Annotated in this window: 42 protein-coding genes (2 of these 42 running past the window's edge); 39 read left to right on the plus strand and 3 right to left on the minus strand. The window is 46.7% G+C overall.

Going from position 1 to position 57,671, the window contains the following annotated elements; genetic code table 11:
- Positions 1-322, plus strand: the 3' end of a protein-coding gene (locus ACUN27_RS10810) for a response regulator transcription factor (protein ID WP_315955426.1). It extends 332 nt beyond the left edge of the window; 322 of the gene's 654 nt are visible here — the last part of the coding sequence; its start codon lies off the left edge, out of view; its stop codon occupies positions 320-322.
- Between the two features lie 7 nt (positions 323-329).
- A complete protein-coding gene (locus ACUN27_RS10815; protein WP_315955502.1) occupies positions 330-1,361 on the plus strand; it encodes a PAS domain-containing sensor histidine kinase in 1,032 nt (343 codons plus the stop codon).
- Positions 1,362-1,566: 205 nt separating this feature from the next.
- On the opposite strand, the gene ACUN27_RS10820 is transcribed toward ACUN27_RS10815, so the two are convergent.
- Both ACUN27_RS10820 and ACUN27_RS10825 read right to left on the minus strand, forming a co-directional pair.
- Positions 1,567-1,863 (minus strand): hypothetical protein, encoded by a 297-nt coding sequence (locus ACUN27_RS10820; RefSeq protein ID WP_445558869.1) that lies wholly within the window; start codon positions 1,861-1,863, stop codon positions 1,567-1,569.
- On the minus strand, positions 1,844-2,155 hold the full coding sequence (locus ACUN27_RS10825; protein ID WP_445558870.1) for a hypothetical protein: 312 nt from the start codon (positions 2,153-2,155) through the stop codon (positions 1,844-1,846). The genes ACUN27_RS10820 and ACUN27_RS10825 overlap by 20 nt, the downstream gene beginning before the upstream one ends.
- Before the next feature lie 576 nt (positions 2,156-2,731).
- On the opposite strand from ACUN27_RS10825, the gene ACUN27_RS10830 reads away from it, so the two are divergent.
- From ACUN27_RS10830 to ACUN27_RS10915, 18 genes are all read left to right on the plus strand, one after another.
- A complete protein-coding gene (locus tag ACUN27_RS10830; protein ID WP_445558871.1) occupies positions 2,732-5,206 on the plus strand; it encodes a hypothetical protein in 2,475 nt (824 codons plus the stop codon).
- Between the two features lie 23 nt (positions 5,207-5,229).
- On the plus strand, positions 5,230-10,002 hold the full coding sequence (locus ACUN27_RS10835) for a pectinesterase family protein (protein ID WP_445558872.1): 4,773 nt from the start codon (positions 5,230-5,232) through the stop codon (positions 10,000-10,002).
- 90 nt (positions 10,003-10,092) lie between these two features.
- Entirely contained in the window at positions 10,093-11,730 is a 1,638-nt protein-coding gene (locus ACUN27_RS10840; RefSeq protein WP_445558873.1) for an S-layer homology domain-containing protein, read from the plus strand.
- A gap of 410 nt (positions 11,731-12,140) precedes the next feature.
- Positions 12,141-14,450, plus strand: a complete 2,310-nt coding sequence (locus ACUN27_RS10845; protein ID WP_445558874.1) for a glycoside hydrolase family 95 protein — start codon at positions 12,141-12,143, stop codon at positions 14,448-14,450.
- Positions 14,451-14,570: 120 nt separating this feature from the next.
- Complete coding sequence (locus tag ACUN27_RS10850) at positions 14,571-16,133, plus strand: extracellular solute-binding protein (protein ID WP_315955419.1); 1,563 nt, start codon at positions 14,571-14,573, stop codon at positions 16,131-16,133.
- Between the two features lie 113 nt (positions 16,134-16,246).
- The gene (locus tag ACUN27_RS10855) at positions 16,247-17,263 is read left to right on the plus strand and encodes a response regulator (protein ID WP_315955418.1); all 1,017 of its coding nucleotides are present in this window, start codon (positions 16,247-16,249) and stop codon (positions 17,261-17,263) included.
- Positions 17,260-19,077, plus strand: a complete 1,818-nt coding sequence (locus ACUN27_RS10860) for a cache domain-containing sensor histidine kinase (protein ID WP_445558875.1) — start codon at positions 17,260-17,262, stop codon at positions 19,075-19,077. The genes ACUN27_RS10855 and ACUN27_RS10860 overlap by 4 nt, the downstream gene beginning before the upstream one ends.
- A gap of 179 nt (positions 19,078-19,256) precedes the next feature.
- Entirely contained in the window at positions 19,257-20,213 is a 957-nt protein-coding gene (locus ACUN27_RS10865; protein WP_445558876.1) for an ABC transporter permease, read from the plus strand.
- A gap of 74 nt (positions 20,214-20,287) precedes the next feature.
- Positions 20,288-21,115, plus strand: a complete 828-nt coding sequence (locus ACUN27_RS10870) for a carbohydrate ABC transporter permease (RefSeq protein WP_315955501.1) — start codon at positions 20,288-20,290, stop codon at positions 21,113-21,115.
- A 509-nt stretch (positions 21,116-21,624) separates the two neighbouring features.
- Positions 21,625-22,911 carry a kynureninase gene (gene kynU, locus ACUN27_RS10875; RefSeq protein WP_445558877.1) on the plus strand — a complete coding sequence of 429 codons (1,287 nt, stop codon included), beginning with the start codon at positions 21,625-21,627 and terminating at the stop codon, positions 22,909-22,911.
- 6 nt (positions 22,912-22,917) lie between these two features.
- Positions 22,918-23,544 (plus strand): arylformamidase, encoded by a 627-nt coding sequence (gene kynB / locus ACUN27_RS10880; protein WP_315955414.1) that lies wholly within the window; start codon positions 22,918-22,920, stop codon positions 23,542-23,544.
- Between the two features lie 27 nt (positions 23,545-23,571).
- Positions 23,572-24,429 carry a tryptophan 2,3-dioxygenase gene (gene kynA, locus ACUN27_RS10885; protein ID WP_315955413.1) on the plus strand — a complete coding sequence of 286 codons (858 nt, stop codon included), beginning with the start codon at positions 23,572-23,574 and terminating at the stop codon, positions 24,427-24,429.
- Positions 24,430-24,559: 130 nt separating this feature from the next.
- Positions 24,560-25,048 carry a hypothetical protein gene (locus tag ACUN27_RS10890; protein ID WP_445558878.1) on the plus strand — a complete coding sequence of 163 codons (489 nt, stop codon included), beginning with the start codon at positions 24,560-24,562 and terminating at the stop codon, positions 25,046-25,048.
- Between the two features lie 324 nt (positions 25,049-25,372).
- Positions 25,373-27,757, plus strand: coding sequence for a helix-turn-helix domain-containing protein (locus tag ACUN27_RS10895; RefSeq protein ID WP_445558879.1), 2,385 nt, complete (start codon positions 25,373-25,375; stop codon positions 27,755-27,757).
- A 228-nt stretch (positions 27,758-27,985) separates the two neighbouring features.
- Positions 27,986-29,626, plus strand: coding sequence for an ABC transporter substrate-binding protein (locus ACUN27_RS10900; RefSeq protein WP_315955410.1), 1,641 nt, complete (start codon positions 27,986-27,988; stop codon positions 29,624-29,626).
- Positions 29,627-29,757: 131 nt separating this feature from the next.
- A complete protein-coding gene (locus ACUN27_RS10905; protein ID WP_445560616.1) occupies positions 29,758-30,687 on the plus strand; it encodes an ABC transporter permease in 930 nt (309 codons plus the stop codon).
- A gap of 12 nt (positions 30,688-30,699) precedes the next feature.
- The gene (locus tag ACUN27_RS10910) at positions 30,700-31,572 is read left to right on the plus strand and encodes a carbohydrate ABC transporter permease (protein WP_315955408.1); all 873 of its coding nucleotides are present in this window, start codon (positions 30,700-30,702) and stop codon (positions 31,570-31,572) included.
- Positions 31,573-31,618: 46 nt separating this feature from the next.
- Positions 31,619-34,738 carry a glycosyl hydrolase family 95 catalytic domain-containing protein gene (locus tag ACUN27_RS10915; protein WP_445558880.1) on the plus strand — a complete coding sequence of 1,040 codons (3,120 nt, stop codon included), beginning with the start codon at positions 31,619-31,621 and terminating at the stop codon, positions 34,736-34,738.
- Between the two features lie 297 nt (positions 34,739-35,035).
- On the opposite strand, the gene ACUN27_RS10920 is transcribed toward ACUN27_RS10915, so the two are convergent.
- Positions 35,036-35,755, minus strand: coding sequence for a 3-ketoacyl-ACP reductase (locus ACUN27_RS10920; protein ID WP_445558881.1), 720 nt, complete (start codon positions 35,753-35,755; stop codon positions 35,036-35,038).
- A gap of 271 nt (positions 35,756-36,026) precedes the next feature.
- Between ACUN27_RS10920 and ACUN27_RS10925 the strand changes: the two genes are divergently transcribed.
- The 19 genes from ACUN27_RS10925 to ACUN27_RS11015 all read left to right on the plus strand — a co-directional run.
- Complete coding sequence (locus ACUN27_RS10925) at positions 36,027-37,358, plus strand: extracellular solute-binding protein (protein WP_315955405.1); 1,332 nt, start codon at positions 36,027-36,029, stop codon at positions 37,356-37,358.
- A 56-nt stretch (positions 37,359-37,414) separates the two neighbouring features.
- Positions 37,415-38,212: a sugar phosphate isomerase/epimerase family protein gene (locus tag ACUN27_RS10930; RefSeq protein ID WP_315955500.1), complete on the plus strand. Its 798-nt coding sequence runs from the start codon at positions 37,415-37,417 to the stop codon at positions 38,210-38,212.
- 20 nt (positions 38,213-38,232) lie between these two features.
- Positions 38,233-39,366: a Gfo/Idh/MocA family protein gene (locus ACUN27_RS10935; protein ID WP_315955404.1), complete on the plus strand. Its 1,134-nt coding sequence runs from the start codon at positions 38,233-38,235 to the stop codon at positions 39,364-39,366.
- Positions 39,367-39,471: 105 nt separating this feature from the next.
- Positions 39,472-40,344, plus strand: a complete 873-nt coding sequence (locus ACUN27_RS10940; RefSeq protein WP_315955403.1) for a carbohydrate ABC transporter permease — start codon at positions 39,472-39,474, stop codon at positions 40,342-40,344.
- A gap of 28 nt (positions 40,345-40,372) precedes the next feature.
- Entirely contained in the window at positions 40,373-41,200 is an 828-nt protein-coding gene (locus ACUN27_RS10945; protein WP_315955402.1) for a carbohydrate ABC transporter permease, read from the plus strand.
- Between the two features lie 125 nt (positions 41,201-41,325).
- Positions 41,326-43,119 carry a sensor histidine kinase gene (locus ACUN27_RS10950; RefSeq protein ID WP_445558882.1) on the plus strand — a complete coding sequence of 598 codons (1,794 nt, stop codon included), beginning with the start codon at positions 41,326-41,328 and terminating at the stop codon, positions 43,117-43,119.
- Positions 43,116-44,690, plus strand: a complete 1,575-nt coding sequence (locus tag ACUN27_RS10955) for a response regulator transcription factor (protein ID WP_445558883.1) — start codon at positions 43,116-43,118, stop codon at positions 44,688-44,690. The genes ACUN27_RS10950 and ACUN27_RS10955 overlap by 4 nt, the downstream gene beginning before the upstream one ends.
- A 27-nt stretch (positions 44,691-44,717) precedes the next feature.
- On the plus strand, positions 44,718-45,956 hold the full coding sequence (locus ACUN27_RS10960; RefSeq protein WP_445558884.1) for an MFS transporter: 1,239 nt from the start codon (positions 44,718-44,720) through the stop codon (positions 45,954-45,956).
- 51 nt (positions 45,957-46,007) lie between these two features.
- Positions 46,008-47,165 (plus strand): serine hydrolase domain-containing protein, encoded by a 1,158-nt coding sequence (locus ACUN27_RS10965; protein ID WP_445558885.1) that lies wholly within the window; start codon positions 46,008-46,010, stop codon positions 47,163-47,165.
- 163 nt (positions 47,166-47,328) lie between these two features.
- Complete coding sequence (locus tag ACUN27_RS10970; RefSeq protein ID WP_315955397.1) at positions 47,329-47,685, plus strand: DUF3870 domain-containing protein; 357 nt, start codon at positions 47,329-47,331, stop codon at positions 47,683-47,685.
- Positions 47,686-47,809: 124 nt separating this feature from the next.
- On the plus strand, positions 47,810-48,634 hold the full coding sequence (locus ACUN27_RS10975) for a M55 family metallopeptidase (protein WP_445558886.1): 825 nt from the start codon (positions 47,810-47,812) through the stop codon (positions 48,632-48,634).
- A gap of 21 nt (positions 48,635-48,655) precedes the next feature.
- A complete protein-coding gene (locus ACUN27_RS10980; protein ID WP_315955395.1) occupies positions 48,656-49,588 on the plus strand; it encodes an ABC transporter permease in 933 nt (310 codons plus the stop codon).
- Between the two features lie 3 nt (positions 49,589-49,591).
- Positions 49,592-50,509 carry an ABC transporter permease gene (locus ACUN27_RS10985; protein ID WP_315955394.1) on the plus strand — a complete coding sequence of 306 codons (918 nt, stop codon included), beginning with the start codon at positions 49,592-49,594 and terminating at the stop codon, positions 50,507-50,509.
- Positions 50,510-50,514: 5 nt separating this feature from the next.
- Positions 50,515-51,561 (plus strand): ABC transporter ATP-binding protein, encoded by a 1,047-nt coding sequence (locus ACUN27_RS10990; protein ID WP_326062187.1) that lies wholly within the window; start codon positions 50,515-50,517, stop codon positions 51,559-51,561.
- 30 nt (positions 51,562-51,591) lie between these two features.
- The gene (locus tag ACUN27_RS10995; protein ID WP_315955392.1) at positions 51,592-53,235 is read left to right on the plus strand and encodes a peptide ABC transporter substrate-binding protein; all 1,644 of its coding nucleotides are present in this window, start codon (positions 51,592-51,594) and stop codon (positions 53,233-53,235) included.
- Positions 53,236-53,254: 19 nt separating this feature from the next.
- Positions 53,255-54,187, plus strand: coding sequence for a S66 peptidase family protein (locus ACUN27_RS11000; RefSeq protein WP_445558887.1), 933 nt, complete (start codon positions 53,255-53,257; stop codon positions 54,185-54,187).
- A gap of 12 nt (positions 54,188-54,199) precedes the next feature.
- Positions 54,200-55,303 (plus strand): dipeptide epimerase, encoded by a 1,104-nt coding sequence (locus ACUN27_RS11005; RefSeq protein ID WP_315955390.1) that lies wholly within the window; start codon positions 54,200-54,202, stop codon positions 55,301-55,303.
- A 2-nt stretch (positions 55,304-55,305) separates the two neighbouring features.
- Positions 55,306-56,229: a C40 family peptidase gene (locus tag ACUN27_RS11010; RefSeq protein WP_445558888.1), complete on the plus strand. Its 924-nt coding sequence runs from the start codon at positions 55,306-55,308 to the stop codon at positions 56,227-56,229.
- Positions 56,230-56,950: 721 nt separating this feature from the next.
- Positions 56,951-57,671: the 5' portion of a branched-chain amino acid ABC transporter substrate-binding protein gene (locus tag ACUN27_RS11015; protein ID WP_315955388.1), read on the plus strand. It continues 494 nt past the right edge of the window; 721 of the gene's 1,215 nt are visible here — the first part of the coding sequence; the start codon lies at positions 56,951-56,953; its stop codon lies off the right edge, out of view.

Here is a 57,671-nt window from a genome sequence, read left to right on the forward strand (position 1 = left end):
ATTATTGACAGCCATTCGTTCCGTTGCGGCAGGAAATGCTTACTTATATCCAACGGCTACCAAAAGGCTGATGAACGAATATATGGAACGAATGAAAAACGGGGAGAATTCCGGCACGTATGAATCGCTCTCTGAGCGTGAAAGAGAAGTTTTGGCACGCATTGCGAAAGGTTTTTCCAATAAAGAAATTGCTGAGCAATTGGTAATTAGTGTAAAGACGGTCGAATCGCATAAAAGTAATGTGATGGAAAAGTTAGGGTTAAAAACACGCCCGGAATTAGTGAAGTACGCGGCTAAGAAGGGGCTGTTGAACTTTGAATAAGGAGCATATGCCTGAATCGGAGCTATTGCAGGACTTGAAACAATCCCTTAAGCAGCTATCTGATGTGAAATTTGCTCTCGACGAGTCTTCCATCGTTGCCGCCACCGATGCCAAAGGCAAGATTCTTTATGTCAATGATAAGTTTTGTAAAATCTCGCAATACGCCAGGTCCGAACTCCTTGGGAAAGACCATCGGATCATTAATTCCGGTTATCATGATAAAACGTTCATGACAGATTTATGGGAAACGATTTCCGCAGGCAAGGTCTGGCACGGTGAGATTAAAAATAGAGCCAAAGACGGCACCTTCTATTGGGTCGATACGACGATTGTCCCTTTTGTGGATGATCAAGGTCGGGCTTATCAATACTTAGCGATCCGTAATGAAGTAACGCAATTGAAGCGGGTAGAGGAAGAATTACAGCTGATGATGTCACAGGTTATGCAGATTCAAGAGGAGGAACGCAGGAAATTCTCGCGAGAATTGCATGATGGCATTGGGCAAAGTCTGTTCTCTTTGTTAATACAGATGGACCGACTCATTGGAGACGAACCGGAATCTGAGATGGGGCATCTCCGGCAAAATGTCTCGGCCATCATCGAAGAGGTGCGAAGTCTGGCGTGGAAAATTCGGCCTTCCGTCTTGGATGATCTTGGTGTTGTTCCAGCGATTCGCACGCATATCGAAAACTACACGGATCACTATGGCATTCGAGTGAAACTGGATAGCAATTTGCGTAAGAGACTAGGAGCCCTTGAGGAGACTACGATCTATAGGGTTATTCAGGAGGCCCTTACCAACATAGCGAAATACGCGGATGTGTCGGAGGCTATTGTCCTTGTACACGAGAAGGAATCGGCTGTAGAAGTGGAGATCTCGGATAAGGGAAAAGGCTTCGAAAGAGGGCGGAATTCTAAAGGCGTCGGCCTTTTTAGCATGGAGGAAAGAGCAAAAAGTATCGGAGGCAAACTGGATATTTTCTCTGAAATAGGCAAAGGCACGAGAGTGCGGTTAACGATTCCCCGTAAGGCCGATTGATTGAACCAGGGTGGGAACTAGAGTCCCTTATTTCTCTGAAAGGGCATGTTTTTCACGAGCGAGGGGAACTACAGTTCGCTATTTCGCTGGTTTCAGCTGAAAAAAGGGCTACGGAGGACAAATAAAACCCCGTAGTTCCTTTGAGATGGAAAAATTCTCGTTTTTCTCCGAATAGAGAACTCCAGTTCCCCTATCTGGCTTAGTTCTAGCTAGAATGGGGAGGAGTTCCGCAGTTGATGGTCGGCTCGCACCAAGTAACCATACTGCTCAGCACGACCGCCTCGCACCAAGTGACCATACCGCTCAGCATGTCCGCCTCGCACCAAGAGACCATAGCGCTCTGCATGCCTGCCTCGCACCAAGTGACCAACTGCTCAGCACGACCGCCTCGCACCAAGAGACCATACCGCTCAGCATGCCCGCCTCGCACCAAGTAACCATACCGCTCAGCAAGTCCGCTTCGCACCAAGTGACCAATCCGCTCAGCATGCCCGCCTCGCACCAAGTAACCAACCGCTCAGCACGACCGCTTCGCACCAAGTGACCAATCCGCTCAGCATGTCCGCTTCGTACCAAGTGACCAATCCGCTCAGCATGTCCGCCTCGCACCAAGAGACCATACCGCTCAGCATGCCCGCCTCGCACCAAGAGACCATACCGCTCAGCATGCCCGCCTCGCACCAAGTAACCAACTGCTCAGCGCGAGCGCCTCGCACCAAGTGACTGATCAGCTCCGCATGCCGCCTGCGACACGGACCATCGCACTTATGTCTATGTTGTACTCTGTACAACATAAAACAGCTTTTAACCCCACCACCCCGAACTTCATTGCACAAAGTACAATGAATTCAACCCAAATAGCGCGAAAACTGCGCTATCCTGCCCAAATCGTTGCACACAGTACAACGTAGAAGGCGGCAGCGGCCGATCTGAGGCCTTTATGCTGCACAAAGTGCAACATAGAGGAGGCATTGGCCAATATTGGGGCTGTTAAAAGTACCCTCAGAAACATCTCTCCAGCTAACTCTCTTTTTGATCGAATCGTCTATGATTATGGATGGAATCCCCCATTATTAATTTCAATAATTGGAGTATCTTTAATGAAAGTAGAACGTCCCTTCTCTGTTATTACCTCGTAAGTATACTTCCGAATTTCATGAAAACGTTACCAAAACAACTAAGATTTCGTGGGGGTTTGACCGCCGCCATGCGTCGGCAACTCCGCGCGCGGTTGGATACTGCTGATCAACATATATGGCATTCCTATTTTCTGTGAAGGGGGTGATGATAGCCCGCTCATTGTCCAACTCGTAAGGAAAGATGTTCTTAGACTGGCCAATCGAAAATATGCCATGGAGGTGTCGATTCTCTTGCGTAAAAAGAGTAATCAGATTTCGCTAGTGTTAATCTTAACGCTGCTTTTCAATGTGCTTATGATCTGCCCTGATAACGTTCCAACGGTATCAGCGGAAAGCGGAAGTTCTTCTGTCACGGATACTACCTATGAACCCGTTTCGGTTTTTGATAAAGATTTCACTACCACGCCTCTAGGATTAACAGGCTCCGATCTTGGATTCGATTACTCCTCCTATACGTCAGGCTCGGCTTCGGCGGTCATTGAAGCAGATCCCTATACAGGGACTCGAGCTCTTCATCTGAAAGCAAATGGTATTGTCACGGATGGAGCATTAAGAAATGAATTTCAAATCAGTAAGACTTTCGGAGAGCCCTATACAGGAACAATTTCTACGGAAATTACGTTCATGCAAACCGGTACGAAAAAGGATGATCGCATCATTCAGTTTTTTCCATCTTCCGGCACGACGTTCCTGGTTGGAGCAGGTGTGACGGCGAGCAAAGGTTTGGGCTACCTTTTATCGACAGCGCCATCAGGTTCATTAGGTGCGTATGAGCTAGGAGAATGGCATACCATTCGCTTGGATTTTAATACAGTTTCCCAAAAATACAGCTTGTACTACGATGGGAATATTGTACAAGCCCGGAACAATATGAACAAAAGTCTCCCCATCTATAATCTCGGGAGATTGGTGATTGCTGCGCCTGGTAGTTCCGGGGATCTTTGGATTCGAGGCGTTAGAGTGACTCATTCTCCCTTCATGGCAGAGCCGCCGGCACCGAAAATTGTTACTTCCGGATCGCGTAACTCGCGCGTCATGTGGACATCGGAGCATTATGCCTATGCATCAAAGTACCGGCTTCGCATTAAGCTGAAAGGCGAGTCGAATTGGAGGCCGATCGGGAATGCGACTACCCTGTATAAGGATTATACGGGAACCAATCTGATTCCGGCTTCGGATATTAACGCCTATTACGACATCGCGAAATCAGCATCTACACCACTCGTTAATGGTCAACCGTATACATTAGGTTTATCTGTTGTTACGCGCGATGAATCAGGTGTATACAACAATGGCGTGCCAAGAGATTTTGAAAGTAAAATAACGGAATTTGAGGGTACGCCATATGCCACAACACCACTTCCGACACCGGATACAAGTGTGGTTGGGGAACTCACGTCCTATGCGAATTATTATGGATATATGTGGAAAATGCAAGCGGGTTCGTCGATAGGTGACTATCCATTTGCAGATAATACCTTAATCCAGTTCTCAGAAATTCCTAGTAAATACGCAAGCATGGAACGAATCGTTACCACGCACAAGGACGTGATGAGATACCCCTTGGGCGCTGATGGGGCCGTGCAAAATCAGATCATCGGTTTCAATGTGAAGGACAAAACGACTGTCTATGTGGCAATTGATAAAAACGCAGTTCTGCCCGCATGGCTAGCCGACTGGATTAACACCGGTGATGTTATTAAGATGACGGGTGCGGCGTCGGGATACACATTCAATATTTATAAAAAAAGTTTTTCCGCCGGTTCTTCCGTGCTGCTGGGCTATAACGATTACGCGAATTTTGATCTGTCCCGAAATGCCGGTTATTTTGCAATGGTAGAAAGAGCAACAACAGGTTTAAGGTTAGATCCAGCGACGGAATGGGTCAACACATCAGCGTATGCATTAACAGGATCAGTTAGTGAAAGTGTCTATTTATCGGTGTATCAAAATAAATTGCCTGTCACGCTTCCGATGAATGGATTTATAGGCGGCGGGAACTTTGAACTGAATGTAAATCTGGTGCCCGGTGCCAATTTATTTGAAGTTTATGCAAAACGCGATAAATCAAGTTTCTTCGATCGTGTCAATGCAACAATCAATCAGGACAGTATCATTCCTGATATCCGCATTGCAACGCCTCCTGCAACAGTTAAGGATGCAGTCTATACGCTTACTGGATCGTTAAGTAAAGCAGCAAGTCTAACCATTAAATTAAATGGCGAGAGTGTTGTGAATTCTGTTTATCAGCAAGCAGACGAGTTTTTCTCATATCCATTGACTTTACAAGAGGGGAATAACGCAATAGAAGTTTCTACCGTTGATTTAGCAGGGAATACCAATAAAGCAAGTTACACGATTGCTTACATATTCTGGGCAGGACAAGGTGCAATCCATGATTTGAACGGAAATCCTGTACTTACTCTAGAGCCTTCAAAGGATATTTATGCGGAAAAGAAAGTCGTCAACACAACGGGAGCAGATAAAAAGCTTACGTTATGGTTTGTTCTGTATAATGCCGACAATGCCATGATTGATTTTGCCTCTTCCATTGCGGAGCTTAAGCCTGGAGAAACCAGGACTTTGGGCGCTGGATTCACGCTTCCGGCTGAAGTCACGAAATATAAAGTCAAAGTATTCATCTGGGACAGCTCGAACAACATGGTCGGACAAAGCCCGCTCGCTGAGGAGCTTGTCGTGCAGTAATTATTGATTAGGAGGAAAGCATCATGAAGAAAGCCCTAACGTTAGGGATAAGCTTTTTACTCATGTTGAATGTTCATCTATTTCCTGCAGTGAACGTTGTGAATGCTGCTGCACCGACATCCAGTAATCAAACCCAGGTGACAGCACCGATAGATGCAGCTGCGATTGCCAATGACGGCAGTGTTGAACTGTCGTGGTCCCCTGTATCTGGCGCAACTACGTATGCTGTAAAAAGAAGTACGGAAAGCGGTGGCACTTTTACGACTTTAACTAGCTCTATAACTGCGTCTTCGTATGTGGATACAAGCGTTACGAATGGCACTATTTATTACTATAGGGTTACTGCGTTGAGTGCAAGCGGAGAGATTAATGCCAGCGAGGAAATTGTTGCAAATCCTGCTATGGTTTTGACCGTGGCTCAGAACGGAACCGGCGATTTCTCCAGTATTAAATCAGCTCTTGAATCGATCCCCAGCAACAACGCATCTCGAAAGATTATCTACATCAAAGAAGGTTCATATAACGAAAAAATTTCTGTCACTGTGCCTTATGTAGCTTTAATAGGCGCAGGTAAGGATAAAACGAAAATCTTTTATAATGACAATGAATTCACACCGACCTCAAGCGGCGCGACCTCGACCTTAGCGGCTTTAGATACAGCGACGCTTACAGTCGGAGGAACCAAGGATCGATCGGATGGCACAAGAACCGTAGCGAATAATTTTTATGCCGCCAACTTAACCATCGAGAACTCCTCCGACGTTACGAAAGGCCGGGCATTGGCCGCACGTGTCATTGCAGATCAAGTTGTCTTTGAGAATGTCCGATTTGTCGGTTACCAAGACACGCTTTACACAGGCGTCACCTACTACGATAAAACTAGCAGGCAATATTATCGCAATTGCGAGATCAAGGGTTCCGTTGACTTTATTTATGGACCGGCAACTGCGGCTGTTTTTGATCACTCTGACATTATCAGTATAAATGGTCCTTCGCGTTCAGGAGGATACATCACAGCTGCAGCTACGCAGAATCCAACAGGCGATCTTCCCGGGATCGTGTTTATGAACTCTCGTCTATTAAAGGACGCTAGCACACAGGGGAAACATTATTTAGGCCGACCTTGGCAGGACCAACCAACCGTGCGGTTTATCAATACTTGGATGGATGATCATATTCACCAGGACGGTTGGACGGTGATGACGGATAATTTGACTTACCATTATTACGAGTACAATAGCTCAGGTCCTGGAGCAAGCCCATCCACGCGCAAGCTGCAGGATGATACCGATCCTAGCCATTTTGCTATGACAGCGGAACAAGCTAACCAATTCACGATGCCATGGCTATTTGGAGGATGGGACCCTAGCCAGAGAGTCATTTATCCCAAACTTTTTGAATCTGTGGTGCCAATTGTTGATCCTGCACGGCCAGATGGAACTTTGGGTTCTTATACCAAACCAGTCCTCGTTTACATGGAAGTAAATAACGAGGCTCCTGCGGCGAATCGTGTGCAGTACCGTATCGATGGTGGACAGTGGGCATTTTATACCAAAGAATTCGCCGTAAGCGATACAGGTACACATCGTATTGAATATCGTTATGTTGACGCTTTAGGGACTCCAAGCACAAGTGGAGCAACTGCTATCAAAATAGATCCTGCTGAAAAGACAAGAACACCGGCATTTCCTGGCGCTGAAGGCGGCGGTATGTATGTATCAGGCGGTCGCGGTGGCTCCGTGTATGTGGTGAATAACCTGTTGGATTATGCGGACGGCACGCCTGCTATCCCAGGTTCGTTTCGCGATGCGGTAAGTCAGCCGAACCGGATGATCATTTTCAGTGTTTCCGGCGTCATCCATTTGGCCAGACCTCTGACAATCGGTCAACCCAACCTTACGATTGCAGGTCAAACAGCCCCTGGCGACGGTATCGCCCTGAGTGGTTATGCGGTGAAAGTTGGCAGTGGAACAAGTACAGCTGGAGGCAATATTATTGTCAGATATATGCGATTCTGGGGCGGCGAAGTTGAATTGGACGATACGTTCAACATCACGGGAGATAACGTCATGATCGACCACGTTTCAGGGAGTTGGAGTACGGATGAATTATTCTCTTCGGAGAACAATAAGAATTTCACGCTCCAATGGAGTTTTATCACGGACAGCCTAAACCACTCCATTCACACGAAGGGTCCTCATGGCTACGGGGGGATCTGGGGAGGATCGAATATTACCTTTGCCCATAATTTAATTACGAACCACATTAACCGTAATGTTCGGTTTGCACGGGCGACGGATATCGTGAATTACCCCCAGAAGATTGACTATCGGAACAACGTTATTTATAACTGGGGCGGCAATACGGCATATGGTGGGGAAATGGCAACAGGCATTAATATGATCAACAATTACTATAAGCCAGGGCCTAATACGTATAGCGCCTTTAACCGAATTGTCGCGCCTTCGGCTGGCGATGCAGGCGGCGGAGCTTTTTATATCAATGGGAATTATGTAGTAGGCGATCCTGAAGTAACAGCTAATAACTTGGTGAAAAATGCGAACGGTTCTTATAAAGCAATTAACCCGGATTCAACGTTTACGCTCAAAACAACGCCTTTCATCTACCCGGATGCGAATGATCTGGTTGGAGGACCGACAACGACGGATACGGCTGAAGCGGCCTATGAGAAAGTGCTACTGCATGGCGGAGCTTCGCTTCCGAAGCGGGATTCGCTTGATGCTCGTATCGTTGGTGAGGTAAAGAATGGAACCGGAAGAACCGTCAACAAGATTGCGTACGATGGCGGTTTACCGGAGCTGTTGTCGGCCCCTGCACCGATTGATACGGATGGTGACGGAATGCCGGATGAATGGGAACTTGCCAATGGATTAGATCCAAACGATAACGGTTTGGATGCTGCTGGAAATAAAATCCCAGGCAACGTCAACGGCAGTTTTGGGGATATTAACGGGAATGGTTATACCAATATTGAGGACTACATCAACGCGTTGGCTGATGTACCTGTGCCACTGAATCCGACCGTGTCTATCGAGACACCGGTGATGCACCAGGCATACCTCATAAACGATCCGATCAATATTCGTGCAGCAGCTGCAGGTGCCAGCGGAAAATCGATAGCTAAGGTGATTTTTTATGATGCGGATAAGAAGATTAATGAAGATGTAAGCGAACCTTTCGAGTTTACTTGGGAGAACGCTCCAGAAGGCCAGCATTACATTTATGCAAGAGCAATTGATAATAACGGGGTAACGACCTTGTCAGAGCCTGTTATTACATATGTAAACGGACCTGAAAATCTGGAGTCATGGGTGTCTCAAGATATTGGCACTGTTAAGATTCCAGGAACCGCCAACGTAACCGGTACTGTGTACAAAGTGAAGGGATCGGGCGAAATCAACATTAAGGGCACGACAGACTCATTCCATTATGCCTATAAACCGGTTAAAGGCAACTTTGAAATTTATGCGAATGTCGCCTATGAGTCGGAATACGATGAGGATGTTAAGGCTGGGTTTATGATGCGCGAGAGCCTCGATCCATCATCGAAGGCAACAGGGGTCTTCTTGTCTACGGATCCAACCGATGATTTCAGCGTGGATACGAGCGGTAGAAAGATTTCAGTCATCAACCGCAGCCAAACCGGGAGCGGGTATACCGAGCAGTTGCGAAGAAGCACGACCTTGAAAGCACCATACTGGATCAAACTTGAACGCAAAGAAAACACAGTATCCGGCTATGTTTCGAAAGATGGCATCGATTGGTCTTTGGTTGCTTCCAATGTTGTCGATTATGGGGAGACAGTTTATGTCGGCATGGCCGTGGACGGAGCGAAAACAACCACAAACATTGATTATTTAATGTCAGCCAGCTTTACGAATCTTCATCTGTCATCTTCGCCGCAGTTTACTCTTGATAATGATGTAAGCGACAGTGTTGAGATCCCGGACTATACCCTCTCGGGGACTGTCACAGATCGTGCGAAAATAGCTGTAATCAATAACGGAGTTTCGGTCGTGGAGGCCGTATATACAGAAGCGGGCGAGCCTTTCTCTAAAAAGATTACCTTAAACGAAGGAGTGAATACGATTGTCGTATCGGCATCGAATGAAGAGCTGTTCGGCAACGTTTCAAGCTCCAAGACGATTGTGGTTACTTATCATAAAGAAGCAGTCATATTTACACCTTCTGTCGATATCCCCATGGTTGTTGATTCGCCAGCCTATTCATTATTAGGCAGCATTAATAGGGATGCTAACGTAACAGTCAAAATCAATGGTACGGACGTTCTCAACAATGTTAGAACATTAAATAACGTGACGTTTACTGTTCCTATGACTTTGAAGGAAGGCATGAACGTAATTGAAGTAAAAAGTGTGGATGACTATCAAAACGTTGGCACGCAAACTTATCAGGTGAATTATATGAAAAACTGGGGGGACCAGCTGTTTGGCGTAAAAGACTTATCTCTGACAGATCGTAGCGGGAATGCGGTATCCGGCCTAATTGGCTCCACCGATGTTGTAGTAAGCATGTCTGTTCAAAACAATTCGGCAATAGGTCAGAACGGTGTGCTTGTCCTTGGGCTGTTTGACCAGCAAAACCGGATGGTCCGGTACTCCTTTGTGTCAAGTTCGTTCTCCGCTGGTGAAGATAAGCAAATGAAGACCATTATGAGGGTGCCTGATATTGTGATCGGGTACAAATTAAAAGCTTTTGTCTGGAATAACACATCCAGTCGAATCAGAATCTCAAACGAAATTATCAATCCTTAGAGTTGTTATTTTAATCATGCGATGGGAGGCGTAGGGAGGGTTGTTAGTGGCATCCCTTTCTATGTCTCCTTATTCCGAGGAGGATTATGCTTGAAGAGTTTGCGAAATTGGACGATTGTAATACTAGCCGTTATGGTGTGTGCAGGCGCGATGATTGTGTCCGCAGTGGCTTCTCCGGTTGACGTTCGTGCAGCTTATCATGAGCAAGATGGCCGAGTGACCATATCCGGCCAATTAAGCTCGGAGGCGGGTAAGCTCGTTAGCTTGCAAGTAATCAACCCACTGAATCAGTTGGATTTATTAGACCAAACCGCAATTGGCGCAGACGGCTCATACCAATTCAGCTATGTGTTGAAGCAAAAAATTAATGGCACTTATTTTGTTAATGTTAACGTAGAACAGTCAGATCAAGTGCTTGGCACAACGTTTGAGGTGAAGGTTATTTCTCCTCCTACACCAACGCCAGATCCAACGACTCCTGATAGCGGTGACTCATCAACTGCTGCACCACAGGCAAGCATTGTTGAGCCTGAAGTGAAGTCTAACCCTCACGTTGTGGTGGATCCAACCAGCGGGATCGTTTCGGCTAAGCTGGAAAAAGAAGCGGTAGACAAAGCCTTTTCGACCGGCGATAGTCAGTTGGTTGTTGAGATCCAACCTGTCGAAGGCGCCAAACAGTATCAATTGTTTACGCCGGCAAGCATGTTCTTAACGACTGCTGAGAAACGAATAACGATTGTAACGGAGTTTGGATCGATAACGATTCCTAACCGACTGTTAGGCAATGTTGATCTCCATTCAGCCACAGAAGTAGGTTTCGTCATAGCTAATGCCGACAGGAGCAGCATTCCGGACGATATGAAAGATCAAATCGGTCATCGACCCGTTCTTGAGCTAAGCCTCGTAGTCGACGGAAAAGCTGTAGATTTTAATAATTCTAGTACGGTAGTTACCGTTGCAATTCCGTATCAACCTACTGAAGAAGAGTTAAAAGATCCAGAGCACATTGTCGTATGGTATATTGATCATGCGGGTGAAGTGCTTGCCGTTCCAAGCGGGAAATATGAGGCTTCAACAGGGACAGTGACGTTTAGAACCACACATTTCAGTACATTTGCTGTAGGATATCAGCAGAAGAGTTTTGCTGACTTGAGTACGGTCGAGTGGGCAAGAAAGCCGATTGAAGTGATGGCATCCAAGGGGATTATATCCGGCACTTCGGATACGTCATTTCAACCAGCGGCGAATATAAGTCGCGCTGATTTCATGATGTTGTTAACGAAGACTTTCGATTTTAACGCCGATGTGACGACGAACTTCCGTGACGTGCACCCTATTGACTACTACTATGAAGCGGTTGGAATCGCAAAACAGCTTGGCTTAGCAGAAGGTCAAGGGGACGGGGCATTTAATCCGAATGAACAAATCTCCAGGCAGGACATGATGGTGCTTCTTGCAAGAGCAATGGGCGCAGCAAGCATCCAAGTTGCCAAAGGAGTGGCAAGTGATCTTGAAGCGTTTAGCGACAAGTCGTATGTAGCTTCATACGCGGTAAATGATATTGCTGCATTGATAAAAAGCGGATTTGTGGAAGGCAGCGGAAACAGGCTGAATCCGACTGGCTATGCGACTAGAGCGGAAGCGGCTGTAATGCTCTATAGAATTTATAATAAACAACAAAATCAAACTGTTGTCCCAGATGCTCCGAATATTTATTTCGAGCGATGAGATCGAACATGGGGGAGAGTGCCGAGCGGATGCTGCTTGGCACTTTTTTTGTGAAAGGGAACTACAGTCCGCTATTTACCGGAATTGATATGTTAACAAATATGAAGGGGAACTACAGTTCGCTATTTTGTCGTTTTCAACCTGAAAACGCGCCACAAAGGACAAATAAGAGCCAGTAGTTCCGCTCAAAGAAGGAAACGGTAGGTTATTGTCCGAATAGAGGACTCCAGTTCCCTTGAGCAAACCTTTAATCGGAATTCAAATCATAATACAGCAACATTTTATCGTAATCTGGCAAAACATATGTCGTTTGGGTTTTGTTAAGCTATCCTTAAGGTAGAAAGCTTCGAGAAGATTCAAGGCAGCGTGTGCTGTCATGCCAAAAAAAACGATTATGACAAGGAGTCATTATGAAAACTCATAAAGCTGGGGAAAATAAGGAGCTCAAATTATGGTATCGGGAGCCTGCAAAACAGTGGACGGAAGCATTGCCGATCGGAAACGGCCGCTTGGGCGGAATGGTTTTTGGCCAGGTTAAGGAGGAAAAGATTCAGTTAAACGAAGACTCTATCTGGTACGGCGGGCCAAAAGAGGGCGAAAACCCGGATGCGCTGCAGCAGCTCCCACACATTCGCAAGCTGTTGTTTGACGGGGATGTGGAAAAGGCAACCTATCTGACTAGGATGTCTATGTTTTCTACGCCCAAATATTATAATCCGTATCAGCCTCTTGGGGAGATGAAGTTGTTTTTCACGGATCTGCAAGGGGACGTCCATGCTTATCTGCGTGAACTGGACTTGCATACAGGGATAACTCGGGTAGCCTTCAATGTTGGCGATGCAGCTTATAGCAGAGAAATATTCACAAGTTATCCGGATCAAGTGATGGTGATCCATATGACTTGCAGCAAACCTGGCGGTTTAACTTTCTGTATGAATTTAAATCGGCGTCCTTATGAGGGAGATAGTTATGCACGGACCTCGGACACCATTATCATGAACGGAGAATGCGGCAGAGACGGTGTGGAGTTTAGCGGAGTGCTCAAAGCTAAAACTCCTGACGGCGTAATTCAGACGATTGGCGATTTTATTTCCGTGGAAGGCGCTTCGGAAGTCACGCTTTTGTTTGCAGCGGGCAGTACCTTCCGAGAGGCTGATCCCGAGGCGGCCTGCTTGCAGCAGCTTGAGAAAGCCGGGGCTTACACGTATTCGGAGCTAAAACAAAGACACATCGATGATTACCAAACGTTGTTTAACCGGGTTCAATTTAGCTTGTCAGCTTCGAACGAGGAGCAGCCATTGGCAACGGACGAACTCATGAAGGTTGTAGTGGAGGGGAATCCGAAGCATAGAAAGTTGCTTGCGGAGTTATACTTTCAGTATGGCCGCTATTTGACCATTGCGAGTTCCCGTCCTGGAAGTCTGCCATCCAACCTGCAAGGGATCTGGAATGATAGCTTTACGCCTCCGTGGGAGTCGAAATATACGATTAATATTAATACCCAAATGAATTATTGGCCGGTTGAGGTTTGCGGGTTATCGGAATGCCATGAACCGCTGTTTGACCTTGTTGAAAGAATGAGAGTCAAAGGGAGTATAACTGCGAAGACGCTTTACGGCTGCAGAGGTTTCGTCGCCCATCACAATACGAATATATGGGCTGAAACCCGTCCAGAGGGTATCCTCGCAACAAGTGTCCTTTGGCCGATGGGTGCAGCGTGGCTAAGCCTCCATCTGTGGGAGCACTACGCTTATACAGGGAATGAGAAATTTTTGCGTGAGCGGGCCTATCCTGTTTTGAAAGAGGCAGCGGAATTTTTCATGGATTATTTAACGGAGGCTCCGGATGGAACGTGGGTGACAGGTCCTTCTATTTCTCCGGAAAATAGTTACCTATTGCCAAATGGGCTCCGAGGTACTCTATGCATGGGACCTTCAATGGACTCACAAATTGTACATGCCTTGTTCGAAGCTTGCATTAAAAGCAGTCATCTCTTGCAATGCGATGAAGGCTTCCGTGATCAACTATCGGAACGGATGGGGAAACTTCCGCAGCCGCAGATCGGAGCGAATGGCCAGTTAATGGAATGGATGGAGGAATACGTGGAAGCTGAGCCTGGTCATCGGCATATTTCCCACCTGTTCGCGCTTCATCCTGGCAGACAGATTGACATTCATACAACGCCAGATTTGGCCGAAGCCGCAAAGATGACGTTGCGAAGCAGGCTGGCTAACGGGGGCGGCCATACGGGATGGAGCTGCGCTTGGATCATTAACATGTTCGCACGACTTGGAGATGGTGACTCTGCGCTTGCTTACTTGTTGAATCTGTTTGAGAAATCGACGTACCCGAATTTATTTGACGCACATCCACCGTTTCAGATTGACGGGAACTTTGGAGCAACTGCAGGTATCGCCGAGATGCTGCTTCAGAGTCACATGGGTGAGCTCAATCTACTGCCGGCTCTTCCTGGCGATTGGGCGTCGGGTACGATCAAAGGCTTAAGAGCACAAGGCGGGTATGTCGTAGATTTGGTTTGGGAAAAAGGGCAATTAAGCGAAGCGACGATTCAGGCATCGACGGATGATCATTGTACAATTCGCACCTCATCGTCGGTTGTCGTTGTCTTGAACGATCAGGAAATCGCCCGTTCCAATGGGGAACAGACAACGAGCTTCAAGGTGCAGCAGGGCAGCGTTTATAGAGTGATTGCTCAATAAGTGTTAACACAAACACAACACCATTGTTAAAAAACACATTCCTCATCAATCCAAGGAAGGGTAAGATGGAGATATCCAATTCCGTTGGATAATTACGATAAGAGAATGGGGCAGAAAAGAATGAAAAAAGGGATGGTTATCGCATTAACCCTGGTGTTGACAGCTGGCGCGCTTTCGGGCTGTGGCGGCGGAGCAACAAATCCAAAGTCTGGCGAAACAGCCAAAAAAGATGAAGTTCAAAAGTTTTCCATGTCCATGACGACAAGCGGTTACAAATATGCGGAGCAATCAGCAGATGTGAATAAGGAAAAATGGGTGAAAAAACTGGAGGAACTTACGAATGTAGATCTGGACCTTCGCATGATTCCTCTCAAAGATTTTGACCAAAAAATGTCCCTGATGTTTGCTTCCAACGATATTCCGGATCTTGTCCAAAATGTTGGGGGAGCTACGACCAAAGGGATGTCGGGTTCTGTTGAAGCCGGAGTTTTCATGCCTTTGGACGATTTGTTGAAGCAGTATGCTCCAAACATAATGAAAGCGGTGCCAAAGGAAGCGTGGCAGGAAACCAGTTTTAACGGCAAAATCTACGGTATTCCATCGTGGCTTTCCAATCCTTCCCGCCGTGCGACTTTCATTAGAGCGGATCTGCTTGCAAAAACAGGACTGCCTGCACCGAAAACAGTGGATGAGTTCTTGGCCGTAATGAGAGCGCTGAAGGCTAATGGGGTAGAGAACCCGTACCAAATGCGCGAAAACTTCAAATACGCAGATACGATTCTAGGAGCCTTCGACGTGCTGCCTGCTCAATTCGAAGTCAAAGGAGATCAAGTCGTACCGAAGTTTTTCGATGTGGAGAACATGACCAAAGCGCTTCAAACCTTTAAAACTATGTTTGATGAAGGTTTAATTCCAAAAGATTTCGCATCCATCAGCTCAACCGATTATAATAAGAATATCGAAGCTGGTAAGGTAGGCATGTGGTCAGCTAATGCCCAAAGCTTGTCCGGTTACCGTAACAAACTGAAGAACCTTGTGCCGGATGGGAAAATTGAGATTATTTCGTCCCCTCGAGGACCGGAAAACTTCGGCGGACATCTGCTCTACTCCAGCATCAATACTTCTTATTACATTAATAATAAAGTGTCGAAGGAAAAAGCGATTCGGATTATTCAGTTCCTGGAATGGATGCTGACACCGGAAGCTGAGAAATATTTCTCCTTCGGTATTGAAGGTGAAAATTATACAACGGAGAATGGCGCAATTAAATTTACGCCTCCAACAGAAACCTCAGCGATTGAGGAAGATCAATTCCGCGGTATGTTCTGGTTTGTACACGATGTAGTGTACAATAAAGCCAAGGAAGAAATGTCTGCGGACGGACGCGACATGATTAAGTACTTGGATACGATTGTTTCCAAAGAAGGTTTGGGTTCTATTCGGTTCGTACCGCAGCTTGAATCGTTCTCGAAGTATCCGGATGTGGCGCCAGCAGGCGATGATGTAGGACCTAAATTAATTATTGATCATATGATTAAGATGATTTACGGCAAGGAACCAATTTCCGATTGGCCGAAAGTGATTGAGGAATACAAAACAAAAGGCGGCAATGATATCCTGAAAGAAGCGACTGAGCGTTACAAGAGTGGCAATGGGGCTATCGTTTCCAACAACAAAAAATAAGCTCAGTTCACAGGAAAAAGGATTTGTCCCCGCAACCGGCGGACAAGTCTCTTTTTCTTTGGTGTATTTTTCGGTATTATTCGATAAACGTTAGAGGTGGAGGCGTTAACAACATGAGACTGTTGATTGTAGATGATGAACCGGTAATTCGCAGCGGCTTGATGATGATGGCCCAGAGCTATATCCACAAGTTTCAACAAATTGAAACCGCTGTGAATGGACTTGATGCTTTGGAGCAAATGACTCGGTTCGAACCGGACCTGCTTCTAACGGATATTCGAATGCCCAAAATGGACGGCTTAGAGCTTTGCCGCAACGTATACGAGAAATATCCCCATGTTATGATGGTCGTTGTTTCGGGGTATAGTGATTTTGATTATGCACAAAAATGTCTGTCTTACGGGGTCAAGCACTATCTGCTGAAGCCGGTTACACCGCCGGATCTGCATGATGTCTTTGACATCATTATGAAATCGCAAACACAAGGGTATATCCCTGTATCCCGCTATGTGGAATGGGTTGAACGGATAGAAAACAGCATTTGGTTACTCCAGGAAGAAGAATTGCAGAAGATTATAGAGGAGTTAAAAGAAGATTGCTCCCATTTGTCTGCGGCTCAGTTGAAAGGTCAGCTCCTCGATGCGGCCGTGCTGCTGCACAAGCAATTTCAAGAGAAAAACCGTGTAATCAACGTGGATTTAACCGAAGATTTTCGCTCATCCTCCAAGGCGGAGTTATTTAAAGAATTTGAGGAACGGCTGCAAACCGTCATGATGGATATTTTGGTTGTCCGCCGGGGCAACTTCAAGGACCCTATGGAGGAAGCCAAAATCTATATAGATAATCATCTGTCAGTGGATATTTCATTAAAAGAAGTCGCGGATATGGTCGGGATTACCCCGAACTATTTCAGCACCTTATTCAAAAAAATGAGCAATGAAACCTTCGTCAGCTACCGGATTAATAAAAGAATGGAGAAAGCTCGTGAGCTGCTGGCGATTCCTCATAAACGAACCGTGGATATAGCAGCAGAAGTGGGCTACGATGATTATCCCCATTTTACAAAAACATTTAAGAAAGTCTTTGGTATCTCTCCCTCGGATTATCGGGAATCGTTGGGGATGAAATGAAAAAATTCAATTTATATCCGAAGCTATTTTTATCCTATTTCGTTGTCATTATGATTTCTTTGACGAGTGTCGGTGTGTTTTCATACTGGAGTTCATCCAATGAGCTTGATCAAATTGTGGAGAAGCAGCTAACTCAGGTGGTAGGAAACGCAGCACACCATACAGATCTGTATATTCGAAGTTATGAGCGGTCCATGGTTTCGTTATTGAGCAGCAATGATGTCAAAAGGTTCGTTGATCTGCCTGAGGGGGAAACGGGCTACCCTTATTATGAGGCGAGAAAGTTTATTAAGGAGCTTATCATTGAGCCGGCGTTTGCGCGGAATCCGGAAATCTCCAATATTTACATGATTAGCTTTAATCAAAATGCGATGTATTTTTATAATGATACCGTTGGGGGATCTTTCAATAAGGAAGAAGCACAGCAACAGCTGGAATTTTTCAAAGCCAATACGAAGCCGGATGGCAGCTTGAGCGTACTGAACCACAGCATTCTGTCCGGACAACAAAATATAACGCTGGTCCGACAGATTCGTGGACTTTCCTCAACGGAACCCAAAGGGATTCTTGTTGTGGAGTTACGGGCGGCTGAGCTTTCAGAGTTGTGGAAAGGCATAGATTTGGGAGAAGACGGCTACTTTTTTATTACCGATGATAATGGCAAGTATGTATATCAGCCGGATGCGGATAAGACCGCCACGGAACTGCCTGAAGCTATACGGAGTCAGGTGCTGGAGGCTGGTCCTCACGCTTTCATGGCGGCGATTGATGATAAGCCGCAGATGTTCATGAGCCGCCGATCCACCTACGGCGATTGGCGCCTGGTCGTTGCGATGTCGGTGAAGGAGCTGCGCAAACCGAGCGATACGATTCGGACAACGACGATCGTTGTCGGATGTTTTACACTGGGCATCGCGTTATGGATCGCCTTCCGCTTCGGAAGATCGATTACAGGGCCGATTCGCATCTTGAGAAGTGCCATGCGTCAAACCGAGCAGGGGAACTGGGTCCAAATTCCGCTTCCAGAGCATCGGGACGAGATTGCTGAGCTGATGAGCCGGTACAATTTGATGGTGACGCGCCTCTCGGAGCTGGTAGATAAGGTCTACCAGGCCGAACTCAGCGATCAGAAGAGCCAGATGGAACGCCAGAAAGCAGAGCTGCAATCTTTGCAGCTGCAGATTAATCCCCATTTTTTATATAACACACTAGAAACGATTGTTTGCTATGCGGTCATAAGAGATTCGAAGGAAATCTATGAAATTGTCAAAGCGCTTGCTTATATGCTGCGTTATTCCGTGCAGACCAATCTGGAAGAGATAACCGTTTCCAATGAATTAAAACATGTCATGTTCTATCTTGTCGTTCTCAAGCATCGCATCGGCCGGGAATTTGAAGTGGATGTAAGCATTCATCCAGATTATTTATTGAATAGCATGGTTCGTCTCACCCTGCAGCCGCTGATTGAAAATGCTTTTCAGCATGCTTTTGCAGACGGTGTGGAGGACTATCATTATATTCGCATCGATGCCGGTGAGGATGAGGATAAGTTCTGGGTGAGCGTTGAAGATAATGGTCTAGGCATCAGCGAGTCCAGGCTGGAGGAACTTCGTGAGAAACTGCACACAAACCAGCTTGCGGATAAGGAGAACGATTCTTCGAACGGGATCGGCGGAATCGGAATCATCAACGTCCATCGACGAATTCAGATGGTATATGGCGAGCAGTATGGCTTGCAGATCGAGAGTGAAGTGGAGAAGGGAACCAAACTCATCATGGTAATGCCTACTTCAGCTCGGGGCAAAATTGGTTGAGATAACGCGATACGTAGAACTGGAATATCTTGTATGAACCTTGCCTGCGGCAAGGTTTTTTTTGTTTTCAAATTGTTGAAAAACACACCTAGAAACGAAGTTTCTCCATGGTTTGACTCTGGGGACCATAGTATGATGAGACCATCAAACATTTAGATGGACAGAAAGGAAAGACGACCATGGCTTCAAAGACAGATTCGGCAGGACAGACGGTATATACCTTTGCATCGAGAAAAGCGAAAAGAGCTTTTGTCATGAAACATTGGCCTTTATATGTGATTTCAATTCCGGGACTTATTTATTTTGTCATTTTTAAATATATTCCCTTGCTCGGTTCGTCCATTGCGTTTCAAAACTACAACATTTTTAAAGGGATTGCCGGCAGTCCATGGGTTGGTTTGGAACATTTTAAGCGGATGTTCGCTTATGATGAATTCCTTACCATTTTAAAAAACACACTATTGATCGGCATGTACGATTTGCTCTTTGCGTTTCCCATACCGATTATACTCGCGCTGCTGTTAAATGAAATTCGGTTCAATGGGTATAAAAGAGTGCTGCAGACGGTCATCTATATGCCGCATTTTCTATCCTGGGTCATTGTTGGCGGGATTGTAATCGGCATTCTGTCACCGACGACAGGCATTATCAACCACGTCTTAAGCTTGTTCCATATTGAACCTATTTATTTTCTTGGTGAAAACAGCTACATTCGTTCGATTCTGATCACTTCAGGAATATGGAAGGATAGCGGATGGGGAACGATTATTTACTTGGCCGCAATCGCTGGCATTAACCCGGATCTCTATGAAGCGGCTGAAATTGATGGAGCGGGCAAGTTCCGTCAGATGATGTCCATTACTCTTCCTTCCATTGTGCCTACCATTACAATTTTGTTCTTATTGCATATCGGAAGCTTTCTGGATTTCGGGTTTGAAAGAGTCTACGTTTTCTTAAACTCGCTGAACAGTGAGAATGGTCAAATCCTGGATACTTACGTTTACCGCGCCGGTCTTATTGATCGTCAATACAGCTATACAACAGCAATCGGACTCTTCAAATCAGTAATTGGTTTATTGCTTATTATGCTTGGCAACACGCTCAGTAAAAGAACGACTGGAAACGGCTTGTACTAACATGCGTTCAGTCATAAGGAGGAAAAGGGAACGTGATTTTAACAAAAGGGCAGCGCGCATTTCAGTTATTTAATATGATTTTTCTGCTTGTAATCGGCCTTACGATGTTTCTTCCGATCTTGAATGTCATTTCGCAGTCATTCAGCAATGCGGTTGCGATTAATAGTGGAAACGTAGGATTCTGGCCAGTTGGTTTTACACTCGAAAATTATCACATGATTCTGAAGGATCCGTCGATCTGGATCTCATTCCGAAACAGTGTCATCATTACGGTGTTCGGCACATTAATTAATTTAATCGCAACGGCAAGCCTGGCGTATCCATTGTCCCGAGCTGAATATATTTACAGAAAACCAGCGCTGTTACTGGTGCTGTTCACGATGATTTTCCATGCGCCGCTAATTCCCAATTACTTGCTGCTAAAAAATCTGCATATGCTCGACACACTGTGGGTCTTGATCATTCCAGGCGCTATTAGTGCCTATAACTTGTTCGTCATGCGCTCTTTCTTTATGACGCTGCCTGTGGAGATGTTTGATTCTGCCAAAATGGACGGATGCGGCGAGTTCCGCATGATCTGGAGCGTCGTTCTGCCGTTGTCGAAGCCGGTTATGGCGACGATGGGCATCATGTACGCTGTCGGGAACTGGAATATGTATTCTCAAGCGATTTACTACATCACCAGCAGATCCCTGATTCCACTGCAGGTGCGGCTGCGTGAAATTGTTATTACCGATAACATGGGGTCAGCCGACGTATCATCGGAATTGCTGTTGTCCATTTCACCGGAAGGGCTGAAAATGGCGGTGATCGTCATAGCGACGATCCCGATTATGCTGGTGTATCCATTCCTTCAAAAGCACTTCATTAAAGGGATGATGGTTGGTTCCATTAAATCTTAGTTTCTAAAAACGGAGAAACTAAGATATAACTTATAGAAAAGGCCCCTTGAAGGGGCTTTTTTTTGCGTTTGAGCCCGTCGCGCCTCGCCAGTCAATTCTAACGGACACCACAGACGTTAATAGCGAGAATATCGTCCTGTTTTATATCTAACGGACACAGGAGCCGTTATTTGCCGATTTCGGGGCGAAATCATGGTAGAAACAAGCAAATAGCAGCGCTGGTGTCCGTTAGATTTTCAAAACGGCTATATTTCGCCGAATAAGAGCGTCTGTGTCCGTTAGACAGTCGGGGGGCGTTGCAACACCATGCCAACTCGCATGTTTGCAGGTCAACCTCCGGTCCTGCCCGTCCCGCCCGTCCGTAGTGCGATGATGTGCCTATTTTTCTCAAAATAGCGACTGCTATGTCCGCGCATTAATTAACCGTAGTATAATAATTGACGGCATCTACTATTTTAAGTAAGATAAGCACGATTCGATCTAGTTCTATAATCCACAAGGAGGGCTTTATGTCCAGAGAACCTTTTTATTACTCCCAAGAATTTGCCCGGCAACTTGATAACGAAGATGAGCTAGCCCGCTTTCGAGATGAATTCTATGTGAATGCAGAATCGATCTATATGGATGGCAATTCCTTGGGCCTGTTATCCAGACGCGCAGAGCGAACATTACTGAAAGTCGTTGATGCTTGGAAAACGCAAGGCATCGATGGCTGGCTGCAAGGTCAATACCCTTGGTTTTATTTATCGGAACAATTGGCAGCCTTAAGCGCACCGTTAGTTGGCGCATCAGAAGATGAGATCATTGTGACGGGTTCCACAACAACGAATTTACATCAGCTTGTGGCGACTTTTTATAAACCTGAAGGTAAAAAAACGAAGATTTTGGCGGATGAATTGACGTTTCCATCGGATATTTACGCCCTTCAAAGTCAATTGCAACTGCATGGATACGAACCGGCGGAGCATCTGATTCAAGTGAAAAGCCGTGATGGGCGTATCATTGCAGAAGAAGATATCATTGCGGCTATGACGGACGAAGTTGCATTGATCATTCTGCCGACGGTGCTCTACCGTAGCGGTCAGTTGCTCGATATAGAGCGTTTAACGGCTGAAGCTCATGCTCGTGGAATACTCATCGGCTTTGACGGATGCCATTCGGTCGGAGCCGTTCCCCATCACTTGAGTCAATGGGACGTTGATTTTGCCTTTTGGTGCAACTACAAATATTTGAACAATGGGCCGGGCGGCACAGCAAGCTTATACGTAAACCGCAAACATTTCGGTCGTTCGCCAGGTCTAGCGGGTTGGTTCGGTTCGCGGAAAGACAAACAATTTGATATGGAGCATCAATTTGTTCCGGCGGAGCATGCAGGTGCTTTTCAAATTGGCACACCTAATATCTTAAGTATGGCTCCGCTTATTGGCTCTCTGGAAATGTTCGCAGAGGCCGGCATCGAGAAGCTCCGCGCAAAATCCTTGCATATTACTTCGTATATGATCGATTTGATTGAACAGGAATTGGCCGGAATGGGCTTCACCATTGGGAATCCAAGGGATGACCTGCGTAGAGGCGGCCATGTCTGTTTAGAGCATGAGGAAGCGGCGCGGATTTGCAAATCATTAAAAGAAAATAAGATCGTACCGGACTTCAGAGCTCCGAACATTATTCGTCTGGCTCCGGTTGCACTCTATACAACTTACGATGAAGTGTGGGAGACTGTGCAGCGTTTAAAAGCCATCATGGTCGAAAAGCAATACGAGAAGTTCGAGAATACGCGCGATGTAGTCGCTTAAGGAAGGATGACACTCATGTTTGATATTTCTCGCCCATTGGTAACAGGGGTGCCGACTTGGCCAGGAGACACGCCATTCTCTTACGAGGTCAGTTGGACGAAGGAACAAAGCGGTTCCGTGAATGTTGGGAAACTGACAATGAGTATCCATACGGGCACGCATATCGATGCGCCATTTCATTTTGACAATGAAGGTCGGAAGGTCATGGAGCTGGATCTGGAGCTGTACATCGGACTTGCGCGCGTTATTGAGATATCGGGTACATCGAGCATCGGCGCAGAGGAGTTGAAGGCGTATGAGCTGGACGGCATCACTCGGTTGTTGATTCGTACAAATTCCTGGACAAATCCGAATGAATTTCCTACAGACATCACTTATCTGAGAGATGATGCAGGACCTTATTTAGCTGAAAAGGGCATACGGCTTATAGGCGTGGATGTTCCCTCTGTTGATCCGCTTGATAGCAAGGTGTTGGCTGCGCATCATACTCTGCATGCTAATGATATTCATATTCTGGAAGGTATTGATCTGGCAAACATTGCGCTTGGCGATTATGAATTAATCGCACTTCCTCTACCGCTAGTTGAGGCGGATGGAAGTCCTGTCAGGGCCGTACTGAGCCCTTTGAAATAATCGAAAACAAGAGTAGGAGTGAATCACGTGTCCAATTCAGAGAACCACGAACAAACACAGTCAAAAGCAGCGGACGCCAGCATTCATGGCGATTTTTCCAAAGAAATGTCCTATGGGGATTATCTCCAACTAGATAAAGTGTTGTCCAGTCAACAACGGCTATCCGGGCATCACGATGAAATGCTGTTTATCATCATCCATCAAGCCAGTGAACTTTGGATGAAGCTGATTTTGCACGAGTTGGAAGCTGCCCGTCTTCTCATTCAGCAAAATAACTTGGAGCCGGCTTTCAAAATGTTAGCCCGCGTCTCTAGAATCCAGCAGCAATTGATCCAATCCTGGGATGTTCTGTCGACATTGACACCGGCTGAGTATATGCAATTTCGGAACAGCCTGGGCCGCTCATCCGGGTTCCAATCCTTCCAAAATCGGCTTATCGAATTTATGTTGGGAGGCAAGCAATCCAAGGTTTTGTCGGTCTATGAGCACCAACCGGAGCTCCACCAACAACTGAGCCAAGCTCTTCATGAACCTAGTCTGTATGACGCTTCGGTTAAAGCTCTTTCTATGCGAGGCTTGGAAATTGATGCGGATCATTTGCAGCGTGATTGGTCGCAGGAATACAAGGGCAATGCCAGTGTCAAAGCCGCCTGGTTGACTGTGTACCAAGATGTGGAACGCTACTGGGATCTATATGAACTTGCGGAGAAGCTGGTTGATATCGACAGCCGTCAACAACAATGGCGATTCAATCACATGGTAACGGTTGAAAGGATTATCGGATTTAAGTCGGGGACAGGCGGATCAGCTGGTGTGGAGTATTTGAAACACGTCGTTGCGCAGCGTTATTTCCCGGAATTATGGAGTCTACGAACAGATTTGTAAACGAAAGGATCCGCTCCGCGATAGGGGCGGATCCTTTGCATCATCATCAAAATGTTCACGGATTGTTCACTTACACGAGGGTTTTCATTTTCTCTATACTTACAAAAGTAAACAGAGAGGATGATGCAAAATGCCAACGACGAAGAAAGAAGAATTTTATTTTGGTCTGATGATGTGTTTGGGAATGGTTCTAGGTATGACGTTTTATAATTTATTTACCAATGGCTTGATAGGCACGATAACGTTGAAAGAAATCCTTTTGCAACTCATTTTAGTCTTTGTTATCGCATCCTTGTTCGAGTTATTTGTCGTCGGTCCCGTGGCCAAAAAAATGGCATTTTCGTTACCCTATGACAAATCCAAGAAGCTATGGGTGATCGTGTCTCTTGCTTTTTTTATGGTGAGTGGGATGGTTCTTTGCGTGTCTCTTTACGGGTTAGGGAATGCTTATTTTTCTAACGGGCTGAATGGCGCGTCCCTGCTTGAAAGTTATTTGATAATCGTAGCTAAAAATTTCATTTTCGCTCTCCCACTTCAACTCATTCTTGTAGGGCCGATTGTTCGGTATTTATTTACTACTTTCTTTAAAAATAGAAGAGCGAACGAATCATTCAGCTAACGCCAAAAACCTTCCTCATGCATAAGGGGGAGGTTATTTTTTTTGAGGGAACTACAATCCGCTATGTCGCTGAAAAGGGAGCATTCCAACACGTGAGGGGAACTACAGTTCGCTATTTTGCCAATTTCACGCGAAAAACGTGGCATGGAGTACAAATAAGCGCCTGTAGTTCCACTCGGAGAGGAAACACCTAGTTTTCGCCAAAATAGAGGCCTCCAGTTCCGCTAAGTAAAATACGGCACGCACGTTGCTTCGCTGGTGCAAAAAGTTGTATTGCAACTTTGGTGAAGAGAAGATACAATTTCTAATAAATTCGCTTACGGAATGGACGGTGGGTTTGTATTGAAATTGCCCTTCATCTTACGCCTGGTCGATAGCCGCAAAAGTGCGCTTTCAACGATCATCGCCTCCAATTTATTTATACTGTTGATACCGCTTGCAATGGGGCTTTTTCTGTATACGAAAGTGGAACAAAGCTTGGAGAGAAGCACGACAAGATCCAATGGGGCCATGCTCGAGCAGTTGAAGCTTTCGCTGGATAACAAATTGGCGGAAGTGGATACGTTAATGCGCCAAGTTGTGTTTGACCCAAAGCTGGATTATATGCTTAGAATCCCTGCCCATCCAAATGATGTGGACAAATATGAATTCATCCAATTCATGCGCGACAAAATGAGTAAGTATCACAGTATGACCAGCAATTTTATCCTCGATTATTATGTCTACTTCGCAAACAGCGATACCATCGTCAAACCGGACTTGGTGTCGGATTCGCGGACGTTTTATTCCATCTATTACGCTTATAAGGACATGCCTTACGAGCAGTGGCATCTGCTTCTGGACAAGGAGCATAAAATGTCCTATTTGCCGGCAACTCCTTTATCCAACGAGCAAGAGCAAGTCCCAAAAAATGTGATTACTTATATGCAATCACTTCCCGTTCAATCGCAATCCCAAAATCTTGGAAGCTTCATCGTGCTGATTGATGGTGATCAAGTCAAGGAATTGTTCGCGCAGATGGAGTCGGCGAGCCATAGCTCTGTTTATATCATTGATCATGCCGGGAAAACCATTATGAGCAACAGCGATTCCCCTTTCCCATCCGACTTGTTAGAGCGCGTTCAAGAGAGTTCGGGCCCATTTAATTACCGGCTCGCGGGGGTTGACCAAGTGGTTTCGGTGACCTCCTCGCAAAAAGCGGGTTGGAAATACGTCTCGATCATGCCCAATGATGTGTTTATGCAGCAAGTGAATCAAATCCAGAGCTGGTCCATCGGCCTGTTCATCCTTTGCTTAATTTGCGGTTTAGTGGCTGTCAGCATAGGCGCCTACCGTACATACAAACCTCTCCAAAAGACCGTAAACGCGATTATGCGCGGAAAAGAGATGATCAGGCGCCCGGCCTCGAATGAATACGAGTTTATTCGGCAAACCGTCGAGGGCTCTATCCATGAAGAGAAGAACCTACGCATGACGCTAACGCAGCAAATTCCGTTCATTCGGGCCAACTATTTATCCCGTCTTCTGAATGGTCACATGGATGTTGATGTGTCGGCAGCAAACGGGGATTCACTGCAATTTATGGATTTGAAATTTACAAGTGACTGTTTTGCCGTGCTGCTCGTCAAGATTGAAGATATTCCGTTTTTAGCGGAGGAAGAAGATGAGAAGCAATGGGCGCATGCAAGGTTCATTATTTCAAATATTGGCACGGATCTGATTGCGGCGAATCATCGGGGATTTTCGGTCGAACTAGACCGAGATCGCATTGCGCTTCTCATGAATCTAGCATCCGATCGAAAGGAGTTCGTCGAATCCGATATACGGGATATCGCGGATTCGCTCTTCAGCATCACGTCGCAAAGATTCCAGATTGGAATTACGATTGCTGTTGGCGGGATTCATTCAGGGCCCAAAGCCATTCGAGACTCTTATCCTGAAGCACTGGCAGCGCTTGAATATAGGCTGATTCTGGGGAAACATGCCACGATCCATTTTCAGGATATCCTCGAAGTTAAGCAGCATTACTACTATCCGCTAGAAAGTGAGATCCAGCTGATTAATTTCGTGCGAAGCGGGGATACCGAAAATGTGGAAAAACTACTTAATAAAATTTATGCGATGAATTTTGACTCCGGTCATATGACGCCCGAGTTAGGCAAATGTTTGTTTTTCAACGTGACGAGTACGTTTTTGAAAATTGTTAATTCTTCGAATACGAATCAGGAAGATGTGCTTGGCGCTGACTTTGATCCGATCAAAGAAGTGTTCAGTTATCCAACTGCGCAGGGAATGTACTCGAAAACGAAGGAGCTATACGAAACGCTTACCCGTTCGTTTAATGTGGAGCGATCCGGTCATAGTACGCAGCGGCTGGAGGAAATTATTGGCATAGTACACGAACGCCTCGATGACTCGAATCTTGGCGTGGCACAAATTGCGGAACGTATTCAAATGACGCCGCAGTATCTTTCTACCTTCTTCAAAAAACATCAGGGACAGAATCTGCTGGATTACATTACGCATAAACGGATTCAACAAGCAAAGCAGTTAATGGAGAACAAAGAACTGACCATTGTACAGATCGCACAAAAGATCGGCTACAACAATGATGTCGTTTTCATCCGGGCGTTCAAAAAGCTCGAGGGCGTAACGCCGGGTAAATACCGGGAGACGATGTTGCCGGAAATCATTAGCTCAGACGCATAAAAGGCAGCCTCTTGAGGCTGCTTATTTCTGTAGCGCCGGCTACTGCCGATTTCTAAGATGGACTGATGAATTCTCATATCGCCCGTATTTCTTACTAAAATACAACGGGGATGAGAACTAGGCAGTAGTCAGGTCGGGGCTGGGGAAGCATACTGGGAAGCAGGTGCTGGAAGACGATCGCGGTGCCAACCAAGCTTAGGGTTACTCATATAAAGGGAGGCATGAAGAATGAAGAAACGTTTGAAACAAGTTGGATCTATCGTATTGCTTTCGACTCTGGTAGCTTCGGCAGCCGCCTGCAGCAGTAATTCAGGAACCGAAAGTTCATCGGCTGCGCCACAGACGGGCAGTAGTGCTGAGCCGGCAAAATTGACTAAATTATCGTACTGGGTACCGAATCACCCGGCAGCTTCAGGTCAGATGAAAACGTATGCTGAAATGGGGATGTACAAGGAGCTTGAGAAAGTAACCGGAGTCAAGGTTGAGTTTCAACATCCGCCCCTTGAAGTTCCACAAGCCCAAGAGCAGTTCAACTTAATGGTTGCAACAAACGAGCTGCCGGATGTTATTGAAGCGAGTTGGGGAGCCACTAGCGGTGCGGTCGTCCGATATCCCGGTGGGCCGGAAAAAGCTATTTTAGATAAAAAAATCATTAAATTGAACGACTTGATCGATAAATATGCACCAAATCTAAAAAAGCTGCTGAATGAACATCCAGATTGGAAAAAGCAAATTTCAACAGATGAAGGAAGCATCTATGCCTTCCCATTCTTACGTGGAGATGACAAAGTCAGAGTGTTCTTCGGGCCATCAGTCCGCCAAGATTGGCTGGATAAGCTGGGCCTCAAGATGCCGACGACAATCGACGAATGGTACACCGTCTTAAAAGCATTTAAAGAAAAAGACCCGAACGGCAACGGCAAAGCGGATGAGATTCCCATTTATTTGGACAAAAATCTGTTCGCCACCGATGCGCCTTTCCTTGGAGCTTGGGGCATTAACTACAGCTTCTACCAGGACGGAGGAAAGGTGAAATACGGTCCGATCCAGCCTGAATACAAAGAATTCCTGGCCACGATGAACAAATGGTATAAGGAAGGTTTGCTTGATAAGGATTTCGCAGCGCCTAACGATAAGCTGTTCGATAACAAAATGACGACCAATCTCATAGGAGCAACCGCTTCATTTAATGGGGGAGGCATTGGTAAATATGCAGGACTCATGAAGGACAAGGATCCCAAGTTCGATCTGGAAGCGGCGCCTTATCCGGTGTTGAAAGCAGGGGATAAAGCGATTTGGGGACAAAAGGATTTTGCCTATAACGGCGTTGGAGCGGCGATTTCGACAGCCAATAAAAATCCGATCGAAACCGTCAAATGGCTGGATTATGCTTACGGTGACAAAGGCGATCTTCTCTTCAACTACGGGGTGGAGGGCACTAGCTATAAGATGGAGAATGGCAAAGCAACCTTCCTTCCTGAGATTTTGAATCCACCGGCAGGAACCAGTATCCAGCAAGCCATTGCCAAGTATAATCGGGCAACATGGAGTGGTCCTTTTGTCCTCAGCGATAATTTCCAAATGCAATATTTGGCTCTGCCTCAGCAGAAGAAAGCACTGGAAGTCTGGTCGCAGCCAACGGCTGAGCGGAAGATCCCGCTTGTTTCTCCAACGCAGGATGAAAGCAGCAAATTCGCATCCATTGTAACGGACATCCAAACGTATCAAGATGAGATGCTGTTGAAATTCATCATGGGGGTCGAACCGATCAGTAACTTTGATCAATATGTGAAAAAGATTCAGAGCATGGGGATTGATGAAGCGATTAAAATCCAGCAAGGGGCTCTTGAACGTTTCAATAAACGTTAAGAAGTAATTGAATGGGGGGATGAACCGGGTTTGTTTATCCCCTCGTTTTCTTTTAGAAACTTGAAAGAAAGGATAGGGAGACGATGAGGCAAAGTCCTGCAAATGGAAAGGCTGAATATGCCGTAACGACAATGAAAACGAGTCGCAATCCGACTGTCCTGCAAACCATACGCGCTGATGTGAAACGGCACTGGTCCATTTACGTTATGGCGCTTCCCGTCATTGCGTACTATCTTATATTTCATTATGGGCCGATGTACGGATTACAAATCGCTTTTAAAGACTTTTCCCCGGCCAAAGGGCTTCTCGGAAGTCCATGGGTTGGATTTAAACATTTTGTAAGCTTTTTTAACGGAATTTACTTCTGGCGCTTAATAAAAAATACAATCTTGATCAACCTTTATGATCTATTGTTCGGATTCCCGGCAGCGATCCTTCTGGCTCTGCTGCTTAATGAAATCCGCCACAGCGTATTTAAGCGGGTTGTTCAATCCATCTCGTATTTGCCGCATTTTATTTCGATCGTGGTTGTGGCCGGGATGATGATCGATTTCTTAAGCCGCAACGGTCTAATTAATCAATTGACCGGAATCTTTGGCATAGAGCCGATTGATTTCTTGCAGGATGAGAACTGGTTCCGCTTTTTGTTCGTTTCGTCTGGCATTTGGCAAGGCATTGGTTGGGGCTCGATCGTTTATTTGGCGGCTATGGCGACGATTGACCCGACGCTGTACGAAGCGGCCAGGATGGACGGCGCTAACCGCTGGAAGCAGACGCTGCACATTACGATTCCAGGCATCATGCCGACAATTGTCATCTTGTTCATTTTACAAATGGGCAATATGCTGACGGTTGGCAGCGAAAAGGTGCTGTTGCTTTACAATCCCCTTACCTATGGAACTGCAGACGTTATTTCGACCTATGTCTATCGCAAAGGGGTATTAGAGGCAAGTTACAGCTTCACGGCAGCAGTCGGGTTATTTAACTCAGTGATCAGTTTTATTCTGATCGTTGCGGCCAATAGCTTTGTCAAACGGATCAGCGAGAACAAACTGTGGTAAGGAGATTTGCACATGAAACTAACCAGTGGAGAGCGAACATTTGGCTACTTCAATATGCTGTTGATGCTCGTGCTTTGCGCGGTCACGCTGTATCCTTTCTTGTACGTGGCATTCGCTTCGCTTAGTGATGCGACATCATTGCTGCAGCATCGCGGTTTAATGCTCAAACCGGCAGGCTTTGATCTCGGTGCCTACAAGGCTGTTTTTGAAAATCCGATGATCATGAAAGGGTATCAGAATACGTTAATTTATGTAGTGCTAGGTACGACAATTAACTTGCTCATGACATCGATTGGCGCCTATGTGTTGTCCAGGCCGAATCTTTATTTTAAACATATCATCATGTTCTTTATCGTCGTGACGATGGTTTTCCATGGGGGACTCATTCCGAGTTACCTGCTCGTGAACTCTCTCGGCATGATGAATACGATGTGGGCCATTCTCATTCCAGGTGCGATTAATACGTTTAATATGATTATTATGCGAACTTCTTTTCAAGGCATCCCGGTCAGTTTGGAGGAGTCGGCCAGGATGGATGGCGCCAATGATTGGGTGATTTTATTCCGGATTGTCATCCCGCTTTCGATGCCGGTTATTGCTGTTATGATTTTGTGGTATGCGGTAGGGCATTGGAATTCATATTTTAACGCGCTAGTGTATTTGCGGAATCGTGAAGCGTATCCTCTTCAGCTTGTGCTCCGTGAGATTTTGATTTCCAATAATACGGATTCGATGATGGCAGGTGGAGGCGACGACAAATATGCCATTGGAGAAACGATTAAATATGCGGCCATTATGGTCTCTACGCTGCCGATCATTTGCTTATATCCGTTCCTTCAGAAGTATTTTGTCCAAGGTGTGCTGATAGGTGCCATTAAGGAGTAAACGGGGACGATTTGACCATGAGATGGAAGCAGAAGGAGGGGGTTAGGTGAGAGGCGTTACATTTGAAAATGCTCCAAGCAGCTGGAATGAAGCGTTACCGATCGGCAATGGACACTTCGGCGGTATGGTGTATTTCGAAGATAACAAGCTGACGCTGGCGCTTAATCATTATGAAGTTTATTATCAGAAGCTGCATCGATACAGTAAGAAGTACCGAAATGGTAAAGGGCCGGATTTTACACTTCAGTATGGACGTACATTTGAAGAATTGAAAAAGCTGGCTGAAGAGAGGTATCGCGATCCCGAACAAGGCCCGTTTTTTCTATATGGCGACGCATTAAACCCGAACAGCATGTACAGGAAATATGGTAAACCCTCGGGTGGGGCCTCCCATTATCCGACGGGGGAACTTCAGCTTTTTCCATCCCGGGAGCTTTCGGACCCTGATCATTATTCGTTATCCCTTGATATTGAGAAGGCAGCTATTCAGTTAAATGTGGTCAAAAATGAGGATAAGCTTGGTGTGAGCACGATCATTGCTCAGGATGGCGATTACGTGATCACCACAATCAGCCAGACGAATGGAGCGTTGTTACCTTCGGTCGCGCTAACGGTTCCCCGTAGAAGATATGTGGATATGAAAGTGACGTATCATCAATTGGATGATACAACGTTTTACTATGTAGGCGCTTTCTACCCGGACGGTGAAGAGAAGGATCGCTATGATCCATTCTCGTTCATTGTGATGATGAGGATCATCGGTGCTAAAGGAATCGTTGTTGCAGGTCCCGACGACAGCCTGCAAATTGCCCTCCGAGATGCGGAGGCAAACCTGACACTGCTAACAACGGTGGTCACCGAGGAGGAGACCAAGGAACTGCTTTCGACCGCGCTGATGAGGGTGAGGAAGCCAGCTTCGCATGTGGATGTGGCAGACATGGTGGAGCATCATCAAGCTCATTGGAAAAGCTTTTGGTCCCGCAGCTCGATCACCTTGCCGGATAAAATGTTGGAAGATCTCTGGTATATCAATCTATATGCCATCGCCTGCAGCAGCGGAAAAGGCAGCAGGATGCGCGAGCAAGCATGCGGATTGAACGGCTTGTGGGATATTAAGCAGCCAACCAAGTGGGGCAGTATGTGGTATTGGGACGTTAACATTCAAGCTGCTTTTTGGCCGCTCTATACGGCTAATCGCCTTGATGTAGCCGAGGCGTTCAACGAGGGTTTGCTCTCTTATGTGCAGCTCGCTGAGCAAATGTCGCAGCAGTTTTACGGGCTTGAAGGCGTTGGGGGCGATTACCCGCATGCCTTGTATGTAAGTATTTGGCCTTGGTGCGCGCAATTCCTATGGGATTATTATCGCTATAGTATGGACGTTGAGTTTTTAAGAGAAAAAGCGTACCCGTTGTTTAAGCAGGTTGCGAGATTTTTCGAAGGTTATTTACAGCTGAATGAGCACTCAGGCCGCTATGAGATATTTCCTGACATTTCTCCGGAGCAGGGACCTTTGACTCGTAACTCAACTTGTTCCCTTGCAGCAGTTAAATACTTATTGAAGATCGCTTCGGAAGCGGGTGAGCTGCTTGGTGAAGCGGAAGAGGATCTGCTCAAGTGGAGTGCACTTGCGGACAACTTGGCTGAGTATCCAACGGCTGTTTCCAAATCGTATGGAGATGTTTTTCTGGACTCGGAATGGGCGCCTGCCAACATGCATTTGCGGCATCCTTCGCTGCTTATGCCCATTTATCCCATTAGTGAAATTGATAAAAATAGTGAAACCCATCTGCGGAAAAGAGGAGAAAACACGCTCCGGTATGCAGCAAATCAGACGGAATATGGCATGTTTCAGTTCGGCTGGCTGTCCTGTGCCGCTTCGAGATTGGGGAAGGGCAGCACAGCGCTTAGGCTGCTCTATGAACAAGGCATTGATTTGTCGCTCAGGTGCAATGGCTTGTTTGCGGAAGAAACGGAACGGTGGATGAACTACTGCAACATCACCAATGAACCGTTGTACCATCCCCACATGATGGAAGCTTCTGGTGAAATGGTTGCTGCCGTGAATGAAATGCTGCTTCAGAGCTATGATGGCGTGATTGACGTGTTCCCGGCGCTGCCGACTGGTGAGGCTGAGCCGGAGCTTTCGATTGGCCTCTACGAACATGAGGTAGATTGGAAGGTTAAGCGATATGAGAAATGGAGCGACTGTTCCTTTCGAGGCCTGCTGGCAGTAGGCGCCTTTGAAGTTAGCGCAGAGCTGAAAAATGGCCGAACCGCTTGGGTTACTATCCAAAGTAAAGCGGGCGAGCAGGTTGTGATTCGCAATCCGTTTCACGTTAGTGATGAGGTAATAGTTGCGAGAAAAGAGGGTCCATCCTGGAACAGGATGGATCATGTGGAAGAAGAGGGACGGATTTCATTTAAAACGGAGAAGAATGGGGAGTATGCGATTTATCCTCGTGGAGAATTCTCCACTCCTGAGTTATTTGCAGTTGACTCTAGTAGGCGGGGCGTCAAGCGAGACTATCCGCTTGTTCATGAAGCTCATACGGATCGGCGAGTGTTCCTTGGCAAAAACCAAAATACGCAGCATGCCAGACTGCTCGACCACTTCACCTTTGATTATTACTCCGGTAATACCAGGGAATCAAGGCTGGCCGCTTATCGGTTGGATTTTGGCGTGGCATCGCATCGGTTGGAGAAAGATTACACCAGTATACTGCCCAGACAAGTTCATGTGGAAGGGGTTCTCGGTCAGACGTTTCGTAATGTAACGTTGGATTCCATGTTTAAGCCTTATACCGGCATCGGCTGGGAGTGTGCGGAGGATCTCGGAGCGATGGATCGCGGGGGGCCGGACGAACTGCGGAGGGATTTTATAGGTGGAAAGAGGGAAGCGACGTTTGTGGTTGAGCTTCCAAAGGGCAGATATGATTTGCTCTTCGTATCCGGCGATAAAGAGGCGCCTTCCTACACGGAGATAGAAATCGTTGGGGGAAGCATGTGGAAGCCGGAGAAAACGCTGAAGGCGGGCGAATTTGCAACGGATATTTTGCCAATCACGCAAAGAGGTGATGGTTACGTGAAGCTGCGATTTCGCACTTGCGAAGGCTCGGAGTGGAGAATGAATGCGCTGATTATTAATAAGAATTACACGTATTTGTAGAAGCGGGGAGGGTTGACGCAGCCACTGAGTAACGGTGGATTTTCTGTCTTGCCATTACCTCCGATTCCTCCCACTAATTTCGGCGTCTGATCGACTTTTGCCGAGCTAACTGGAATTTCTACCGCTGATTTCACCGGATGGAGCAGATTTCGTGCAGCAGCCACCGATAAAGATAGAATTTGCAACGAAGTGGAGCTTCCTAGCTTCCGCCCGCCCTAGAAAGCGAAAATAAGACCGATAAAGCCCCTAACGGGGCTTCATCGGTCTTATTGCTATTTCCCCACGGCTGCTTGCCAGCTATTGCGGGTTCGTTGTCCAGATCCCTGCGGTTCTCAGGAACACGCGCTGCGGCAATTTCAAAGCAGCCATGATGAGCTCGGCCACATCCTCCGGCTGCATCATGCGGTCCTCGTCGCCTATCGGCAGACCCGCTTTGACGGACAACTCTGTATTCACGGTGGATGGCGTGAGCGCTGTAACACGGATGTTCGATTTGCGAACCTCTTGCATGAGCGCTTCCGTCATTCCGATCACAGCGAACTTCGAGGCGCAATAGGCTGAACCGGTGGCGAATCCTCGTTCCCCTGCGGTTGAAGCAATGTTGATGATGCTTCCGCCATTTTGGCTCAACATGGTGGGCAGCGCAGCGCGAGTCACATGATACGTGCCCATCAGATTGGTTTGAATGATTTGCTCCCATTGATCTGGATCCATATCGACCAAATTACCGAACTGTGCCGTTCCGGCATTATTGAGCAGGATATCCAGGGAACCCAGTTCCCCGATTAGTAACTCCACTGCACGTACCGCTTCTGCTCTCTTGGATATGTCCGCTGTGGCAATGCTCACTTTGACACCGTATGTACCTGTCAATTCTTGTTGAAGGGATTCGAGGTCAGCGTGGCTGCGCGCCAGTAATCCGAGATGAACACCTTCTTTCGCCAAGGCGATGGCGGCCGCTTTGCCGATTCCTTTTCCAGCTCCTGTAATGATGGCTGTTTGATTGTGTAAGCTCATGAGAAATCTCCTTTGTTATTCGTTGAATTAGGTATTCGTCTTTATGAAAAGTATGGCCCCATTTTATGCGATTTAATGGACGGAGTCAATTTTAGCTACTGGGATATTTTTCTATTGCCAAATGGGTCGACCTCTATGTATGTTAGTTTATATTACATTAAAAATTCAGACATTATGATAAATTGGTGGGATACAAACATGGTAAACGTTATCATATAATAAAAGCGTAAGGTAATGTCAAAAAAAATAACATAAAGTGAGGGGTTCATGGATGATTCATGGAGTAATTAGAAAATCGGTATTAGCTGCTGCTTCAGCTGCTTTACTGACAATTACAGCTTGCAGTAACGGAGCTGAGCCGGCAAAAGAAGTAGGGAAAACGCAAGCCTCAACACAGCCCGCCTCGAAACAACAAGTTACGCTCACTTTTGAGGAAAACTGGTCCACCCCGAACGTAGATAACCAGCTATACAAAGAGAGAATTCAGAAATTTCAACAGTTGAACCCGGATATTAAAATTGAAATGCAGGATATCCCGTCGGCCCAATATCGGACCAAACTCCGTACCGAGGCAGCGGGCAACAGTATGCCGGATATGTTTATTCTGTATCCAGGTGTCGATATGGATCCGTTCATCGATGCCGGAGTACTGATGCCGCTAGATGAAATTATGGATACCTGGAAAGATATTTTACCGCCACAGTCGTTAGGTGGGTATAAAGTAAACGGTAAGCAGTATGCCGTTCCAACCAAAATGACTTTTGTCGATATTATCTACTACCACAAGGATATGTTAGCAAAAGTTGGCTACAATGAGTTTCCGAAAACGTATGCCGATTTCCTCGATCTGGTGAAAAAGCTCAAAGCTTCAGGCGTTACACCGATGGGAATTGGCAATAAGAATCGTTGGCCGCTTCAATCCACGGTCATGTCCGCAGTCGAGGATCGTATTGCCGGTACGGATTTCTTAACGAAGGTAAAACAAGGACAAGCGAAATTTACGGATGCTGATTATGTGAAAGCACTTGGCATTTTCGATGAGTTGACGAAGCTCGATGCCTTTAATGCGGATTTGAACACCATGGATGAAGTGCAAGTGCAGGATTATTTCCTGCAGAAGAAATCAGCTATGACCATGACCAGTTCGACGATTGATACGAAGTTCCGTGTCAGTAACACAGAGGGCGGCGCTAATATTGGTATCGCATTGTTCCCATCCATTGACGGTGGAAAAGGAACGGCTGGCAAAAGTGCAGGCGTTGTCCAATACGGTATCGGATTAAGCAAGGAGCTAACGGGTGCTAAGAAAGAGGCGGCTTATAAATTCCTGAAATATTTCTATTCCCCTGAACTGTACCAAAACTTGATGAGTAAAGGGATCGTCGTACCGGCGAAAGTTGAAATGCCTGCGGACACTAGCAAATATTTGAAAGAAATGCTGGAGTTGACGAAATCCGGGGATGCGCTTGTCTTTGACAGCGTGATGCCGGCGGCTGTCAAAGATTCGATTGAGAACGGGCTGCAAGCCATTACGATGAAACAGAAAACACCTGAGCAAATCGCCAAAGAAATGCAAGAGGTTATGGATAAAGTGAAAAAATAATCGGCTAGCTACAGCAAAAGAATGCTCGAAGCTAACGATTTGAAAGGGTGACGGAGATGAAAGCTTCCATCGGAGCATTTTCCTTCTTTCAGCTTTTAAGTCAAAACGAAATGAATATATACGGTTATCTGGAGACAGTGAAATACCGGTATCGTTTGGATGCCGTAGATCTTTGGAACGGCTTTTTCGCCAACCGTGAGGTTCCCATCTGGGAACTTCCGGGTAACGATGAGTTGATGAAGATCAAACGCAACCTGGATGATAGACAATTAACAGTTGCTAATATAGCGGTGGATCGCGCTCATTTATGGGATGCTGATCCGGATACCAGGCAGCAACTATATCAGAATGCGATAGCTCATATGAAAGCGGCGAGCTTGCTTGGTGCCAAGACGGTTCGCATTGATGCCAATCGAGGCCCTGGTGAAGTAACGGAGGAGCAGTTCGAATACACGGTTCGTACTTACCAGGAATTGGCTCAACAAGCTTCGGACTACGGATTTACAGTGGGGCCTGAGAATCATACAGGGATTTCGCTGGATCCTCATTGGATGAAGCGTGTTGCTGAAGCCGTGGATCATCCGGGATATGGTATTTTACTGCATATCGATCGTTGGATCGACGGGAATCAAGGCAATGAAATGGTGGCTCCCTGGGTAAATCACGTCCACTTGGACAAGCGAACGATTTGTTCGGAAAATACGGAATCAACAATCAAGTTCTTGAATGAGTTTGGTTATCAAGGGTATTGGGCAGTGGAATATAATGCTTTGTCCAATCCTTATATCGAGATTGAGTGGGCATTAGCAGCTACGAAACGATTGCTTGCATCTGCTTGCCCGAACAATGGATAGTTGATCTGGAGGCGTGCGTGATGGAATATGCCAAGATTCGAATTGGTGTTATTGGAACAGGAATTATAGGGAAAGCCCACTTGGATCAATATGCAGCTATAGAAGGCGCCGAGGTCGTGGCTCTGTGTGATATTAATGAACAGGAAGTGCGCCGAGTTGCTGATATATACGGAGTTGCTCATGTCTACACCGATTATAAAGACCTGTTGGCGCGAGACGATATCGATGCGGTGGATGTATGTCTGCATAACAACTTTCATGCACCATTAACGATTGCTGCTCTGCAGGCGGGTAAACACGTATACTGCGAGAAACCGATCGCAGGCTCCTATTATGACGGCAAAGCAATGGTTGACGCAGCCAAGGAGTATGGCAAGAAACTTCACATTCAACTTAGCACGCTGTATAAAAAAGAAACAAAGGCGGCCAAAGCGCTGATTGACGACGGTCAATTGGGCAAATTGTTCCACGCTCGGTCGAATGGCTTTAGGCGTCGCGGTAGACCTTTTGTCGATGGCTTCGGAACCGCTTATTTCACGAAAAAAGCAAGCGCAGGCGGCGGAGCTTTACTGGATATGGGCGTCTATCATATCGCCCAAATGCTCTACTTGCTTGGTGAAACCGAAGTAGAGCGAGTCACGGGGAAGCTCATTCAAGAAATGGACATGGATGAGGGCCGGCGTGCCGAAAGCGGGTTCGATGTGGAAGAGTTGGCGCTTGGATTCGTTACTCTACGCAATGGACTCACGCTAGACATCTTTGAAGCGTGGGCCGTTAATCTTGGAGGCGTTGAGGGAAGCAGCATCATGGGGTCCAAAGGCGGTATCCGGCTCCCATCGTACCATTCCGGAGAGATGACTTCCGATATCACCTTTCACACGACGGTAGCTGACATCGACCTGGACAGCAAGATTGATCTTAACCGTATGGATATTCGTTGGCACAGAATGAGAGATAACGAAGAGGCTTATGATTCATCGCAGAAGCACTGGATCGCTGCTCTACAGGGACGCGTAGAACTTATGCCAACTGCGGAAATAGCGCTTGCGACGATGCTGATTAGCGAAGGTTTATATTTATCCGACTCGCTCGGGCGGGAAGCGACGGCTGCGGAAATTGTGGCTGCTTCTCGATCACTGTCAATCCCATTGTAAGAGAGGCGACAGCCGTTCTTCGGCTGCCAAATAGGCGGAGCCTGATGGGTCTCCGTCTTCTTGGCATCTCTCAATTTATCATTTAGCGTATAAGGAGGGCTATGTATGCATGTAACGAGGCGGATGGGTTGGGCAATTTTTATCGGCATGCTGCCAGCCTTGATCATTTATATTGGCATCGCAATGATTCCAATCGTGATGTCATTTTATTACTCATTTTTTGATTGGAACGGTCTGTCCCACATGTCTTTTGTAGGGTTGGACAATTATATCTCGGTCTTGAAAGACGGGATCTTCTGGAAAGGTGTACAGAACAACCTGTTTATGATGGTTAGCGGTATTGTAGGACAGCTGCCGGTAGGTTTGTTCTTTGCCTTACTATTGAACCGGTCGATGCGCGGGCTCAAAGTTTACCGTTCTGTCCTTTTCCTGCCGGTCATCATCTCGGCGGTTATCGTCTCACTCATCTGGAACATGGTCTACGGTACAGAATCGGGTCTGATGAATAACATGCTAGGACTCTTCGGCTTGGACAGCTTGAAACAAAACTGGCTGGGCTCCCCGCGTTGGGGCATGCTGTCGGTAAGCATCACGTATTTATGGCAAAATTATGGTTTCTATATGGTCATTTTCTTGGCCGGCCTGCAAAATATTTCCGAAGAAGTAAGGGAAGCAGCGGTCATGGACGGCGCTACAGGTTGGAGGCGATTCTGGTTCATCACCCTCCCGATGCTGAAAGAAACGATCTGGGTAACCCTGATCTTCTCCATCAGCAACAGCTTCCGGGTTTTCGATCTCATCTATGTCATGACAGCCGGAGGGCCGGCTCATAATACCGAAGTGATGACGATCTATATGTATACCCAGGCTTTCAACAACAGTTACTTTGGACTTGGGAGCGCAGTTTCTATTCTTATTCTTATTTTTAGCCTATTAGCCATCTATGCAGCCAAATTAGTCACCCGTCGAAACGGCTAATTGATGTATGTAGAGAAAGGAGGAGCATATGCAAACATCTTTAGGGAAAAAAACGATCATTCATTTGATCTTAGCCATTCTAAGTGTTATTAATGTCATTCCGATTGTATGGATGGTTGTCAGTTCATTTAAGTCAGAGGAAGATTATGCAACGAATCCACTGGGGTTGCCAAAGTTTTGGCAAGTCAGCAATTATACGAGCGCGTGGAAAGTTGCACACTTAGGTACGTACTTCTGGAACAGTGTCATTGTGACCGTAGGTGCAATCGTATTAACGGTACTGCTTAGTGCATTGACCTCCTACTTTCTTTCCAGATTTAACTTTCGTATACGTGGATGGCTTTACGGCTTGTTTATAATAGGCATGACGATTCCGATTCACGCTACGTTAGTGCCGATTTTTATTATCATGAAAAAAATAGGCTTATTGAATTCCCACCTTGCCCTGGTGCTTCCTTACACGGCTTTCCATCTCTCGATTACCATCTTCATTCTGGTAGGCTTCATGCAGGCCTTCCCTAAAGATATTGAGGAATCTGCGGTTATGGATGGAGCTGGACTGTATAAAATTTTCTGGTCCATTATTCTTCCGATGACTCGTCCTGCGCTGGCGACGGTGATTATTATCAACTTTATTTATAACTGGAATGAGTTTTTATTCGCACTTGTTTTGATCAATAAAGCGGCTCTAAAAACGCTGCCTTTAGGCTTGGCTAACTTCGCCGGCACAGAAACAAGATTTCAGACGCTTCAGATGGCTGCCTTATCTATGGCGCTTATTCCGCTTGTTGGCTTTTACTTGGCTATGGAGAAGCAGTTGGTGCAAGGGATGACGGCCGGCGCTGTTAAAGGGTGATGATGTGATGATGGCTGTACTTTAACCGCTCGAAACTTTTCTCGCGTCATTCTACATCCTTTTCAAGTAGGTTGACCCCGTTTTATAGTAAAATGAGGAAATACCGACGAAGGGGATGGAACTTGATGATACTAAACAGATATCCTTTCTTGCACTTCAGTTTGAGAACAAAGTCGATCGCTATCTTCATCCTTCTGGTGACACTCCCCTCCCTTTTGATCGGGAATGTCATTCTGAGCCGTTATGATGCTGTTCTGCGGCAGCAATATATTGATGCCATGGAAAAGAACTTGAATACCATTGAACTGAATTTATCCGAGAAAATAAAAGCTATTGAAGATTTATCGAACTATATGATTTATCAAGAAAACTTTAGACGGTTTATGGAGACGCCGACCACGCCGGGCAACATGGTGCAAATGAACAAGGATCAGACGACAATCGAGGGGTTTATTGCCTTTCAAATTATGTCCAAGGTGTACATTAAATCGATTTCACTTGAAGGTGTTGGAGGCAATCAACTCCAAATGGGCGAGCCTGTCAAAGGGTTGGAACAATCATGGACAGATCTTGCTCAGCAGAGAAGAGGCGGGGTCATTTGGACGGACTCCTATCAATTGGAGAGCGGTTGGACAGGAAATAAGCGCGTTGTTTCCATGGTTCGTGTCATCAATTCCTTCGATAACCCATCGCGTCCGGTGGGCAAGGTGATCGTTCGTTTGGATGAGTCGGAAATTACGGACTTATTAATGTCTGCTGTTCCTCAGGATCAGGGTTCCATCTTTATTGTTCGGCCTGAGGGCAGTGTTGTTCTGCATCAAAATCAAAACCTGATTGGACATCCCTACCCAAGCGATGCGCTGCTTAGCCAATTTCACGGGGGGCTGTCCAAAAAAGTCTCCTCTTTGAAGGAAGATGGAGCTTCTTATGTTGTTTTCAGTCAGCCCATGAAGTCGACGGGCTGGTACATTGTAGCGATGGTTAAGGACCAAACCATTGTTCAAAAAACGGAAGCGATCAAAGCGTCGCTCAAATTTTTAATTCTGATTATTCTTATATTTGGGTTAATCGCCTTAATCGGGTTCGAATTTGCTATGATTCGTCCCATGCTCGAACTGAGTAAACAAACCTCTAAGCTCAAAAAAGGTGATTTCTCGGCGCAGGTCAAAGTCAGATCGCGAGACGAGGTCGGGGAGCTTGGCCGACAGTTCAACAACATGGTTATGACCATCAAGGAGCTGATCGACAAAAAGTATAAATTAGAGATTCGGCAGAAAGAATCGGAGCTTCGAATATTGCAAAGCCAAATGGATCCTCATTTTTTATATAATACGCTGGATATGATCCGTTGGACGGCAAGGTTGGAGAAAGCAGCGGAGACGAGTCAATTGATCGAAACCCTGTCGCTTTTCTTTCGAATGGGGCAAAATAGCGGCAAGCGATATACGACGCTGCCTGAGGAATTGGAGTTTGTTCAGGCCTATCTGGACTTACAGCAGAAACGAATGGGAAGCAAACTTCAATTCACCTTGCACATGGAGGAGGAGTTGAACCATGCCGTTCTCTTGAAGAAGATCATTCAGCCTTTGGTGGAAAACAGCATCAAACATGGTTTTAAACGTGGGGGTGGCCGCATTGAGGTGCGCTGCTATATGGCAGAACAGGATGTGCTGATTGAAGTGGTGGATTCCGGCGTCGGGTTTGCCAAGACCAAACTGGAGGTTATCCGTCAGGTTCTTCAAGATCGAATCGGTGACGAGGGCATTATGAACCACGCGATCTGCAACATTCATGAACGCATAACGCTTGAATACGGTGAGGGGTATGGCATCGAGCTTCCTTCAGAACCGCCCTATGCCGGGGCTTGCGTAAGAATAAGACTTCCATTTCAAATGAGTGCTCAGGAGGAAAAGCGATGACCATCAAAATGCTAATTGTAGATGATGAGCCTATTATTTGCCAAGGATTGCGTCGTACCATTTCCTGGGAGACGATTGGTGTTGAAGTTGTCGGAGAAGCTTATGACGGAATCGAAGCGCTTGCCTTCTTGGAGCATTGTCCTGTGGATGTCGTGTTAACGGATGTGAACATGGAAGGCATGGACGGACTTGAGCTTGCAAAGGAATTGAAGCAGCGTTTCCCTCAGTCGCGTGTGATCATTGTTAGCGGATATGACCATTTTGAGTATGCCAGGCAGGCTTTGCGGCTTGGTATTGAAGATTATTTGCTGAAACCGGTGAATATCGATGAGTTGATGGGCATGGTGCAGCGGATTGGCGAAGAGATTACGCAAGAACGGAAGCTTGAGGGTGAGCAAGAAGTAGAACGGACGCGCAAATGGCTGATGGGGCAGCTGCAGCAGAGGGTCATCGATCAAAATGAGGATTATGTACCTTTGATGATGACAACCGGGTCGAGCAGCTTTTGGATGATCGCCACACAGCTCTCCGATTATGCGGAGTGGACCCGGCGGTCGTCCGAAGAAAAACGCAGAGAGAAGCGGAGCCTCTGGGAAATAAACGTGGATACAGCCTTGCGATCATCCGGGCTGGAGACCGTTTCATTTTTCCAACATCAGAATTTGCTGCTGTCGCTAGTAGTCGGACCGCATTCGATGAGCGCGAAGGAGCTTCATGGCATTTTAAGCGGGGTGCTGAAGTTGTCGGAGGATCTTGATCTACATGCCAGTATATCCCGGCCATTCCATAGTTCAGAACAGATTCACGCTAGCTGCATGGAGGCTATTTCCTTATTGCACTATGCCGTGCTATCATCCCTTGCTCCAATTATTTTCCATGATGAAGAACTGATTTTCAAAAGAAGTCATCGTCTTCCTGAGCTGATCGTATGGGAGAAAAATCTGATCCATGCTTTGTTTCAAGAAAATGATGTTGAACTACGCCAGCAAATTGATGAAATTATGCAGGAGTTTCGCGAGAGTGGCAGCTTGATTAAGGAAATATGGCAGGCGTTCCAGGAACTCGTCATTATACTTCAAAGGCGGCTGCGAGCGGCTGGCATCGATTTGACAGGGTATCTTAATGTCTTTCATTCTCAGGAAATCGATCTTTTGGTGCACAACTCCTACAGAGCGATGGAGTCCCTGCTGCGTGCGGAGCTGGAGTCCATGTTCTCATTGATCAACAATTCCCTTACGGGGAAAAATCATTGGCTTGCAGACAGGGTGAAATCCTACATTGAAGCCAGGTACAACAAGGATATTAAGGCATCTGAGGTTGCTGCATGGCTAAAAATAACGCCGAATTACTTCAGTATCCTCTTCAAGCAAAAGTTTGGAAAAGGGTTCGCCGAGTATCTGAACGAAGTGCGCATCGAACAGGCGAAAGCAAAGTTGTCCGGGACCGACGATCGCGTCTTCGAAATCGCCGAAAGCGTCGGCTACAAAGAATATAAATACTTCTGTTCCATATTCAAAACATACACCGGAGTAACGCCAACGCAATATCGGAAACTTGTCCATTCGACTTAAGAGCTCAGAAAGGATAGCGTGGCACCTATGTCAGTAATCGCAAGACTGAAAGATCACCCGTTCGGCGTCATCAAAGCATTCAGCTTTATTTTATATGGCGCCTTCGCGATTTATAGTGCATTTTTCCCGTTGTACTTGAAAGAATTAGGCATTTCTAGCGTAGCAATAGGCTTGCTGCTGTCCGGCGGGCCTATTCTTTCGTTGATCGCCAATCCGTTCTGGGGTTATTGGAGCGACCGTTTGTCTAATGTAAGGCGCATTCTGATCATTCTCCTGATCGGCAGCTTTCTTAGTCTGCAAACGGTCTTTTTTACGAATTCTTTTCCGTTCCTGGTCACTTTTTTACTTGTTTTTTTCTGCTTTCAGAGTCCTTTGTTTGCTCAATCCAATAGTCTTATTTTGGAGGCGATAGAGCATACGAGTCACAAGTTCGGTTCTTTTCGGCTATGGGGGGCGCTCGGTTGGGCGTTGATGGCCTTGGCGACAGGTCCTGTGATGGAATGGTTGGGCATCCGGGATTTATGGAAAGTATGCGGCGTCATGATGGGGTTATCCATTGTATTTGCATGGATGCTGCCTCAGGCTCAGAATAGTGGAAACAGGGAATCAGAAAGCTCAATCAAAAGCGGAAAAAAAGGCAATTATCTGCGAATCATGAGTGATAAATGGTTTCTGGTCTTCATTCTGATGGGGATTCTTATTTCGATTCCTAATGCGATGAACAACACATTTGTCTCTATTTACATGTCCGAACTAGGCGGGAATAGCTCCTTGATCGGATGGTCCGCATTTTTTGCCTCTATATTTGAAATTCCTGTTTACTTGCTGTTCGACCGTTTTTTACGAAAAGACCGCAGAAGTATGTTCTTCTGTCTGGCGGCTGTTAGCTTGTTGTACGCACTGCGCTGGTTTCTGATGGCAGCGGCGACGTCGCCGTATCACATCCTTTTCATCCAAGCGTTAAATTCCATCACGTTCGCAGGCTATTACTATGTAGGGACGCAGTTGACGGCATATTTGATTCCGCCGGCCTATAGAGCGTCAGGGCAAGCGGTTTATGCTTTGAGTTGGGGAGGCCTGTCCGGTATGGTTGCTGGAATCGCTGGGGGCTTGATATTCCAGGAATTAGGCGCGCATGCCATGTATACGATCAGTGCGATTATGGCGCTTATTGGTGTAGCGGGGTTCACTTCTATGTTCGTGATTGCTGCTAGATTGGAAGTGCGGCAAAAAAATGCTACACAGTACGAAAAGACTTTATTATAATGGATCTATAAGAATCAAATCTTTGACAAATCAGGTCGAAGGAGGATTTGCTTGAATTCTTTGGATGAACAGATTCAGCAGGTGATGGACAAGCATCGAATCGTTGGATTAGCGGCCTCCGTAATGCGTGAAGGGAAACAGATTTGGAGCGCGGGATATGGATGGGCAAATGTAGATAGACGTATTCCTGTTACATCTCAAACCATATTTCGCATCGCTTCCATCTCGAAGACGGTGGTCGCGACAGCGGTTATGCAGCTTGTCGAGCAAGGCTTATGTGGAATTGATCAGGATGTAAGTGAAATACTCGGAATTCCGGTGCGCAGTTCCAAATATCCGGAAACGCCGATAACGCTCAGGATGATAATGACGCATACTTCGGGACTGCAAGATGAATATGTTCGTTTTGTCGTTGATTCGCGCAGTGAGAATCCACCGAAGATTCGTCTTGCGGATCTCCTTCTTCCAGGCGGGACTTATTACACCGACAGTCTCTGGGGAGATGGACGGCCGGGAGATCCGGATGGCTTCGAATATTCGAATCTGGGTGCCGTCATGCTAGCAACGGTGGTGGAGCGGCTTTCGAATGAACGATTTGACGAATATTGCAAGAAGCATCTGTTCGAACCGCTTCAGATGAATGATACTAGCTTCAACATCGGGGATTTGAAAGACATGGACTCCGTTGCTGTGTTGTATGAATATTCAGAGGCCAATGATGAATTTATTGTGGGTACGGACGATTTTCGCGGGAAGAAACCGGAGGCCATCGATTACAGCGGCTATGTGCCGGGCACTAACGGAGCATTATTCAGCCCGCAAGGCGGACTTCGCACAAGCGTGGATAACTTGACACGTTTTATGGAAGCGCATTCTAATGACGGTAAATTGAACGATGTTCAAATCCTGAAGCCGGAATCTGTGGATCTGATGCACGCGCCGCATTGGTCGGGGTACCGACAAGAGGGGTTTTTCCGCAACTGCGGGCTCCAGTTCCAGATCACGGATGATTTGCTCCCAGGACACCGACTAATTGGGCATTCCGGTGATGCGTATGGACTGCTAAGCGACATGTATTTTCATAAGCAAGAAAAATGGGGCTTCATTCTGCTCATGAACGGTGTCAACCAGAGTAAAGGACAAGGCATTTATTTTGTGGCGGAAGAAGAGCTTGCGCAAGTATTGAAGACTGCTTTCCTTAGATTGTGAGGGAGAGAAAGAGATTCGATATTTACATATTTACAACATGTTATTTCGATGTTAGTATATATTACATCGTTAGTATTCTAGCTTCTGGCGGTCGTAGGAGACTACATCTCTCCCCACATCCCGCCCGGAAAACGAACGGAATGCTAATAAGGAGAGTGGTCGTTTGGTATACGACAAGGATACGATTTACATCATCGGCGACGCGCAAGCTTCTGTGAACAATCCGATTACCCAGCAGTATAACGCTTTTTTTATTGGTCTTGTTGTCGATACGGCAAGTCACAAGATTGTTGATGCAGGATGTTCATCCACGATACCGCTCACATCGGATTTTGTGCGCTCGATCTTCATCGGGCACAATATGCTTCTGCTTGATGTGGTGGCGGAGGAAATCCGCCGCAGATATCACGGATCATCCCAGAAGGCCCTTATCGTAGCGTACAAAGACGCGCAAAAAAAATACAAATTAGCACTTAACGGCCGGGAAGAGCTGGGTTTCCAATCTTCCGGTACAGTGTAAGCTGCTTTATTTATCCGTATGGCAACATACACGTAAATAAAACCCAGCAAATAGTTTCTTGGGACACAGGTTCCTGGGGCTGTTTGCTGGGTTTTTGTTACTTTACAATGCGGGAGGCGACCCTATGAAACTTTATATTTCCATTGATATGGAAGGGATAACCGGACTTGTTGATCACACGTTTGTTGATTCCAGACAGTACAATTACACTCGCGGGCAGCACATCATGACAGATGAAGCGAATCATGTCATCCGATCCGCTTTTGATGAAGGCTGCAAGGAAGTCATTGTGAATGATAGCCACTCCAAAATGAATAATCTGCTAATCGAGAAGCTGCATCCCGAAACACAGTTGATATCGGGCGATGTGAAGCCCTTTTCCATGGTGCAGGGTTTAGATGCTTCGTTCTCTGGGGCGGCTTTTCTGGGGTATCACACGAGAGCGGCGACCAAAGGCGTCCTCAGCCATACGATGATTTTCGGTGTTCGCAATATGTATATCAATGATAGGGTCATTGGCGAGCTTGGGTTTAATGCTTATGTTGCCGGCCATTATGGTGTGCCTGTTCTATTGGTCGCTGGGGATGATGAAACCGCAATGGAAGCTGAGGAGCTGATTCCAGGAGTTACGACAGCCATTGTGAAAAAGCGGATATCGCGAACTTCGGCCATGTGTTTAACCCCCGAGAAAAGCGGACTGCTGCTTCAGGGAAAAACAAAGGAAGCGCTGGCTAACGCGGGCCGAGTGAAGCCGCTTGTGCCGCCGGATCATCCGGTGCTGAAGATTGAATTTGCCAACTATGGCCAAGCGGAGTGGGCTCACCTGATGCCGGGTACGACGATAGATGATAACAGTCCGACTGTCACCTTTCAGGCGAAAGACATTCTTGAGGCGTACCGAGCGATGTTGGTGATGACGGAGTTGGCGATGAGAACGGCATTTTGTTAAAAAGCGAGAGTGGGTGATAGCGTGACACAATATATTCTTCGTCGATTTATCTCCATGATTGTCACACTGTGGCTAATTATTACAGTTACTTTTGCACTGATGCACGCTGTTCCGGGGTCGCCATTCGAGAAAGAGGGCAAAAGTTCGAATCCCACGGCGGTTCAGAATTTAATGGAATTTTACCATTTAGACCAACCTGTTACGACACAGTACTTGCTTTATTTAAAATCACTGCTTTCCTTGGATCTTGGGCCTTCCATCGGGCACTTTCCCGATACCGTCAATTCCATGATCAGCCGGGGATTTCCGGTTTCCTTTAAGCTGGGGATCATATCGATTCTGATTTCAATCGTTACCGGAATTGCTCTTGGGACGGTCGCTGCTCTTCGGCAAAACCGCATAATCGACTATCTCGCCATGATCTTTGCGGTTATCGGCATAGCGGTACCGAACTTCATCGTCGCTACTTTGTTAATTAAATACGTGGCGGTCGAATGGAAGCTCCTTCCGGTAGCCACTTGGGGGACGTGGAAGCATGTCGTTCTTCCAGCGCTTGCCCTTTCAACCGGACCGCTCGCGATCATTGCCAGATTGACAAGGGCGAGCATGTTGGAGGTGCTGACAGCCGACTACATCGAAACGGCGAGGGCGAAAGGTTTGTCGCCTGCGACGATTGTTATCAAGCATGCGCTCCGAAATGCGGTGCTTCCGGTCATTACTCTGCTGGGGGCTCTGGTGGCCAATGTTCTTACAGGGAGTTTTGTCATTGAAAAGATTTTCGCGATCCCGGGAATGGGGAAATATTTCGTTGATGGCATTAATAATCGGGATTACTCGCTCATTATGGGGACGACCGTATTTTATAGTGCGCTGCTCGTAGTGATGATGTTTCTGGTGGATGTCGCCTACGGGCTGGTTGACCCCCGCATCAAGCTGCACAGGAAGGAGGGGTAAGTGATGAATGTGCCAGATTCCTTATTCGTCCCTATGGTCAATAACAAAGGAATGGCGGAAGCGATTGTTCGAGTGCGGCTGTCGTTTTGGCAGGAAGCTTGGATTAGGCTGCGTGCCAATAAATTAGCGATGGCGGGGCTAATCATTATAGTTTTGATGGCTTTGCTAGCGATAGTCGGACCTCATCTTACAGACCAAAGTTATTCGAAGCAAGTGCTGCTGGATGCCAACCAGAAGCCATCGGCCGCTCACTGGTTCGGTACGGATGAACTTGGACGTGACGTCTATGCCCGAATCCTTTACGGGGCGCGGATTTCCCTATTTATCGGCTTAATGGCTGCTTTCATTGATCTGGTTATCGGCATCATTTATGGCGGCATCGCCGGGTATTTAGGGGGACGAATCGATAACATCATGATGCGGTTCGTTGATCTTTTGTACGGGATTCCTTATCTGCTTGTAGTCATCCTGCTGATGGTTGTCATGGGGCCGGGTCTGCTGACGATCATTGTAGCCTTAAGCGCGACGGGCTGGATCGGAATGGCGAGAATTGTGCGCGGGCAGGTGCTCAGCCTGAAATCATCGGAGTATGTGCTGGCGGCAAGAACGTTAGGTGGAGGAGCGGGTTACATCATCCGCAAGCATTTGCTGCCTAATGCCATCGGCGTCATTATCGTACAAGTGACGTTCTCGGTGCCCTCCGCTATATTCGCCGAAGCATTCCTAAGTTTTCTGGGTCTGGGTATTCAGCCTCCCTTGGCAAGCTGGGGCGTTATGGCCAATGATGGTCTGTCGACCATTTTGTCGGGGCAATGGTGGCGGTTATTTTATCCGGCCTTTTTCATATCGATCACGATGCTTGCTTTTAACTTGGTCGGTGATGGCTTGCAGGACGCTTTTAATCCGAAAAGGAGGAGGTAGCCAAGGTGAAAACTACGAACTCGCCCGACGTTATATTGGAAGTGGATAATCTGCACGTCTCGTTCACCACACATGGTGGAGAAGTGAAGGCGGTTCGCGGAGTCAGTTTTTCGTTAGGAAAAGGAGAAACGTTGGCTATTGTAGGCGAATCCGGCTGCGGCAAAAGTGTAACGGCACGCAGCGTGACGCGTCTTCTTCCCGAGCAAAGCTCGAAGATCAGCCAAGGCAGCGTTAGGTATAAAGGGAGGGAGTTGACCGCGCTTAGCGAAAAGCAGCTGCGAGAGCTAAGAGGATCGGAAATATCCATGATTTTCCAAGATGCCATGACGGCACTGAATCCCACCATCTCCATCGGTGAGCAGATTATGGAAGGAATAATTCGCCATCAGAAAATATCGCGTGCAGAAGCACGTAAGCAAGCCACGGAAATGCTGGGGTTGGTTGGCATTTCTAATCCTGAGATGCGCCTGAAGCAGTATTTGCATGAATTTAGCGGCGGCATGAGACAACGGATTATGATTGCCATCGCGGCGGTTTGCAATCCTTCGGTGCTTATAGCCGACGAGCCGACTACCGCACTCGATGTCACCATTCAAGCACAAATCATCGAGCTTTTCAAAATGCTTCAGAAGAAAACCGGTGTGTCTATCATCATCATCACGCATGACCTTGGTGTTGTTGCGAATATGGCTGATCGGGTCAATGTGATGTATGCCGGCAAGGTTGTTGAATCGGGCACCGTGGATGAGTTGTTCTATAACCCGCAGCATCCCTATACCAAAGGGCTGTTGGCTTCTATGCCGCGACTGGACACGGACAAGTCGCTTCCGCTTACGCCGATTGCAGGGACGCCGCCGGATCTATTTGCTCCGCCGCAAGGCTGCGCATTTGCAGCGCGCTGCAGTTATGCGATGGAAGTATGCGGTGTCTATCAGCCGGAGCAGACTGCTGTATCGAGCGGCCATTCCGTAGCCTGTTGGCTGCAGGATCCACGCTCTCAAGTTGTATTCCAGCCGTCGAACCAAAGAAATAGCATGACGGCTCTAGGATAAATAAGACGATGACAAAGGGGAGAAGTGCTCATGAAAAAAGTGTCAGCATTGCTAATCAGCTCCGTATTGGTAATTGGTACGCTGCTAGCTGGGTGCAGCAAAGATCCTGGTTCCGGAACGCAAGCGTCTGGAGCCAGCCAGACGGAAGCAGCCAAAGAAACGAAGTCCAAGATCCTCCTCTACAACAATTTAAAAGAACCGACATCCCTCGATCCACCGAAAGGATTTGACCAAGTTTCTTACGATGTTGTCAATAATGCCTTTGAAGGGTTAACGCGTCTTGGTAAAAACCAGACGCCTGAGCCAGCGATGGCTAAAGAGTGGAAAATCTCGCCGGATGGGAAGAAGTATACCTTTACGCTGCGCGACGGCATTAAATGGTCCAACGGAGATCCGGTAAAAGCTGCCGACTTTGAGTATGCCTGGAAGCGTCTGCTAGATCCTAAAACAGCTTCGGATGCGGCATTCCTTGCCTATCCGATTGAAGGCGCAGAAGCTTATAATTCCGGCAAGGGATCGGCGGACAATGTGAAAATCAAGGCGCTGGATGACAAGACGCTGGAGGTTACTTTGGCACAGCCTGCTTCTTGGTTGGTAGGCATGGTTTCCAGTCCTGCCTTTTTCCCGGTACATAAGGCGACTGTGGAGGGCAATGCCAAATGGGCAGGTGAGGCGGCTACAATTGTAAGTAACGGACCGTTCAAAATTACGGAATGGAAGCACGATAGCGAGCTTAAAATGGTAAAGAACGATCAATATTGGGATGCCGCAAACGTAAAACTGGCAGGCGTTACTTTTAAAATGATCAATGATACGAACACGGCTTACCAGCTCTTCACGACCGGTGAGCTTCATACGACGGGTTCCATTCCGGCTGATATGAGCGACAAACTGTTCGCGGACAACAAAGTAAAGGTGGAAGATGCCGCAGGTACGGCGTTCTATCGTTTTAATGTGAAAATGGCTCCATTCAACAACGTCAACATTCGAAAAGCTTTCGTTGCGGCTGTAGACAGACAGAAGCTTGTAGATTTGGTGTTGAAGCAAAAGCAGAAGCCGGCTGACGGTTATGTGTCACCAGGACTTAACGATCCTGCAGGGGGAGATTTCCGTAAAGTGGGCGGCAGCCTGATCAAGTTTGATGCGGGAGAAGCGAAAAAACTGCTGGAAAAAGGGATGCAGGAGGCCGGATACTCGAAGCTGCCTGAAGTTACTTTGACGTATAACACGAATGATGTTAGCCAACGGATTGCTCAAACGCTCCAAGCGATGCTCAAAGATAATCTTGGTATTGATGTGAAACTGGCAAACAAAGAAGGAAAAGTACTGACTACGGAGCAAAAGGATCTACAACTGCAATTATCCCGTTCATCCTTCCTTCCTGACTTTGCGGATCCGATCAACTTCCTAGACGGTTTCCAATCGACAAATCCGTTCAGTCGTACCGGGTGGGTGAATCCTACGTATGATAAATTGATCAAAGATGCCTATGTAGAAACAGACGAAGCGAAACGATACAAAATGATGCATGATGCGGAGAAAATTTTGATGGATGAAGCTCCGATTCTGCCGCTCTACTTCTACAACTCGACTTACTTGCAAAGCGATAAATTGGAAGGTGTCGTTAGACATGCTTTCGGCTTCCTGGACTTTAAGTGGGCGGATTTGAAATAAATAAAGGAGATTGGTGCTCATGGCTGAACTCATAAAGCCTAAGCGGCTAAGCCCTGGTGATACCGTAGGTATTATGGCGCCGGCATGCTGGGTAGACACGGAGCAGGTGAAAGCAGCTTCAACCGTTTTGGAGAAAATGGGGCTGCAAGTACGGCTGGGAGATACTTTGAATAAGAAGCATGGCTATCTGGCGGGAACGGATGAGGAGCGAGCCGGGGAACTGAACGCTATGTTTGCTGATCCTGCTATCAAAGCTATCATTTGTGCGCGTGGCGGCTATGGTACCGGAAGAATCGCGGATTTGCTGGACTATGACCTGATTCGAGCTAATCCGAAGATTTTCTGGGGATATAGTGATATTACTTTTTTGCATGCTGCTATTCGCCGATTTGCAGGTTTGGTTACTTTTCACGGCCCTATGTTGATTGATCTGGGAAAAGATGAACTGCACCCGCTTACGGTTCAGAATTATGAAACGCTCCTTCGTCCTTCCGTTCTTCGTTATACAGAAGAGATTTCTCCGCTCCAAACATTAGTGGAAGGAGAGGCTGTCGGACCTATCGTTGGAGGAAACCTTTCTTTAATTGTGAGTACGCTGGGGACGCCCTATGAGTTGGATACCAAGGGGAAACTTCTTTTCATTGAAGATATCGACGAAGAACCTTATAGAGTGGATCGTATGTTAAATCAGCTCAAGCATGCAGGGAAATTTGCGAATGCAGCTGGCATATTGATTGGTGATTTTCATAACTGTGAGCCGGATAAACGGAAAGTATCGTTTACGTTAGAGGAAGTTTTTCATCATCATATCGTACCTGCTGGGAAGCCGACATTATCCGGATTTAAAATTGGCCACTGCTCTCCGAATATTGCGGTTCCCTTTGGTATTGGGGCGAGAATGAGTACTTACGAGAAGTTGCTGGCATGTACGGAACCCGGTGTAGAGGCATAAGGAGGCAAATTCATGAGCATTATTCAAAGTGTTGAAGTTATGCGGCAGTCGACACCGCTTAAGAAACCGTTTAAAACGGCTTTGCGTACCGTGTACAGTACGGAATCTATCATTGTTCGAATTCAGAGCAATGACGGCAGAGTTGGTTGGGGGGAGGCTCCGGCGACCATTGTCATAACAGGCGACAGCCTGGACAGTATCCATTCGGCTATTGTACATACATTCACACCGTTGTTAGTTGGCAAAAGCTTGCTGGCTTATGAGCGCATTCTCCAGGAGATTCATCAATCGATGATCGGAAGCAGCAGCGCTAAAGCGGCTGTAGATATGGCGATTTACGACTTGGTTGCGCAGAATTGTGGTTTGCCGTTGTATCAGTTCCTGGGCGGTTACAAGGATCAGATTGAAACGGATTTTACGGTTAGCGTCAATTCCCCTAAGGAAATGGGAGAAGATGCGGTTCGTTATGTGCAAGAAGGCTTCAACGTATTGAAGATTAAAGTGGGTAAGGATGACATTCTGGAAGATATCGAAAGAATCAAAGAAATTCGCAGGTGTATTGGCAGCGGCGTGAAAATCCGCATCGATGCGAATCAGGGGTGGCAAGTGAAGGATGCCATTCGTACGATACGGCGTATGGAGGATCTGGGTCTGGACATTGAACTGGTTGAACAGCCGGTGAAAGCGGGGGACATCAAAGGGCTGAAGATGGTGACGGATCACGTAGAAACTCCCATTATGGCAGACGAAAGTGTGTTTTCACCCATTCAAGCCTTCGAGGTGTTGAAAAGCCGTGCGGCGGATTTGATTAATATTAAGCTGATGAAATCCGGTGGTATATACAAGGCGCAAATTATTAATCATATTGCGGAAGAATTCGGGGTCGAGTGCATGGTGGGCAGCATGATCGAATCCCGTGTGGCTGTGACGGCTGCCGCTCATCTTGCGGCCAGCAAGAAGAATATCACCCGTTGTGATTTCGATGCGCCCTTAATGATGCTTCAGGATATTGTAGTTGGCGGAGTGAAGTATGATGGAAGGGTTATGACCTTTCCGAAAACATCAGGACTTGGTATTTTAGATGTCGTCCACAGCCAAAGTCCAGTGGGGTCGTGAGTATGAGAGTACCGGTGCGGAAGATGGTCGCTGTGTCTGTTGCAACCGTATGGTCAAAGCCGGATTCGCCGCGTCCTGTAGATGAGCCGGCATTAAGGTGCCCAGCCGATATGAGAGAGTGGCTGGGGGATATGACACTTGGAGATAAGCTGGATTTGTGTCTGGCGAACCGTATTCAGACGCAGATTCTTTATGGTGCATCTGTTCTTGTTACAGAAGAAGTGGGAGGCTGGAGTAAGGTGCTTATCCCTCAACAGGGAACGCGCAAGGATGACTTGGGTTATCCTGGATGGGTGCCAAGCTGCCAGTTGGTTGAAGAATCGGATGTCCCTCTCGGCTCGAAAAGAGCGGAAGTGATATCCGATAAAGCGTGGTTGTATAAAAATCCGACCCAACAGTTGATTGAGTTGAGTTATCTGACTTCTCTGCCTGTGCTGGAGGAAATGGAAAAGTTGGTGAAAGTGCAGACGCCGGAGGGGGCTGGGTATCTGAAAGTGGATGATATCCGCTTGATTGATGGACCTCTAGCTTCTCAGGTAGGAGTAGCTGACATTGGACAAGGGATCGTGGAACAGGCGAAAAGGTTCCTGGATCTGCCTTATTTATGGGGAGGCTTGTCCTCCTATGGCTTTGACTGCTCCGGCTTTGCACATTCCATGCATAGATATTTCGGGATTTTGATTCCTAGAGATGCCTCGGACCAAGCGAAGCGGGGAACTCTCGTTAAGAAGGAACAACTGGAAGCGGGGGATTTGCTCTTTTTCGCTCATGATGAAGGTAAGGGAGCAATTCACCATGTAGGGATCTACGCGGGGGATGGCCAAATGATTCACTCTCCTGAAACTATCAGCTCTATTGAGCTGGTGGATTTGAAGACATGTAAGCTCGCCAAGGAGCATTGTATGTCTAGGCGGTATTGGAAGTAATGTAATTTATAAAAAAGCGCGTAAGATGCTGATCTTACGTGCTTTTTTTGTGTTGTGGGGGTGTGTGGGCGGCTAACGGACTGAGATGACTCTATTTGCTGCTTTTGGGGCAGGTTCAGCATTTAACGGACTCAGGTGCCGTTATTGGTGCTGAGAATGCCGGAAACGGCAGCAAAATCTATAAATAACGATATCTAAGTCCGTTAGCAGGCTCGATCAGGCGAAAATGGCAGAATAACGGCTTCTGAGTCCGTTACAGAGTATTGGCTACTTGGTGCGGAGGCGAATGGTTGGCTGCTAGTGGGATGCGGAGAGCAGACGGTTGAGTCATTGTTGGTCTCATGCGGAGGGCTGGTGGTTAAGTTGCTATTGGCGGTAGGGTGGGCTGCATTGGTGGAGTGACGACAGATGGAAGAACTGCTATCAATGAAGTTTATAGCACTTATGCTAGGGTGATAACGCCATAAGTTACAATAAATAGAAAATGATTAACTTTAAATGTTAATTAATATAACACAAATTAACCTAATCTATAATTTTTCTTATTTATATGTTACTTTAATTGACATAAACTATGAATTTGAATATGATAAATAGGAAGGTTCATGTATTGAAAGTGCCGATGAAGTAGTTTTTGTATGAATTTCGTAGCTTAAATCGAAGTTCTGAATGCTGCTGTATCGGCATTTTTGCGTACCAAACTATCTGAGGAGGATGTTTCATGATTTTGAAAAAGACGGCTCTACTGATCTCAGTATCGGCGCTTGCCATTAGTGTGTTGGCAGGATGCGGAAATGAAACAACTTCTAGTACTGCTACAGGAACAACTACACCCAGCAGCACAGTCACGAAGAGCGTCATCAAAATTGCTACTCAGTCCCCCTTATCAGGAGGCAGCGCCGTTCAAGGTGAAGCGATTAAGCTAGGCGCCCAAATGTCCTTGGATGACCACAAAGAAGAGTTTGCCAAGTTAGGCTTTGACCTCCAATTGGTCCCTTATGACGACCAGGCAGATCCCAAAAAAGGCGTTGCCAATGCCGAGATCATTAGTGCTGATCCAGCCATCCTCGGAATTGTAGGGCACATGAACTCGGGCGTAGCAATCCCCTCCTCCGTTGTTTACGAGAAGAACAATATCGTCATGGTGTCACCGTCGAACACAGCGACGGAAGTAACGGATCGAAATCTGAAGGTCGTAAACCGAATTGTTGCCAGAGATGATTTTCAAGGCCCTGCAGCGGCTGATTATGCTTTTAAAACAGTGAAAGCTAAAAATATTTTCGTCATTCAAGACAAAACAGCCTATGGCCAAGGCTTAGCGGAAGCGTTCAAAGACGCGGCGACGAAGCAAGGGGCGAACATAGTCGGCTATGAGGGAATTACCGTAGGCGAGAAGGATTTCAACGGGGTGCTGAACATTGCGCTCAGCAAGAAGCCGGATT

This window comes from Paenibacillus sp. WC2504 (assembly GCF_052682475.1).

Coding starts and splice junctions, on each gene's coding strand:
- ACUN27_RS10815 (WP_315955502.1), top strand. CDS start 330: ATGCCTGAATCGGAGCTATTGCAGGACTTGAAACAATCCCTTAAGCAG.
- ACUN27_RS10825 (WP_445558870.1), bottom strand. CDS start 2,155: ATGTTGTACAGAGTACAACATAGACATAAGTGCGATGGTCCGTGTCGC.
- ACUN27_RS10835 (WP_445558872.1), top strand. CDS start 5,230: ATGAAGAAAGCCCTAACGTTAGGGATAAGCTTTTTACTCATGTTGAAT.
- ACUN27_RS10845 (WP_445558874.1), top strand. CDS start 12,141: ATGAAAACTCATAAAGCTGGGGAAAATAAGGAGCTCAAATTATGGTAT.
- ACUN27_RS10850 (WP_315955419.1), top strand. CDS start 14,571: ATGAAAAAAGGGATGGTTATCGCATTAACCCTGGTGTTGACAGCTGGC.
- ACUN27_RS10855 (WP_315955418.1), top strand. CDS start 16,247: ATGAGACTGTTGATTGTAGATGATGAACCGGTAATTCGCAGCGGCTTG.
- ACUN27_RS10860 (WP_445558875.1), top strand. CDS start 17,260: ATGAAAAAATTCAATTTATATCCGAAGCTATTTTTATCCTATTTCGTT.
- ACUN27_RS10865 (WP_445558876.1), top strand. CDS start 19,257: ATGGCTTCAAAGACAGATTCGGCAGGACAGACGGTATATACCTTTGCA.
- ACUN27_RS10870 (WP_315955501.1), top strand. CDS start 20,288: ATGATTTTTCTGCTTGTAATCGGCCTTACGATGTTTCTTCCGATCTTG.
- kynU (WP_445558877.1), top strand. CDS start 21,625: ATGTCCAGAGAACCTTTTTATTACTCCCAAGAATTTGCCCGGCAACTT.
- kynB (WP_315955414.1), top strand. CDS start 22,918: ATGACACTCATGTTTGATATTTCTCGCCCATTGGTAACAGGGGTGCCG.
- ACUN27_RS10890 (WP_445558878.1), top strand. CDS start 24,560: ATGCCAACGACGAAGAAAGAAGAATTTTATTTTGGTCTGATGATGTGT.
- ACUN27_RS10895 (WP_445558879.1), top strand. CDS start 25,373: ATGGACGGTGGGTTTGTATTGAAATTGCCCTTCATCTTACGCCTGGTC.
- ACUN27_RS10900 (WP_315955410.1), top strand. CDS start 27,986: ATGAAGAAACGTTTGAAACAAGTTGGATCTATCGTATTGCTTTCGACT.
- ACUN27_RS10905 (WP_445560616.1), top strand. CDS start 29,758: ATGAAAACGAGTCGCAATCCGACTGTCCTGCAAACCATACGCGCTGAT.
- ACUN27_RS10910 (WP_315955408.1), top strand. CDS start 30,700: ATGAAACTAACCAGTGGAGAGCGAACATTTGGCTACTTCAATATGCTG.
- ACUN27_RS10920 (WP_445558881.1), bottom strand. CDS start 35,755: ATGAGCTTACACAATCAAACAGCCATCATTACAGGAGCTGGAAAAGGA.
- ACUN27_RS10925 (WP_315955405.1), top strand. CDS start 36,027: ATGATTCATGGAGTAATTAGAAAATCGGTATTAGCTGCTGCTTCAGCT.
- ACUN27_RS10930 (WP_315955500.1), top strand. CDS start 37,415: ATGAAAGCTTCCATCGGAGCATTTTCCTTCTTTCAGCTTTTAAGTCAA.
- ACUN27_RS10935 (WP_315955404.1), top strand. CDS start 38,233: ATGGAATATGCCAAGATTCGAATTGGTGTTATTGGAACAGGAATTATA.
- ACUN27_RS10940 (WP_315955403.1), top strand. CDS start 39,472: ATGCATGTAACGAGGCGGATGGGTTGGGCAATTTTTATCGGCATGCTG.
- ACUN27_RS10945 (WP_315955402.1), top strand. CDS start 40,373: ATGCAAACATCTTTAGGGAAAAAAACGATCATTCATTTGATCTTAGCC.
- ACUN27_RS10950 (WP_445558882.1), top strand. CDS start 41,326: ATGATACTAAACAGATATCCTTTCTTGCACTTCAGTTTGAGAACAAAG.
- ACUN27_RS10955 (WP_445558883.1), top strand. CDS start 43,116: ATGACCATCAAAATGCTAATTGTAGATGATGAGCCTATTATTTGCCAA.
- ACUN27_RS10960 (WP_445558884.1), top strand. CDS start 44,718: ATGTCAGTAATCGCAAGACTGAAAGATCACCCGTTCGGCGTCATCAAA.
- ACUN27_RS10975 (WP_445558886.1), top strand. CDS start 47,810: ATGAAACTTTATATTTCCATTGATATGGAAGGGATAACCGGACTTGTT.
- ACUN27_RS10985 (WP_315955394.1), top strand. CDS start 49,592: ATGAATGTGCCAGATTCCTTATTCGTCCCTATGGTCAATAACAAAGGA.
- ACUN27_RS10995 (WP_315955392.1), top strand. CDS start 51,592: ATGAAAAAAGTGTCAGCATTGCTAATCAGCTCCGTATTGGTAATTGGT.
- ACUN27_RS11000 (WP_445558887.1), top strand. CDS start 53,255: ATGGCTGAACTCATAAAGCCTAAGCGGCTAAGCCCTGGTGATACCGTA.
- ACUN27_RS11005 (WP_315955390.1), top strand. CDS start 54,200: ATGAGCATTATTCAAAGTGTTGAAGTTATGCGGCAGTCGACACCGCTT.
- ACUN27_RS11010 (WP_445558888.1), top strand. CDS start 55,306: ATGAGAGTACCGGTGCGGAAGATGGTCGCTGTGTCTGTTGCAACCGTA.